General features: G+C 70.2%; 50 protein-coding genes (1 of these 50 only partly in view). 21 read left to right on the top strand and 29 right to left on the bottom strand.

Annotation, left to right across the window (positions count from 1 at the left end):
* The 4 genes in view from ACWD3H_RS22350 to ACWD3H_RS22365 are tightly spaced (at most 9 nt apart) and all read left to right on the top strand, a layout consistent with a single transcriptional unit that may run on beyond the window.
* On the top strand, nt 1–401 hold the final stretch of the coding sequence (locus ACWD3H_RS22350) for an SDR family NAD(P)-dependent oxidoreductase (RefSeq protein ID WP_451956327.1). Its footprint begins 535 nt before the window's first position; only the last 401 of its 936 coding nucleotides appear in the window; the start codon falls outside the window, past its left edge; it ends in the stop codon at nt 399–401.
* Nucleotides 394–1,545, top strand: coding sequence for an acetyl-CoA C-acyltransferase (locus tag ACWD3H_RS22355; protein ID WP_451956328.1), 1,152 nt, complete (start codon nt 394–396; stop codon nt 1,543–1,545). Before ACWD3H_RS22350 ends, ACWD3H_RS22355 begins: the two co-directional genes overlap by 8 nt.
* Complete coding sequence (locus tag ACWD3H_RS22360; protein ID WP_451956329.1) at nt 1,542–2,684, top strand: acyl-CoA dehydrogenase family protein; 1,143 nt, start codon at nt 1,542–1,544, stop codon at nt 2,682–2,684. Before ACWD3H_RS22355 ends, ACWD3H_RS22360 begins: the two co-directional genes overlap by 4 nt.
* Nucleotides 2,685–2,693: 9 nt before the next feature.
* Entirely contained in the window at nt 2,694–2,963 is a 270-nt protein-coding gene (locus tag ACWD3H_RS22365; protein WP_451956330.1) for a glycoside hydrolase family 78 protein, read from the top strand.
* A gap of 98 nt (nt 2,964–3,061) precedes the next feature.
* On the opposite strand, the gene ACWD3H_RS22370 is transcribed toward ACWD3H_RS22365, so the two are convergent.
* Complete coding sequence (locus tag ACWD3H_RS22370; protein ID WP_451956375.1) at nt 3,062–4,276, bottom strand: PucR family transcriptional regulator; 1,215 nt, start codon at nt 4,274–4,276, stop codon at nt 3,062–3,064.
* A gap of 108 nt (nt 4,277–4,384) precedes the next feature.
* Between ACWD3H_RS22370 and ACWD3H_RS22375 the strand changes: the two genes are divergently transcribed.
* From ACWD3H_RS22375 to ACWD3H_RS22395, 5 genes are read left to right on the top strand one after another with little or no spacing between them, the layout of a single operon-like run.
* Entirely contained in the window at nt 4,385–5,716 is a 1,332-nt protein-coding gene (locus tag ACWD3H_RS22375) for a cytosine permease (protein ID WP_350927205.1), read from the top strand.
* Nucleotides 5,713–6,732, top strand: coding sequence for an LLM class flavin-dependent oxidoreductase (locus tag ACWD3H_RS22380; protein WP_350927203.1), 1,020 nt, complete (start codon nt 5,713–5,715; stop codon nt 6,730–6,732). The genes ACWD3H_RS22375 and ACWD3H_RS22380 overlap by 4 nt, the downstream gene beginning before the upstream one ends.
* Entirely contained in the window at nt 6,729–7,916 is a 1,188-nt protein-coding gene (locus tag ACWD3H_RS22385) for a M24 family metallopeptidase (protein WP_451956331.1), read from the top strand. Before ACWD3H_RS22380 ends, ACWD3H_RS22385 begins: the two co-directional genes overlap by 4 nt.
* On the top strand, nt 7,913–9,211 hold the full coding sequence (locus ACWD3H_RS22390; protein ID WP_451956332.1) for a threonine synthase: 1,299 nt from the start codon (nt 7,913–7,915) through the stop codon (nt 9,209–9,211). The genes ACWD3H_RS22385 and ACWD3H_RS22390 overlap by 4 nt, the downstream gene beginning before the upstream one ends.
* Nucleotides 9,208–10,161 (top strand): LLM class flavin-dependent oxidoreductase, encoded by a 954-nt coding sequence (locus tag ACWD3H_RS22395; RefSeq protein ID WP_451956333.1) that lies wholly within the window; start codon nt 9,208–9,210, stop codon nt 10,159–10,161. Before ACWD3H_RS22390 ends, ACWD3H_RS22395 begins: the two co-directional genes overlap by 4 nt.
* 286 nt (nt 10,162–10,447) lie before the next feature.
* Here the strand turns inward: ACWD3H_RS22395 and ACWD3H_RS22400 are convergent, their stop codons facing one another.
* The 12 genes from ACWD3H_RS22400 to torT all read right to left on the bottom strand — a co-directional run bounded on the left by ACWD3H_RS22400 (nt 10,448) and on the right by torT (nt 22,731).
* Nucleotides 10,448–12,835: a xanthine dehydrogenase family protein molybdopterin-binding subunit gene (locus ACWD3H_RS22400; protein WP_451956334.1), complete on the bottom strand. Its 2,388-nt coding sequence runs from the start codon at nt 12,833–12,835 to the stop codon at nt 10,448–10,450.
* Complete coding sequence (locus tag ACWD3H_RS22405) at nt 12,832–13,329, bottom strand: (2Fe-2S)-binding protein (RefSeq protein WP_355562218.1); 498 nt, start codon at nt 13,327–13,329, stop codon at nt 12,832–12,834. Before ACWD3H_RS22405 ends, ACWD3H_RS22400 begins: the two co-directional genes overlap by 4 nt.
* A complete protein-coding gene (locus tag ACWD3H_RS22410) occupies nt 13,326–14,228 on the bottom strand; it encodes an FAD binding domain-containing protein (protein WP_451956335.1) in 903 nt (300 codons plus the stop codon). The genes ACWD3H_RS22405 and ACWD3H_RS22410 overlap by 4 nt, the downstream gene beginning before the upstream one ends.
* A gap of 66 nt (nt 14,229–14,294) precedes the next feature.
* A complete protein-coding gene (locus ACWD3H_RS22415) occupies nt 14,295–14,762 on the bottom strand; it encodes a RidA family protein (RefSeq protein WP_355565544.1) in 468 nt (155 codons plus the stop codon).
* Nucleotides 14,762–15,736: a 5-oxoprolinase subunit C family protein gene (locus ACWD3H_RS22420; protein ID WP_451956336.1), complete on the bottom strand. Its 975-nt coding sequence runs from the start codon at nt 15,734–15,736 to the stop codon at nt 14,762–14,764. Before ACWD3H_RS22420 ends, ACWD3H_RS22415 begins: the two co-directional genes overlap by 1 nt.
* Nucleotides 15,726–16,616: a 5-oxoprolinase subunit B family protein gene (locus ACWD3H_RS22425; RefSeq protein WP_451956337.1), complete on the bottom strand. Its 891-nt coding sequence runs from the start codon at nt 16,614–16,616 to the stop codon at nt 15,726–15,728. The genes ACWD3H_RS22420 and ACWD3H_RS22425 overlap by 11 nt, the downstream gene beginning before the upstream one ends.
* A gap of 11 nt (nt 16,617–16,627) precedes the next feature.
* The gene (locus ACWD3H_RS22430) at nt 16,628–17,989 is read right to left on the bottom strand and encodes an acetyl-CoA carboxylase biotin carboxylase subunit (protein WP_451956338.1); all 1,362 of its coding nucleotides are present in this window, start codon (nt 17,987–17,989) and stop codon (nt 16,628–16,630) included.
* Nucleotides 17,990–17,994: 5 nt separating this feature from the next.
* Nucleotides 17,995–18,240, bottom strand: coding sequence for an acetyl-CoA carboxylase (locus ACWD3H_RS22435; RefSeq protein ID WP_350960054.1), 246 nt, complete (start codon nt 18,238–18,240; stop codon nt 17,995–17,997).
* Nucleotides 18,241–18,250: 10 nt separating this feature from the next.
* Nucleotides 18,251–18,982 (bottom strand): 5-oxoprolinase subunit PxpA, encoded by a 732-nt coding sequence (gene pxpA / locus ACWD3H_RS22440; protein WP_355565593.1) that lies wholly within the window; start codon nt 18,980–18,982, stop codon nt 18,251–18,253.
* Between the two features lie 2 nt (nt 18,983–18,984).
* A complete protein-coding gene (locus tag ACWD3H_RS22445; RefSeq protein WP_451956339.1) occupies nt 18,985–20,022 on the bottom strand; it encodes an ABC transporter permease in 1,038 nt (345 codons plus the stop codon).
* Nucleotides 20,019–21,548 (bottom strand): sugar ABC transporter ATP-binding protein, encoded by a 1,530-nt coding sequence (locus ACWD3H_RS22450; protein WP_451956340.1) that lies wholly within the window; start codon nt 21,546–21,548, stop codon nt 20,019–20,021. The genes ACWD3H_RS22445 and ACWD3H_RS22450 overlap by 4 nt, the downstream gene beginning before the upstream one ends.
* Before the next feature lie 58 nt (nt 21,549–21,606).
* Complete coding sequence (gene torT / locus ACWD3H_RS22455; protein WP_451956341.1) at nt 21,607–22,731, bottom strand: TMAO reductase system periplasmic protein TorT; 1,125 nt, start codon at nt 22,729–22,731, stop codon at nt 21,607–21,609.
* A 171-nt stretch (nt 22,732–22,902) separates the two neighbouring features.
* On the opposite strand from torT, the gene ACWD3H_RS22460 reads away from it, so the two are divergent.
* The gene (locus ACWD3H_RS22460; protein WP_451956342.1) at nt 22,903–24,396 is read left to right on the top strand and encodes a PucR family transcriptional regulator; all 1,494 of its coding nucleotides are present in this window, start codon (nt 22,903–22,905) and stop codon (nt 24,394–24,396) included.
* A 7-nt stretch (nt 24,397–24,403) separates the two neighbouring features.
* Here the strand turns inward: ACWD3H_RS22460 and ACWD3H_RS22465 are convergent, their stop codons facing one another.
* The 4 genes from ACWD3H_RS22465 to ACWD3H_RS22480 all read right to left on the bottom strand — a co-directional run bounded on the left by ACWD3H_RS22465 (nt 24,404) and on the right by ACWD3H_RS22480 (nt 27,752).
* The gene (locus ACWD3H_RS22465) at nt 24,404–25,006 is read right to left on the bottom strand and encodes an energy-coupling factor transporter transmembrane component T family protein (protein WP_451956343.1); all 603 of its coding nucleotides are present in this window, start codon (nt 25,004–25,006) and stop codon (nt 24,404–24,406) included.
* A complete protein-coding gene (locus ACWD3H_RS22470) occupies nt 25,006–25,680 on the bottom strand; it encodes an energy-coupling factor ABC transporter ATP-binding protein (protein WP_451956344.1) in 675 nt (224 codons plus the stop codon). The genes ACWD3H_RS22465 and ACWD3H_RS22470 overlap by 1 nt, the downstream gene beginning before the upstream one ends.
* 43 nt (nt 25,681–25,723) lie before the next feature.
* Nucleotides 25,724–26,299: a biotin transporter BioY gene (locus ACWD3H_RS22475; protein WP_451956345.1), complete on the bottom strand. Its 576-nt coding sequence runs from the start codon at nt 26,297–26,299 to the stop codon at nt 25,724–25,726.
* A gap of 280 nt (nt 26,300–26,579) precedes the next feature.
* On the bottom strand, nt 26,580–27,752 hold the full coding sequence (locus tag ACWD3H_RS22480; RefSeq protein WP_451956346.1) for a thiolase family protein: 1,173 nt from the start codon (nt 27,750–27,752) through the stop codon (nt 26,580–26,582).
* A gap of 164 nt (nt 27,753–27,916) precedes the next feature.
* Between ACWD3H_RS22480 and ACWD3H_RS22485 the strand changes: the two genes are divergently transcribed.
* Nucleotides 27,917–28,687: an SDR family NAD(P)-dependent oxidoreductase gene (locus tag ACWD3H_RS22485; protein ID WP_451956347.1), complete on the top strand. Its 771-nt coding sequence runs from the start codon at nt 27,917–27,919 to the stop codon at nt 28,685–28,687.
* 66 nt (nt 28,688–28,753) lie between these two features.
* Here the strand turns inward: ACWD3H_RS22485 and ACWD3H_RS22490 are convergent, their stop codons facing one another.
* The 3 genes from ACWD3H_RS22490 to ACWD3H_RS22500 all read right to left on the bottom strand — a co-directional run bounded on the left by ACWD3H_RS22490 (nt 28,754) and on the right by ACWD3H_RS22500 (nt 32,152).
* Complete coding sequence (locus ACWD3H_RS22490) at nt 28,754–29,563, bottom strand: crotonase/enoyl-CoA hydratase family protein (protein WP_451956348.1); 810 nt, start codon at nt 29,561–29,563, stop codon at nt 28,754–28,756.
* 218 nt (nt 29,564–29,781) lie between these two features.
* Nucleotides 29,782–31,212, bottom strand: a complete 1,431-nt coding sequence (locus tag ACWD3H_RS22495) for a VWA domain-containing protein (RefSeq protein WP_451956349.1) — start codon at nt 31,210–31,212, stop codon at nt 29,782–29,784.
* A 49-nt stretch (nt 31,213–31,261) separates the two neighbouring features.
* Complete coding sequence (locus ACWD3H_RS22500) at nt 31,262–32,152, bottom strand: AAA family ATPase (protein ID WP_451956350.1); 891 nt, start codon at nt 32,150–32,152, stop codon at nt 31,262–31,264.
* A 201-nt stretch (nt 32,153–32,353) separates the two neighbouring features.
* On the opposite strand from ACWD3H_RS22500, the gene ACWD3H_RS22505 reads away from it, so the two are divergent.
* A complete protein-coding gene (locus ACWD3H_RS22505; protein ID WP_451956351.1) occupies nt 32,354–33,481 on the top strand; it encodes an acyl-CoA dehydrogenase family protein in 1,128 nt (375 codons plus the stop codon).
* 13 nt (nt 33,482–33,494) lie between these two features.
* Nucleotides 33,495–34,745 carry an acyl-CoA dehydrogenase family protein gene (locus tag ACWD3H_RS22510; protein ID WP_451956352.1) on the top strand — a complete coding sequence of 417 codons (1,251 nt, stop codon included), beginning with the start codon at nt 33,495–33,497 and terminating at the stop codon, nt 34,743–34,745.
* 75 nt (nt 34,746–34,820) lie between these two features.
* Here the strand turns inward: ACWD3H_RS22510 and ACWD3H_RS22515 are convergent, their stop codons facing one another.
* The 5 genes from ACWD3H_RS22515 to ACWD3H_RS22535 form a co-directional block, all read right to left on the bottom strand.
* The gene (locus ACWD3H_RS22515) at nt 34,821–36,224 is read right to left on the bottom strand and encodes an MFS transporter (RefSeq protein ID WP_451956353.1); all 1,404 of its coding nucleotides are present in this window, start codon (nt 36,222–36,224) and stop codon (nt 34,821–34,823) included.
* 132 nt (nt 36,225–36,356) lie between these two features.
* Nucleotides 36,357–37,295, bottom strand: coding sequence for a hypothetical protein (locus ACWD3H_RS22520; RefSeq protein ID WP_451956354.1), 939 nt, complete (start codon nt 37,293–37,295; stop codon nt 36,357–36,359).
* 59 nt (nt 37,296–37,354) lie between these two features.
* Nucleotides 37,355–38,209: a 3-hydroxyacyl-CoA dehydrogenase family protein gene (locus ACWD3H_RS22525; protein ID WP_451956355.1), complete on the bottom strand. Its 855-nt coding sequence runs from the start codon at nt 38,207–38,209 to the stop codon at nt 37,355–37,357.
* An 89-nt stretch (nt 38,210–38,298) separates the two neighbouring features.
* A complete protein-coding gene (locus ACWD3H_RS22530; RefSeq protein WP_451956356.1) occupies nt 38,299–39,276 on the bottom strand; it encodes an electron transfer flavoprotein subunit alpha/FixB family protein in 978 nt (325 codons plus the stop codon).
* 9 nt (nt 39,277–39,285) lie between these two features.
* On the bottom strand, nt 39,286–40,068 hold the full coding sequence (locus ACWD3H_RS22535) for an electron transfer flavoprotein subunit beta/FixA family protein (RefSeq protein WP_451956357.1): 783 nt from the start codon (nt 40,066–40,068) through the stop codon (nt 39,286–39,288).
* A gap of 390 nt (nt 40,069–40,458) precedes the next feature.
* Here ACWD3H_RS22535 and ACWD3H_RS22540 point away from each other — a divergent pair, with 390 nt between their 5' ends.
* Entirely contained in the window at nt 40,459–41,937 is a 1,479-nt protein-coding gene (locus ACWD3H_RS22540) for an NAD-dependent succinate-semialdehyde dehydrogenase (protein ID WP_451956358.1), read from the top strand.
* Nucleotides 41,938–41,987: 50 nt separating this feature from the next.
* Here the strand turns inward: ACWD3H_RS22540 and ACWD3H_RS22545 are convergent, their stop codons facing one another.
* Nucleotides 41,988–42,665: an alpha/beta fold hydrolase gene (locus tag ACWD3H_RS22545; protein ID WP_451956359.1), complete on the bottom strand. Its 678-nt coding sequence runs from the start codon at nt 42,663–42,665 to the stop codon at nt 41,988–41,990.
* Between the two features lie 111 nt (nt 42,666–42,776).
* Between ACWD3H_RS22545 and ACWD3H_RS22550 the strand changes: the two genes are divergently transcribed.
* The 4 genes from ACWD3H_RS22550 to ACWD3H_RS22565 all read left to right on the top strand — a co-directional run bounded on the left by ACWD3H_RS22550 (nt 42,777) and on the right by ACWD3H_RS22565 (nt 46,133).
* Nucleotides 42,777–44,243 carry a carboxyl transferase domain-containing protein gene (locus tag ACWD3H_RS22550; RefSeq protein ID WP_451956360.1) on the top strand — a complete coding sequence of 489 codons (1,467 nt, stop codon included), beginning with the start codon at nt 42,777–42,779 and terminating at the stop codon, nt 44,241–44,243.
* 51 nt (nt 44,244–44,294) lie between these two features.
* The gene (locus tag ACWD3H_RS22555; RefSeq protein ID WP_451956361.1) at nt 44,295–44,666 is read left to right on the top strand and encodes a hypothetical protein; all 372 of its coding nucleotides are present in this window, start codon (nt 44,295–44,297) and stop codon (nt 44,664–44,666) included.
* 92 nt (nt 44,667–44,758) lie between these two features.
* Nucleotides 44,759–45,550, top strand: a complete 792-nt coding sequence (locus ACWD3H_RS22560) for an enoyl-CoA hydratase/isomerase family protein (RefSeq protein ID WP_451956362.1) — start codon at nt 44,759–44,761, stop codon at nt 45,548–45,550.
* A 127-nt stretch (nt 45,551–45,677) separates the two neighbouring features.
* Nucleotides 45,678–46,133, top strand: coding sequence for an ArsR/SmtB family transcription factor (locus tag ACWD3H_RS22565; protein WP_451956363.1), 456 nt, complete (start codon nt 45,678–45,680; stop codon nt 46,131–46,133).
* A 175-nt stretch (nt 46,134–46,308) separates the two neighbouring features.
* On the opposite strand, the gene ACWD3H_RS22570 is transcribed toward ACWD3H_RS22565, so the two are convergent.
* On the bottom strand, nt 46,309–46,734 hold the full coding sequence (locus tag ACWD3H_RS22570) for a hypothetical protein (protein ID WP_451956364.1): 426 nt from the start codon (nt 46,732–46,734) through the stop codon (nt 46,309–46,311).
* Between the two features lie 13 nt (nt 46,735–46,747).
* Entirely contained in the window at nt 46,748–47,272 is a 525-nt protein-coding gene (locus tag ACWD3H_RS22575; protein ID WP_451956365.1) for an FAS1-like dehydratase domain-containing protein, read from the bottom strand.
* Between the two features lie 343 nt (nt 47,273–47,615).
* On the opposite strand from ACWD3H_RS22575, the gene ACWD3H_RS22580 reads away from it, so the two are divergent.
* A complete protein-coding gene (locus ACWD3H_RS22580) occupies nt 47,616–49,484 on the top strand; it encodes an acetate--CoA ligase family protein (RefSeq protein ID WP_451956366.1) in 1,869 nt (622 codons plus the stop codon).
* 63 nt (nt 49,485–49,547) lie between these two features.
* Here the strand turns inward: ACWD3H_RS22580 and ACWD3H_RS22585 are convergent, their stop codons facing one another.
* Entirely contained in the window at nt 49,548–50,546 is a 999-nt protein-coding gene (locus tag ACWD3H_RS22585; protein WP_451956367.1) for an acyl-CoA thioesterase, read from the bottom strand.
* A 453-nt stretch (nt 50,547–50,999) separates the two neighbouring features.
* Between ACWD3H_RS22585 and ACWD3H_RS22590 the strand changes: the two genes are divergently transcribed.
* Both ACWD3H_RS22590 and ACWD3H_RS22595 read left to right on the top strand, forming a co-directional pair.
* A complete protein-coding gene (locus ACWD3H_RS22590) occupies nt 51,000–53,156 on the top strand; it encodes an acyl-CoA dehydrogenase (protein ID WP_451956368.1) in 2,157 nt (718 codons plus the stop codon).
* The gene (locus tag ACWD3H_RS22595) at nt 53,153–53,905 is read left to right on the top strand and encodes an alpha/beta fold hydrolase (RefSeq protein WP_451956369.1); all 753 of its coding nucleotides are present in this window, start codon (nt 53,153–53,155) and stop codon (nt 53,903–53,905) included. Before ACWD3H_RS22590 ends, ACWD3H_RS22595 begins: the two co-directional genes overlap by 4 nt.
* Nucleotides 53,906–54,045 lie beyond the last annotated feature (140 nt).

Raw genomic sequence — 54,045 nt, forward strand, 5'->3', positions numbered from 1 at the left:
CGGTCGAGGGCGAGAGGTACGGCGTGCTGGCCAACTCCATCGCGCCGATCGCCCTGACCCGGATGACCGAGGAGCTGATCGGCCCGGGGCGGGAGATGCTCGCCCCCGAGTGGGTGACACCGCTCGTGGTCTACCTGGTGAGCGAGCGGTGCGAGGTCACCCGGGAGATCTTCTCGGTGGGCGGCGGCCGCTACGCCCGGATGTTCGTCGGGGTGACCCCGGGCTGGTTCACCCCGGGGAGCGTGCCCAGCGCGGAGGACGTCTGGGAGCACCTGGCGGACATCCGCGACATCGACGATTTCTCGCTGCTCCGCAGCGCCCCGGAGGAGAGCGCCCTGCTCGCCTCCATGATGCAGGCCCACCTGGCCCCTTCCGAGCAAGGAGATCTGAGCAATGCGTGATGTGGTGATCGTCGAGGCGGTGCGGACGCCGATCGGCAAGCGCAAGGGCGGCCTGTCGGAGGTCCACCCCGTCAACCTGCTCGCCGCCGTGCAACGGGCCGCCGTCGAGCGCGCCGGCCTCGACCCGGCCGAGGTCGGCCAGGTGATCGGCGGGTGCGTCAGCCAGACCGGCCGCCAGGCGGCGAACATCACCCGCTCGGCGTGGCTGACCGCCGGCCTGCCGTACGAGGTGGCGGCCTGCACCGTGGACGCCCAGTGCGGCTCCTCCCAGCAGGCGGTCAACCTCGCCGCCGCGCTGGTCGGCGCCGGGACCGTCGACGTCGCGCTCGCCTGCGGGGTGGAGGCCATGAGCCAGATCCCGCTGGGCGCGACGATGGCGGGCGGCGCGCTGGGCTACCCGTGGGAGGCCGAGGGGTACCCGTACCAGTGGACCTCGCAGTTCCAGGGCGCCGAGCTCATCGCGCGCGAGTGGGGGCTCGGCCGCGCCGACCTGGACCGGTTCGGCGCCGAGTCGCAGCGGCGGGCCGCCCTCGCCTGGCAGCAGGGCCGCTTCGACGGGCAGATCGTCGAGGTCGCCGGGGTGACCCGCGACGAGGGGCCGCGCGAGACCACCCTGGAAGGGCTGGCGGGTCTCAAACCGGTCGTCGGCCCCGACGACCCCCTGATCGGGCCCGAGGGCGGCCTGCACACGGCGGGCACGTCCTCGCAGATCTCCGACGGCGCCGCCGCCGTGCTCATGATGACGGCGGAGAAGGCCGCGGCGCTCGGCCTGCGCCCGCGGGCCCGCGTCGTGGACACCTGCCTGGCCGGCTCGGACCCGGTGCTGATGCTCACCGGCCCCATCCCCGCGACGCGGCGGCTGCTCGCGCGCAGCGGCCGCGCGATGTCCGACATCGACGTCGTGGAGATCAACGAGGCGTTCGCCTCGGTGGTGCTGGCCTGGCAGGCCGAGCTGAAGGCCGACGAGGCGACGGTCAACCCCAACGGCGGGGCCATCGCGCTCGGCCACCCGCTGGGCGGCACGGGTGCGTTCCTCACCACCAAGGCGGTGCACGAGCTGGAGCGCTCCGGTGGCGAGCACGCGCTGGTCACGATGTGCTGCGGGGGTGGCATGGGCACCGGCACGCTGCTCCAGAGACTGTGAGCGGCCAGGTGGCGACGGGCGCGATGGCGGGCCTCGCCCTCTCCGAGGAGCAGGAGGAGTTCCGGCGCACCATCCGTGCCTTCCTCGACCAGCGGTCTCCCGAGGCCGAGGTCAGGCGGTTGATGGAGACCGAGAAGGGCTACGACGAGGACGTCCTGCGGCAGATGAACGAGCAGCTCGGGCTGGGCGGGCTGGTCATCCCCGAGGAGTACGGCGGGGCGGGCTTCGGGTTCGCCGAGCTGGTGGTGGTCCTGGAGGAGATGGGCCGGCGGCTGCTGTGCGCGCCGTACCTGTCGACGGCGGTGGCGGCCCAGGCGCTGCTGCACTGCGGCGACGAGGAGGCCAAGAAGCTCTGGCTGCCCCGGATCGCGGCGGGCGAGACGATCGCCACGCTCGCCCTCGCCGAGGACTCCGGCCGCTGGGACGAGGCCGGCGTCACCGCCGTCGCCCGGCCCGGCGCCGACGGCTGGACGGTGACGGGCGCGAAGTCCTTCGTCCTGGACGGCCACGTCGCCGACCTGATCCTGGTGGCGGCTCGCACCGGCACCGGCGTCTCGCTGCTCGCCGTGCGGGGCGACGCCCCCGGACTGGTCCGCACGCCGCTGCGGACCCTGGACCCGACCCGTAAACAGGCCAGGGCCGAGCTGACCGACACCCCGGCCGTGCTGGTCGGAGCCGAGGGACAGGCCGGGGCCGCCCTGGAGCGGGTCGTCGACCTCGCCGCCGTCGCCCTGGCCGCCGAGCAGGTGGGGGGCGCGCGGTTCCTGCTGGAGGAGACCGTCCGCTACGCCAAGGACCGCCACCAGTTCGGCCGGCCCATCGGCGGCTTCCAGGCGATCAAGCACAAGTGCGCCGACATGCTGCTCGGGGTCGAGTCGGCCGCGACGGCGGTGCACTACGCGGGCCGGTGCGCGGCCACCCTCGACGACGAGCTGCCGACGGTGGCGGCTCTGGTCAAGGCGCACTGTTCGGAGACCTTCTTCCGCACCGCCGCCGAGGCGATCCAGGTGCACGGCGCCATCGGGTTCTCCTGGGAGCATCCCGCGCACCTGTACTACAAGCGCGCCAAGAGCGGCGAGCTGCTCTTCGGCGATCCCGCTCACTGGCGCGAGCTGCTGGCCCGCCGTCTCGGACTGTGAGGGAGCACGATGACCGCCAACGTGACCGGCATCCGGTTCGAGCACCTCCGCGAACCGCTGGGCGTCGGCGTGGCCCGCCCGCGCCTGTCATGGATCGCGCGGACCTCGCGCGGCGGGTGGCCGCGGAGCGCGTACGAGATCGAGGCTCGCCGACTACCCGAAGGCCGGCCGGGCACCGCGGAGCGGCACACCACGGTCCGCCAGGCCCTGGCCCTGCTCCCCGGCAACGAGCCCGCCCTCTCCGAGATCGAGGCGGCCTTCGCCGGACCGCACCGCTGAAACCCGCCCGTGGGGCGCGGGGCGGGATCGGTCGACGGCCAGGCTCGGCGCCCGCGACCGGCCCCGGCTCGTGGTCCTCGACCACGAGCCGGGGCCGGTCACTCCGGGCCACGGTCGTCGAGGCGCGCGTCCTGCCGGCCCTGGCCGAGCTCGTCGGCCCGCAGCGCGAGGAGGACGTCGGGGCGCAGCAGCCGGGAGGGGGCGTCCAGGTCCAGCAGCCGGAGGATGCGGCGCAGGCGGTAGCTGACGGTGTTCTCGTGGATCGACAGGTGCTGCGCGGTCAGCCGTACCGACAGGCCGCAGGCGAGGTAGGTCCGCAGGGTCTCGATGAGCACCGGGCTGGGTCTCAGCGGGGTCAGCACCGTGTCCACCAGGCGGCCGGCGTCGAGGGGGTTGCCGATGAGAAGCACCTCGGGGATGACCCGCTCGAAGTGGACGACCACGCGGTCGGCCCCCATCCGCAGCCCGGCCTCCAGGGCGGCCAGCGCCTCCCGGCACGACCCGCCCGCCTCCCCGAGCCTGGGCCGCGGCTCGCCGAGGCCCAGGACGAGGCCCGGCGGGATGCCCGGCCGGCGGGCGGCGCGGGTCAGCGCCTCGTCGAGGCCGGGCGCGTCGGCGAGCAGAAGCAGCGTGGTGGCTCCCTTGCTCCCGGCGAGGATCCGGCTGCGCAGCCGGGGGCGCAGCGAGTCGAGCACCGCCTTCTGCGCCCTGGCGAGCGCGAGCGGGCTGGTCACGTCGGCCATGCCGATCGCGGCGGCACGATGCGGCACCTGGGCGGGCACTCCGACGAGCCGGGCGCGTTCCTCGACGTCGGCGGGGTCGAGCGGCTCCCCGCCGGCGAGCCGGGACACCAGGTCGGTGGCGATCTGGTCGAGATGGGCGGCGGCCTCGCTGCGGGTCTGGCGGTAGGCGTCGGTCGAGGCGTCGATCATGGAATCGGTCAGCGCGGCCAGCCGCTGCACGAGCCCGGCGAGGTCGTGGCCCTGGACCGACGGCCCGGCCGCGGCGGCGAGCCGCTCCAGTAGCGCCCGCTCGGCGGTGTGCCAGGAGGCGACCAGGCTCTCGATCGGCACGCCCTGGATGGCCCGCCGCTGGCCGAGCAGCGCCGCGGACAACAGTTCGGCCTCGGTGAGGGCCCGCCGCTCGGCCACCGCCGAGAGCACGGCGGTGAGGTTGGGCGCGACCATCCCGCTGAGGTCCTCGACCTCCATCCGCGCCTGGTCGTATCCGGGCAGGCGCTCCCAGACGGTGCCGACCAGGGTGGCCGCGATCTCCTCGACCTGCGCGAGGAGGCCACGGGCCTTTTGTGTCATGTCCACAAAAGCGATCTCCCCATCTTCCGGCAGAGCCACGTAGTTGGGCATACGCCCCTTAATGGACTATGGACTATCCCAGGGCACAGTCCCAGTCAAGGAGGCGCTATGAGTACAAAAGTGGAGTCGGAGTCGATCGCCACCGACCTCGACGACCACGCGCTGGAGCCTGTGCCCGCGCATCGGCGCAAGTCCCTGATCCAGATGATCATCGTCCAGATCGGCTGGAACATCAGCGTCAGCAGCTTCCTCGTCGGCGGTGTCGTGGGCGGCGGGACCACTTTCGGCGAGGGAATGGCCGCGATCCTCGTCGGCAACCTGGTCCTGGTGGCCGTGTCCGCGCTGATCGGGCTGGTCGGCTACCGGACCGGCCTGTCCAGCTACCTCGCCGCCAGGGTCGTCTTCGGCCGCCAGGGCGCGGTCGTGGTCTCGCTGCTGCTCGGTGTGATCGCCATGGGGTTCATCGGGGTGCTGATGGACACCTGGAGCGGGGCGGTGCACAAGCTGATTCCGGCGATCCCGCCATGGGCCTTCATTCTGGCGTTCGGCGCCGCCATCACCACGACGGCGATCTTCGGGTTCAAGGGACTGGCGAAGTTCTCCGCGATCGCGGTGCCCATCGAGGTCGCGATCGCACTGCTGGCGCTCTTCAAGATCGGCGGCGGGGACGGCGGGTTCGCCGAGGTGGCCGCCCAGCAGCCCGCGGTGCCCATCGGGTTCGCCGTCGCGGTCGGCGCCGTCATCTCGACGTGGGTCACCGGTGCCGCGCTCGTCGGGGACGTGACGCGTTTCGCCTCCCGCGGCCGCGACGTGATCATCTCCTGCTTCGCCGGGTTCGTCGTGGGCGCGGGCGTCTTCGAGATCATCGCCACCGTCTCGGCCATGTCCGTGGGCAACAGCAACTTCGTGCTGGTCATGCAGGGACTGGGCCTGCTGGCCCCGGCCGCGGTGATGCTGGTGCTGGCCCTGTGGAACACCGCCGACAACAACCTCTACTCGGCCTCGCTCGCCTTCACCAACGCCTCCAACACCCTGGGGCTGCGTGTCGGCAAACCCACCTGGACCATAATCTCGATCGTCATCGCGATCCTGGTCGCCTTCGCCGGACTGGCCGCCCAGTTCCTCGTCTTCCTGAACGTCATCGCGATCATCGCGCCGCCGTTCGCCGGCGTGCTCATCGCGCACTTCTGGATCCTGGCCCGCCACCACACGGGCGACCAACTGCTGGAGTCGGCACCGGCCGTGCGGGCCGAGGCCCTCGTGGCCTGGGTCGTGGCTGCGCTGCTGGCGAAGTACACCGACGTCCTGCTGACCGACGCCATCGAGGGGCTGGTCTACGGGTTCGTCTGCTATGCCGTACTGGGCTGGGCGGTGACCGCCCTCAGGCGGAACGCCCCGATTCCGGTCACGGCCGACGCACGGGAAGGAGATGTTCGATGAGATTCGGTCTGGGAGTGCCCACGGGCACGGAGGGACTGATGTACCCCGTCCCCTACGCCGACGCCGCCGAGGCGGTCGAGCTGGCCGTCCAGGCCGAGCGGCTGGGATTCGACTCGGTCTGGGGCAACGACCACGTGACCACGCAGGGCTACGTGCGCGAGGAGTTCGACACCCCGCCCCGCTACTACGATCCGTTCGCCTATCTGAGCTACGTCGCGGCGCTCACCAGCCGGATCCGGCTGGCCACGGCGATCATGGTGCTGCCGTTCCGCAACCCGGTGGTGGCCGCCAAGCAGGTCGCCACCCTCGACCGGCTGTCCGGAGGCAGGGCCGTGCTGGGCGTGGGCATCGGCGCCTACCGCGAGGAGTTCGAGGCGATGAACCCCGGGCGGCGCATCAACAGGGGCGAGCACGCGGCCGAGGCCATCCAGGCGCTCAACGCGTTGTTCACCGAGCGGCGAGCCTCCTTCAAGGGGCGCTGGGTCGAGTTCGAGGACGTGGAGTCCTACCCCAAGCCGGCACAGCCCGCGCTGCCGATCCTGTCCGGCGGCAACGCGCCGGGCTCCCGCACCCGCGCGGCGCTGTACGCCGGCGGGTGGCTGCCCGCCTGCCTCACCCCCGGCGAGGTGGCCGCGGGCATCGCCGACATCAGGGCGCAGGCGGCGGCCGCGGGCCGCGAGCTGCCCGGCGGGTTCGAGGTCGCGCTGCAGGTGGCGGTCTGCGTGGCGCCCACCCACGAGGAGGCCTGGCGCAGATTCCGCGCCTCCCAGCTCCACAACCACATGGTCTCGCTGTCCGGCACGACGCTGAAGGACCAGGGCGTCTCCGACCTGGCGAGCCGCAACCTCATCGGCACTCCGGACAGCGTGGCCGAGCAGATCGCCGCCTACCGGCAGGCCGGCGTCGACACCCTCGCCGGGCTGCTGTTCGCGGCCGACACCGTGCCGGAGACGCTCGACGCCATGCACGAGTTCAGCGAGACCGTCATCGCCAAGCAGGCGGGAGGGCGGCCATGAGCGCCGTTCCCCCCGCCCCGGACGTCGACCTGCGCCGGCTGGCGTCGGAGCGGGTCACCCGGCTGCGCGGGGCCCTGGCCGAGGCTCCGTTCGACGCCGTCGTCCTCACCACTCCGGAGAGCGTCCTGTACGCCACCGGCTACCGCAGCGTGGCCGGGGCACTGTTCCGCGCCCACCGGATGGCGGCCGTGGTGACCGGCGACGACTGCTGGCTGGTATGCCCGGCCGCCGACACCGCCCCCGCGGTGGACGGCGGCGTGCCGGAGGACCGGGTGGTGCCGTTCGGCCGGTTCTACTTCGAGTCATCCGGCCCCACGCCCCTCACCGGTGCCGCCGACCGGCACCCCGACCTGTACGCGGCGCTCGCCACCGCGACCCGCGCCGCCGGGGCGGGGCTCCGGTACGGCGTCGAGGGGCTCGACGGCGAGGTGGCCCTGCGCGAGGCCGCGGGCGACCCCGCCGCGGCCGACGCCACCGGCTGGGCGAGCCGGGTCCGCGGAGTGAAGCTCCCCGGCGAGGTGGCGCTGCTGCGCCACGCCGCCCGGCTCGCCGAGGCCGGAGTCCACGCCGCCCTGGAGATCGCCGCGGAGGGGGTGTCCGAGCACGAGCTCGCCCAGGCGGTGGCCGCCACGATGGTCGCCGGGGGCGCCGAGCCTCGCTTCGTGGTGGCGACCACCGGCCCGCGCTCCGCCCTGGCCGACGCTCACCCGACCGACCGGCGCTGGCGCCCCGGCGAGCTGGCCCGCTTCGACATCGGCTGCCTGTACGCCGGCTACTGGTCCGACATCGGACGCACCGCGGTGCTCGGCGCGCCCGACGCGCGCCAGGCCGGTCACTACGCGGCGATCCTCGCCGGCCTGGACGAGCAGGTCGCCCTGACCCGCCCCGGCGTGACCGCCTCGGAGGTCTTCGACGTCGCGATGCGGGCGGTGCGGCGGGAGGGGGTCACGCCCTACCGGCGCCAGCACTGCGGGCACGGCATCGGCCTCGCCGTCTACGAACCGCCCATCGTCTCCCCCGGCGTGGAGACGGCGCTGGAACCGGGCATGACATTCTGCTTCGAGACGCCGTACTACAACCTCGGATGGGGCGGGATGATGGTGGAGGACACCCTGGTGGTGACCGGCGACGGGGCGGAGCTGTTCACCCGCTCGCCGAGGGAGCTGACGGTGGTGCCGGCATGACCCCGGTCTCCCGCTACCTCGGCCGGCTGGCCTGCCAGCGGTGCTCGGCGACCTACCCCGACCCCTCGCTGGAACTCGCCGGGCGCGGCTGCCCGGTCTGCGAGAAGGAGGGGGCGCCCGCCAACGTGCTCCCGGTCTACGACCTCGGCGGCCTGCGCGGCCTGCCCTGTGACCCCGCCCAGCCGGGGCTGTTCCGCCACCGCGCGCTGCTGCCGCTGGACGGCGCCACACCCGCGGTGAGCCTGGGCGAGGGCGGCACCCCGCTGGTGCCGCTCCCCCGCACCGCCGAACGCCTCGGGCTCGGCGCGGTCCTCGTCAAGGACGAGACCCGCAACCCGACCTGGTCCTACAAGGACCGGCTGGCCGCCGTGGCGGTCACCAAGGCCGTGGAACTGGGCGCCCCGGCGGTGGTCGTGGCGAGCACCGGTAACCACGGGGCGGCGGTCGCCGCCTACGCGGCGCGCGCGGGGCTGCCCTGCGTGGTGCTGACCGTGGCGTCGGTACCGGCCACGATGAAGACCCTCATGCAGGTGTACGGTGCTCGCGTCGTCGCCCTGGAGAACCCCCCGGATCGGTGGCGTCTGATGCGGCGGCTCGTCGAGGAGCGCGGCTGGCTGGCGATGTCCGGGCACGCCGACCCGCCGGTGGGGTCCATCCCCTACGGCGTCGACGGCTACAAGACGATCGCCTACGAGATCGTCGCCGACCTCGGCCGTACTCCCGACCACGTGGTCGTGCCCGTCGCCTACGCCGACGGGCTGGCCGGGATCCGGCGCGGCTTCGCCGACCTCGTGGAGTCGGGGCTGGCCGACCGGATGCCGGTCCTCGTCGCGGCCGAGCCGTTCGGCCCGCACCACGCCGCCCTGGCCGCCGGCACGGACACCGCGGGACCGGTGCCGACCACCCCGTCGGTCGCGTTCTCCATCGCCTCGCCGTACGGGACCTTCCAGGGCCTGGCCGCGCTGCGGGCGACCGGCGGCCGGGCGGTGCCCGTCCCCGACGACGCGCGCATCCTCGACGCGCAGGGCAGGCTCGGCCGGGAGGCCGGCCTGTATCTGGAGGCCTCGTCCGTCACCGCGCTGGTCGCGGTGGAGGACCTGGCCGGGTCGGGCGCGCTGCCCGCCGACGCCACCGTGGTCGTGGTCGGCACCTCCACCGGCCTGAAGGACGTCGGGGCCACCGCCGCCACCCTGCCGCCGGTGCCCGTCGTGGAGCCCACGCCCGCCGCACTCGACCGGGGACTCGCCGCACTCGACCGGCGAAGTGGCGGCCTCGGCCCGGAGGGCGAGCGATGAGACTCGCGTTCTCCATCTCCGGGCACCGCGACGCCGCCTCCGCCGTCGCGGTCGCCAGGCTCGCCGAGGAGGCCGGGTTCGACACCGTGTGGATCACCGAGGACTACTGCGAGCGCGGCGCCTTCGCGCTGGCCGGCGCGATCGCCGCGGTCACCGGGCGGATCCGGGTGGGCATCGGGGTGGTCAACCCCTGGACCCGCCACCCGGCGCTGATCGCCATGGAGCTCGCCGCCCTGGAGGAGATCAGCGGCGGGCGCGCGATCCTCGGCCTCGGCGCGAGCAACTCCCGCTGGATGACCGACCAGCTCGGCATCCCCTTCGACCGGCCGATCGGCCGCCTGGCCGAGGCGGTCGACATCGTCAGGGCGATGATGACCGGCGAGCGCGTCGACCACCGGGGCGAGCACTTCCGCGTGTCGGCCGGGCTGTCCTTCACCCCGCCGCGCCGCACCCCGCCGATCGTGCTGGGAGTCAAAGGTCCGCGGGCGCTGGCCCTGGCCGCCGAGCGGGCGGACGGCCTGCTGCTGTCCATCCTCTCCTCCGCGCCCTACGTCGCCTCGGTCCGCGAGCGCGTCGGGGCCGGGGTGGAGCTGGCCGCCTACGTCGGGCTGTCGGTGGGCGAGGACGCGCGCGCGGCCCGCGACCGGCTGCGCCCCATGGTGGCGACCTACCTCGGCGTGCACGGCGACCACGAGATCACCAGAACCGCGGGGCTCGACGCGGGGCTGTGCGCCGCGTTCCGCGAGGGGGGGCTCTCCAACGCTCCGCGCACCGATCTCGTCGACGACGCGCTGCTCGAACTGTTCGCCGCCGCCGGGACGGCCGCCGACGCCGCCGCGTCACTCGGCCGCCTGGCCGCCGCCGGCCTGGACGTGGCGGTCGTCCGCGACGACCCCGACACCGATCCGGGCCGGCTCATGCGCGCGGCCGCCCTCGCCATCGGCCGCTGACCCGCCTTCGCGGCCGGCCCGCCGGGACCTACGCTCCCGGCGGGCGCTCACCGTCCATACCGGCCCGCTATGACGGATAACCCTTACGGTGCGCGAAGCGTCCCCACCAGCGAGGCTGGAGGTTATTCGATGACACCATCCGAGATGGTCGCGGACCAGGACCTCCGTCTGGAGCTGATCCTGGTCGAGGTACTGCACCACGAGGCCGAGCACCTGGTGACCGGCTGAGCGCCCCGGTCCCGGCTCCAACGGGGGGAGCCTGGACCGGAGTCGTCCGGACGGACGATCAGGGGCGTCCCACACCGGCCGCGGCCATCAGTTCGTCCGGGTCGGCGATCACGTTCTCCCGCCAGCCCTGCGGTATGTGCCGGAGATCCACGGATTCGCCGTCCCGCTCCAGGATGAGCCCGAGAACCCGCTGCGGGGTCAGCGGGATCTGCGACACGGACTTGCCGATGGCGTCCGCCACCGCGCAGGAGACCACGGCGGCCACGTTCAGGATCGGCACCTCACCCGCGCCCTTGACGCCCAGGGGCCCGATGGACGGAGCCCCCTCGTAGAGATCGAGCCGGACCGGGACGACATCGCCGGACAGGGGCACGCGGTAGGTCTCGAACCCCGTCTGCCGCACCTTCCCCCGGGGGTCGATGGTGATCTCCTCGTGCAGCGCGTAGCCCAGTCCCTGGACCACACCGCCCTGCACCTGGCCCAGGATGGCCCTGGGGTTGATCGCCCGGCCGACGTCCTGCACGACGCGGTAGGCCAGCACCTCCACGTGGCCGGTGTCCGGATCCACCGCCACGTCGCACTCGTGCACGGCGAAGACCGGCAGGTCCAGTGCCCCGATCAGGTGTCCGGCCGCGCAGCCGGACATGGGCTGCACGCCGGTGCCGGTGAACGAGCCGGAGCCGGAGATCGGTCCCGACACCTGCTGCGCGTGTTCGGCGACCTCTCTGAGGGTGATCCGCGCCGACGGCACCCCGTTCACGACGACGTGGCCGTCGGCGAGACTCAGGTCGCCGGGAGACGTCTCGAGCATCTCCGCCGCGACCTCGAAGACCTTCCTGCGCACCTCGTCGCAGGCGGCGACACCGGCCGCCCCCAGCGAGACGGTGGTCCTGCCGCCGCCCACGCCGCCGTCGTATCCGGCCGCGTCGGTGTCCGCGGCCCGGACCGTGACGTCCTCCACCCGCAGGCCCAGCGAATCGGCGACGATCTGCGGGATCGCCTGCACGGTCGATCCCGAACCGATCTCGACCCCGGCGGTGACCAGGGTGACGCCGCCGTCCGGGTTGAGGTTCACCGTCGCCGCGGAGGGCCCCACGAAGATGAACCAGGTGCCGACCGTCGTCGCGGTGCCGTACAGACGTCCGTCGTCGGCCTGCCTCACGGGCTCGCCCGAGTCCCGCAACGAGATCATCCGATCGAGCATGGGAGCGAGCACATCGCCCTCGAACACCTGCCCGGTGGACCCGATGTCGCCGTCGCCGAGGACGTTGCGCCGCCGGAACTCCACCCTGTCCATGCCGAGCGCCGCGCAGATCTCGTCGGTGTGCCGCTCAAGGGCCGCGGTGCAGTACGTGCCGTTGCAGGCGCGGAACGCCCCGTTGGGCGGCGAGTTGGTGTAGACCGCGCGGCTTACCAGCCGCACGGCTCCCAGGCGGTAGTTCCCGCCCAGCGTGTGAGCCGTCATGCTGGTCAGGAACGGCTGTTCACCGCCGTAGGCGCCGCAGTCCATCAGGACCACCGCCTCCCGGGCGAGGATCTCGCCCGACTCCGACACGGCGGACCGGATCCGGATCTCCGCGTTCTCCCGGCAGAGCGCCGTCTGCATCTCCTCCTGCCGGCTGTTGACCAGCTTGACGGAACGGCCCGAGGCGCGGGCCAGCAGGGCGGCGAACGGCTCGATGCTCACCTCGAACTTCATCCCGAATCCGCCGCCGACCGGCGGAACCACCACCCGGACGTCGGACTCCCGCACCCCGAGGAGGCGTGCCGTGGAGTTGCGGACCGCCCAGGGGACCTGGGTGGACGTCTGAAGGACGAATCGCCCGTTCTCATAGCCGGCCACGCAGGCGCGCGGTTCCAGCGGCGTCTGGTTCTGCCTGCCCGCGGCGAACTCCGTCTCGATGATCCTGACGTCGCTCCGGGCGAACACCGCGTCGGTGTCCCCGCGCACCACCGTGGCCTCCCAGCCGATGTTCCGTGCCCGCCGGCCGCCCTCGATGAGCACGTCGTAGTCTTCCCAGCCCGGATGGAGATCGCGGGCGTCGCCGGCCAGCGCCTGGGCCATGGTGATCAGGGGGGTGAACTCCTCGACCTCGACCACGATGGCCGCGGCGGCCGCGCGGGCCTGCTCCAGGGTCTCCGCCGCGACCGCCGCGATGGGCTCGCCCAGGTAACGGATCTCGTCGACGGCGAACAGGGGGTGGTCGGCGATGGTGATCCCGTACCGGCCGGGGGCGTCGGCGGCCGACACGACGGCCCGCACTCCGGGCATGCGCCGGGCGGGCTCCAGGTCGACCGAGACGATGCGGCCCGCGGCCACGTCCGACCGGCGCAGCGCCGCGTGCAGGAGCCCTCCCGCGGCGGCGTCCACCGTGAACATCGTCCGGCCGCGCAGCTTGTCCTCGGCGTCGCGACGGGGCAGGTTGGCTCCGATGACCTGGCTCACGATCCGTTCCCCTCCGCCTGTCGCCCCTGTCCCGCGGCCGCCTGTGCCGCCGCGAGCGCGGCGTCCACGATGCGCTCGTATCCGGTGCACCTGCAGATGTTGCCGACCAGGGCTTCCCGTACCTCATCCCGGCCGGGGTCCGGATCCGACTCCAGCAGCGCGCTCAGCGATATCAGCACCCCGGGAAAGCACATCCCGCACTGCACCGCGTCGGCGTCCTTCATCGCCTGCTGAAGGGGGGAGAGCGCGCCGGCCGGGTCCGCGAGGGACTCCACGGTCCGGACCGACCTGCCCTCCGCGTGTCCCACCGGAACCAGGCAGGACGCCACCGCGTCGTCGTCCACGAACACCGTGCACGATCCGCAGAACCCTTCGCCACACGCCATCTTCGTGCCGCTCAGGTGCAACTCCTCGCGGAGCACCCTGGCCAGCGGGGTCATCGGGCCGGCGTGCACCCGCCTCACTTCGCCGTTGACCGTCAACTCGGTGCTCATGCCCTGCCCGCCTCTCCGCGGTCTTCCCGTCCGGCGCGACCGGACCGTTCCAGCGCGCGTACGGCCCGGCCCACGACCGCCGGCAGCACCTGCGCCCGGTACCAGCCGTCCACCTCCACCGACTCCCGCGCCTGGAAGGATCCGGCGTGCTCGCGGGCGGCGAGCACCGCCGCGTCCGCGTCGAGTCGCCGGCCGACCAGCGCGGCCGCCATCTCCGGCCACAGGCGGGCCACGGGTTCGACCGAACCCACCGCGACGGTGGCCGACTCCACCACCCCCGCGTCGTCCACCGCGGCCGTGGCACTGACGATGACGACCGGGTAGTCCCCCGCCCGCCGCATGGTCAGGCGAACGTGCGCGGACACGACGGGAGCCAGCGGCACGGACACGTGCGACAGCACCGTCGCGGGAGGTGCCGCGCCCCGCGTGGCGAGGAACCGGGTGAGCGGCATCCTGGTCTCACCGGCCGGACCCCTCACGACGGCGACGGCCGACAGGCTCAGCAGCGCGGGTACCAGATCCGCCGCGGCGAAGCCGGTGGTGCAGAGGTTTCCGCCGACCGTGGCCTGACGCCTGACGGACGGGTTGGCCGATTTCGCCGCGGCCTGCCGGAGGACGTCCAGCCCGGGGTGGCCGGCCAGCGCTGCGGCCAGCCGGGCATGGGTGACGGCCGCGCCGATCGTGAGATTCGTACCGTCGTCGTCGATCCGTCCCAGTTCCTCGATCCGGGCCAGTGACACGTACTCGCCGCGGAACGGCTCGCCACGGGCGGGGCTCCGCATGACCCAGGTGGCGCCGGCGATCGGCACGGCGTCCAGGTCGGAGGTCGCCAGCCGCTCGATGGCGTCGTCGAGCGAGGCCGGCCGGTACAACGCCGGTGTTGTCGAAGCTGTCGTCAAAGCTGTCAACGGAACTCCTTGTCCAAGGGCCCGCGGCCGGGGTCCGGCCGCGGGCCACGGCCCGGCTCAGCGGGCGGCGACCACGATGCCGACCTCCACCGGACTGTTCAGCGGTAGCCGCGGGGCTCCCACATTGGTACGGACGTGCCGGCCGGCTTCCCCGAAGATCTCCACCATGAGCTTGCTCGCGCCGTCGAGCACGGCCGGATGTTCGACGAAGTCCGGGCCACCGGCGATGTGCCCGGTGACGCTGAGAACGCGGACGATGTTGTCGACACCGCCGAGAACGCCGGCCGCGGCGGCGATCGCGTTCAGGCCGGCCTGACGTGCCGCACCGGCCGCGGCGGCGATGTCGAGGTCGACGCCGACCAGCCCCGTCAGCGGCAGGCGGCCGTCGACGAAGGGCAGCTGGCCCGTTGTGATCACGATGTCGCCGTGCCGGACCGCCGCGACGTACGCACCGGCCGGCGCGGGAACGTCGGGCAGCACCAGTCCCAGTGCCGCCAGCCTTTCCGAAGCGGGCTGGGGTCGCATCAGACGGCCGCGCCCAGAGCCTGGCGCACCCGCGACTCCCAGTCCGCCGCGGCGGCACGCGCCCGCAGCGCCTCCTCCAGGGTCACCGCCACGAAGCGGGTTCGCGTCCCCGGAGAGCACTGGGCGACCAGGTTGAGATCGGTGCTGATCACGGTGGCCAGCATGGCGTAGCCGCCGCCGGAGACCGCGTCGCGATGCAGGATGATCGGCTCCACGCCGCCCGGCACCTGGATGGAACCGATCGGATATCCGGCGTCGACGATGTTGGAGGGGTCGGACCCCGCGCCGAACGGCTGAACCCGCTGCTCCCATTCCAGCACCGGACCGGAGTATCGGAAACCGGTGCGGTCCGCGACCGGGGTCAGCGACCACTCCGACTCCAGCAGGCAACTGCGGCCGGCGTCGGTCAGCCGGTAGTCGTACAGCCCCATGACCACCCGTAGCTCGACGTCACGGCTGTGGACGGGCCGAAGCTCCTCGGGCACGACCCTGCCGGGGGTTCCTCCGGCCCCGCCGATCGGGACCAGGTCGCCCTTCCTCAGGTTCCGGCCCTCGAAGCCGCCGAATCCGCCCAGCGCGTAGGTCGACCGGCTGCCCAGCACCATGGGAACGTCGAACCCGCCGGCGACGGCGATGTAGACGCGCGCGCCGGCCTGCAGGAAACCGAAGGTCAGCCGGTCTCCGGCCGCGACCGCGAAGGACTCCCACTGCGGGACCGGTGCTCCGTTGAGCAGCACCGGCATGGTCGCGCCGGTGACGGCCACCACCGTCGGCTCGTCGAACCGCAGGGCGGGCCCCATGTAGGGCGACTCGATGACCGCCGCGTCCGGGGTGTTGCCGACGAGCAGGTTGGCCGCGGCCGCGGCGCGCAGATCGGCGGCGCCGGACGGCGGGATGCCCACGCTGTAGTAGCCGGGCCGGCCGCGGTCCTGGATGCTTGAGGCCAGCCCGGGCTCCAGAATCTCAACCGGCATAGAGAGCTCCCAGAAGTTCGGTGTTGTAGCCGTCGGGGTCGGCGAGGAATCGATCGAGGTCGAAGGTGATCGGGCGCTGGCGGTAGCGGTAGGTGCCGGCCTCGACCTGCGCTCGGATGCTGTCGTATTCGGCACTGTCGATACCGCGGAACTTGACGATGTCGCCGGGACGGAAGAACACCATGAAGTCGCTGAAGTCGGCGAGCCTCTGCTCCGGGTCGAAGATCGGCACGGGGGTGACGCCGAACATCTGGTACCCGCCGGCCCCGCGGACCGAGTAGATGCAGGCGAAGCATCCGCCGTGTCCGATGGTGAGGGCGGGCGTGTCGGTGCGCGGCCTCAGATACTTGGGCAGCTCGAGCTGGCGTTCCCGGGAAACCATCTGGAACATGAACGGCAGTCCGGCCACGAAGCCGACCATCGAGGTGATCCACGGCGAGCCCGAATGGGCGTCGATGAACGCCTGCACGGAGTCCATGTCGTTCTCGACGGCCGCGAACTCCAGGTCGTTGCCCTCGGGCCGCTGGTGCCGGTCGCGGAACCTGGCCCCCGTCTCGTTGGTGAACGGGTCGTCGTACCAGACGGGGACCTCGAAGATCCTGGTCTCGATGCTCCGCGAGGGTGAGCCCGCGACCTGCTCCTCGGCCGCCCTGACCGCCGCCTCGACCGTGGCGGGCGGCACGACGTCGGGGTCGAACCTGATCAGCAGGGACGCGTTCGCCGGGCAGATGTCCACGATCCCCGGCAGCCGGTTCTCGGTGAGCGCCTTCGCCACCGCCATGGCCGTGAAGTTGACCTCAAGGCTCATCGCCTCGGCGAACTGGACGACCAGATGCTCGTCGCCACCCCAGGAGTAGCGGCTCTCGCCTGCTCTGCACACGGTGTTCTCCTTCACTTGCCGCCCCCGGTCCTGGTGCCGGCCATCCAGTCCTCCAGGAAGGTGGTGTGGTACCGGCCGTCGCGGAACTCCTCGATGTCGATCACCTCGCGCAGGAATCCCGCGGTGGTGACGACACCTTCTATCTCGACCTCGTCCAGGGTCCGGGCCATGCGGGCGATCGCCGCCCGGCGGCTGTCCCCCCAAACGATGATCTTGGCGAGCAGGGAGTCGTAGAAGGGGCTGACCTCGCTGCCGGGCCCGAATCCCGAGTCGATGCGGACGAACGGGCCGCCCGGCATCCGCATGGCCGACAGCACGCCGGGGCTGGGCATGAACCCGAAGTCCGGGTTCTCCGCGTTGAGCCGCACCTCGATGGCGTGGCCGCGGAACTCGACGTCCGCCTGGCAGAACGACAGCGGGTCGCCCGAGGCCACCGTGAGCTGTTCGCGGACCAGGTCCCGGCCCGTCACCATCTCCGTCACCGGATGCTCCACCTGGATCCGGGTGTTCATCTCGATGAAGTAGAACCCCTCGCTCGCGGAGTCGTAGAGGAACTCGACGGTGCCGGCCCCGGAGTAACCCGAGACCTTGGCGAGCGCGACGGCGGCGTCGGCCATGGCGGTGCGCACGTGATCGGGCAGGCCCGGCGCTCCCGCCTCCTCCAGCACCTTCTGCCGCCGACGCTGCATCGAGCACTCGCGTTCCCCCAGGTGGACGAAGTTCTCTCCGTCACCGAACACCTGGACCTCGATGTGCCTGGCGTTGGGAACGAACCGCTCGATGTACACCAGCCCGCTGCCGAACGCCGCCTGGGCCTCGGCCTGGGCGACCGGCAGCGCCTCGGCGAGCTCCGTCGCGTCGGCCACGATACGGATACCGCGGCCACCGCCGCCCGCGGCGGCCTTGACCGCCACCGGGTATCCCGCCTTTTCCGCCGCGGCCAGAGCCTCGGACAGGCCGTCGACGGGCCCGTCGGATCCCGGCACCGTCGGCACTCCGGCCTCCTCGGCGGCGGATCTGGCCCGTGCCTTGTCCCCCATCAGCCGGATCGTCTCCGCCGACGGTCCGACGAAGAGGAGCTTGGCCCCGGTCACCTTGTCGGCGAACTCGGCCCGCTCGGAGAGGAATCCGTACCCGGGATGCACCGCGTCCGCGCCCAGATCGACCGCCGCCGTGACGACGGCGTCCATGTTCAGGTAGCTGCGGGAGGCGGCGGGCGGGCCGATGAGCACCCGCTCGTCGGCCAGCCGGACGTGCAGGGCGTCCTGGTCGGCCTCGCTGTACACCGCCACCGTGCTGATCCCGAGTTCGCGGGCGGCCCGAATGATCCGCACCGCGATTTCGCCGCGGTTGGCGACCAGCAACTTACGCAACAGGATCAGTCCTTCTCGATGGTGACGACGCCGTCCCCGGGGCCGATGATGCTCTCGTTCTCCGCGTGGATCGCCGTCACGGTCCCGCTCTCCCCTGCCTTGATCTCGGCGAACTGCTTCATGACCTCGACCAGGCCCACGGTCGTCCCGGCGGTGACCACACTGCCCACCTCGACGAAGGGCGGCTGGTCGGGCGCGGGCCGGGTGTAGAAGACGCCGGGGAGCGGAGACTGCACAACGTGCTCAGACATGAGAAGCCTTTCAGGACGACGAGTTCGTCGAATCGATGACATTTCTGATGGCGGAGGCGACTTCCACCGCGTTGGGCGTGTCCGAATGGACGCAGACCGTGTCGAATCTCATGGGGATCCGCTCGCCGGTGACGGCAATGGCGACTCCCTCTTCGAGAGCAATGGTCATTCGCTCCACCGCTCGCTCGACAGGTGTGGCATGCGGCCGCCTGGCGATGATCAAACCGCCTTCGGCCGTGTATTCGAGGTCGACGTAGAACTCGGCGAGAAATGGAATTCCCCGAGCCTGGCAAACCCGCTCGTGCGCGGTGCCCGCCATTCCGAAGACCGGCACCCCGTACGTCGCGGCGACGTCGCACACCGCGTCCATCAGTGCCTCGTCCCGCGCGACCATGCCGTACAGCGAGCCGTGCGGCTTGATGTGATCAAGAGGTACACCCGCGGAGTCGAGGAAGCCCTTCAGCGCTCCCACCTGGTACTGAACGATGTCACGTACCTCATCAGGGTACAACTTCATCTCGCGTCGCCCGAAGCCGACCGGGTCGGGCAGTCCCGGGTGCGCGCCCACGGAGACCCCCGCGGCGGCCGCGCCCGCGACGGTCTCGCGCATGCCGCTCGGGTCTCCGGCGTGGAACCCGCACGCCACGTTCGCCGTGTCGATCAGGGCGAGCAGCGCCCCGTCGTTTCCGAAGGAATGGATCCCGAAGGATTCCCCCATATCGGAATTCAGAGTGACCTTCATAATCACACCTTTCCTGCGTACACCGCGGCGGCGAGTCGAGTACGGAGACGGTCGGCGACAACCGCCAGAGCCAGCACAATGCCGGTGACTATCATTTGATAGTAGGAATTGATCTGTGCCAGATTCATGCCGTTGGCGACGATTCCAATGAAAACCGCGCCCAGCACCGCGTCGAGCACCCGGCCGGATCCGCCGCGAAGGCTGACCCCGCCGATGACGGCCGCGGCGATCGTCTGCAGCGGAAGGGAGGCTCCGATGTTCGCCTCTCCGGTCTCGATGCGCGCGGTGAGCAGCACGGACCCGACCGCCGCCAGGCCTCCGGCCAGCACGTACGTCAGGATCAGGGTGCGGAACTCGCTGACCCCGGAGAGCCTGGCCGCGCGCGGGCTCGACCCGACGGAGTAGATGTGGCGCCCCTGGCGGGTCAGGGTCAGAAACAGCCAGAGGAGCCCGGCCGCCAGTACGGCGAGCCAGATGGAGACGCCGATCCCGAGGACGCTGCCGAAGCCCAGCCAGTCACTGAACTCCTGGGGCAGGCCGGAGACCGGCACGCCCGAGGTGAGCATCAGGGCGAGCCCGGAGAACACCGAGGCGGTCGCCAGCGTCATGATGAAGGGATTGATGTTCAGGCTCGCCACGCCCAGGCCGTTGACGAGCCCGCAGATCATGCCGACCAGCACGCCCGCGGCGACACCGACGAGCACGGCCGTCAGGGGGGAGGAGGTCTCCGACTGGGCGGTCATCGCCATCGCCGTGGTCACCGAGACCAGGGCGGTGATGGCACCGATCGACAGGTCGAACCCGCCGACCAGCAGCACGGCGAACTGGCCGAGAGTGGCGATGATGATGTACGAGTTCTGCCGCAGCGCCGAGTGGATGTTGTCCACGGTCAGGAAGTTGTCCGACATCGTGGAGAAGGCGATCAACGCGACGACCACGAGGATGGGCAGCACACCGATCTTGACGAATGTGCGGGCGGCGTACGAGATCACAGATCTCCGAGGTCGTAGGGCCACTCCGACCTCACCGGGGAGGGTCATGCGATCTCCTTTGTCGCTGGTTCGTCCCAATGCATCATGTGGCGCAGGACCGTTTCCTCACTGAGGTCGTCCCGCTGTATCTCGGCGGTGATCGTTCCGTGCGAGAACACGTACACCCGGTGACAGAGATGGAGGATCTCCGGCAGTTCCGAGGAGATGACCAGCACGGCGTTGCCCTTCCGGGCAAGCTCGACGATCTGGTCGTAGATCGTCACCCGGGCGCCGACGTCCACCCCGACCGTCGGCTCGTCCAGCATGTAGGTGTCGCAGTCCCCCAGGAGCGCCCGCCCCAGCAGGCCCTTCTGCTGGTTGCCGCCGGAGTAGCTGTCGGCCGGGCGCTCAGGGTCGGCCGGGTTCAGTTTCATCCGGCGCAGCATGTCGCCGGCCGCCGCGCGCTCGCGTCCCGGCCGCAGCACCGGCCCGCTGGACATCGGCGCCCGGCGCAGCCAGGGAAGCGTGACGGTCTCGCGGAGCGGACGGTTGAGGAACAGCCCCTCGGTCTTCCTGTCACTGGGCAGGTACACCACGCCGGACTTCATGACACGGGCGGGATCGGCGCCGGTCAGATCCTTGCCGGCGATCGTCAACGTCCCGGAGTCGATCCGCTCCAGACCGAAGCAGGCACGGGCCGCGGTGGACTTGCCCGATCCCATGAGGCCGGCGAATCCCACGATCTCCCCCGCGCGGAGCTCGAAGCTCGCGTCGCGCACCGCGCCGTCGAAGGTCGTGATGCCGCGGGCGGCCAGCACCACGCCGGTACCGGGTTCGGGCAGTTCGGGGTAGAGGTCCTCCACCACCCGGCCCGTCATCAGGCCGATCAGCTCGTCGTCCGGCGTGCCACCGGGAACCGTCGTGATCAGCCGCCCGTCCCGCAGCACGGTCACCCGGTCCGCGAGGCGCCGGATCTCGGCCATCCTGTGCGTGATGTAGATGATGCCGACCCCTCGGCCGCGCGCCTCCTCGACGAGGGCGAACAGCCGCTCCGACTCCTCCTCGGTCAGCGAGGCGGTCGGCTCGTCCAGGATGAGCACGCTGAGCTCGGGCCGGAACGCCTTGGCGATCTCGACCATCTGCTGCTCGGCCCGGCTCAGCGTCTCCACCAGCCGATCCGGCGAGATGCGGAAATCGAACTCGTCCAGGCGCGCCTGCGCCAGCTTCCTGCTCCGGCGCCGGTTGACGAATCCGTACCGGCCGGGCTCGGAGCCCATCACCAGGTTCTCGGCCACGGTCATCGTGGGCATCAGCGAGAACTCCTGGAACACCGCGCTGATGCCCAGCTCGCGTGCGGCCGCGACGCCGGAGAACTCGACGGTCCGCCCGCCGACCTCGATGGTCCCGCCATCGGGGTGCTGTGCTCCGGAGATGACGGAGATGAGGGTGGACTTCCCGGCCCCGTTCTCGCCGAAGAGTACGTGCACCTCACCTCGGCGGAGCTCGAAATCCACCTGGTCCAGCGCGGTCACACCCGGGTACTTCTTGGTGAGCCCGCGGATCCGAAGCACGGCTCCGTGGTCAGGTTCGGTCATAGGAGGCAATCTTTCTGATGGTGGAACGTTCCAGCTGGGCCGGAGCCGACGCGACGGGTCAGCTGCCGGCCTTGACCTGGAACGTCGGGGACCATCCCTCGGGCGCCAGCGTGGTCGTCAGGTCGAAGTCACCGAGCGTGTCCTTGGTGACCATGACGAGTTCCGGCCCGACGTGCTTCATGAACTCCTTCTTCTCCAGCGCCCGGACGGCCTGGTCGATGGCGATCCGGCCCTGCAGCACGGTGCTGTCGCTCGGCGCGCCCTGCACGGTGCCGCGCTGGATTCCGGTGTGGGTGCCCGGGGTGAAGTAGTAGCCGGCGACCTTGATCTTGTCGCCGAGGCCGCGGTCCCGCAGGATCGGCCCGGCGGCCTCGGCGGTCACCGCGGTGCCGATGATGTAGTCGATGTCCGGGGTGGCGGCGAGCACGTCCTCGATCAACCGGGTCTGGGCGTCCTTGCCCGTGTCGCCCCACTTGGTGTCGACGATCTCCACCTTGCTGTCCTTGAGCGCGCTCTTGAAGCCCGCCTCGCCGGCCTCGGCCCAGCCGGCGCCGCTCGGCCCGGGGAACCAGGCGACCTTGACCGGCTCTCCCTTGGAGTCCTTGATGAGCCAGTCGGCCGTGATGGCGGCCAGGTCGTTGAACGAGACGAGCGACTTGGCGGTGATCTTGTCACTGGACATGCCGTTGACGACGTCGATGATCGGCTTACCGGTCGCCGCCAGGCGGTTCACGGTGCTGTTGAGCCCGTCGTAGGAGATGGCGCCGATCACCAGGGCGTCGGCGCTCTGCGCGCAGTCCTCGATCTGCTGGGTCTGCTTGTCGAGGTTCTCGTAGCCGCCCGCCTCCACCATCGTCATGTTGACGCCGGCTTCGCGCGCCTGCTCGGCCACCCCGTAGTTGAGGCCCAGCCAGTAGGCGTCCTTCATGTGGGGCACCGACACGCAGATGTTCCAGGCCTTCTCCGCCTTCCCCACGGGCGTGTACTCCGCCTTGGTCCGCTCGCTGTCCATGGAGAAGTCGGCCCACACGTCGACCTTCGCCGGCGCCCAGTTCTTGGCGGGGGCCGCCGAGGCGGCCGCGGCGCCGTCGGCCGAGCCGGTGGGGGTGGATGAGCCGCAGGCCGCAAGCGACAGCATGGCCACAGCGGAGGTCGCCAGGAAGGCGGGATGCTTGAACCGCACGAATGCTCCCTTTATTCGTTCCACATCGGGAACTTCGCGTACAGGGGTGGGATGCCAAGCAGTCAACAGGGATGCCGGTTTCACCGTCTACGTGCGTGCGGGCCAAGGCTGCCGAGCTTGTATTGTGCAGTTGCACAGCGTGAGGCTCCGCCACAGAGAGGAATCCGCCCCATGGCCCTGACGCTCGACCAGCTCATCGCCGAAGCGGTCCTGGAGCTGACACTGGTCACACCCAGCAGCCCTGAGCTGCTGCAACGCACCGTTCGATGGGTCGCGTCCACCGAACTGGTCGACCCCACCCCCTTCCTGCGCGGGGCCGAGCTGGTGCTGACCACCGGTGCCTTCATCGGCGCGGATGACTACGAAGGGTGGCGGGCCTTCACCCAGCGGCTCAAGGCGGTGCGGGCCACGGCCCTCGGTTTCGGCTGCGGTCTGACGCACCAGGAGGTGCCGCGTGCGCTGGTCGAGTGCGCCACGGCGGTGGACCTGCCGCTGCTGATCGTCCCCTACAACGTGCCCTTCGTACGGATCAGCGAGTTCGTCGCCGACGCGATCATCGCCGACCGGTTCAAGGACATGGGGCGGGCCTCCAATCTCGCCGCCGAACTGGCGAGATTCATCTCCAACGGGGCTCCCCTGGCGGCACTGCTGAAACAGATCGCCGAGGAGATCAAGGGTGAGGCGGCCATCGTCGACATCGACGGAAAGGTGATGGCGAGTTGGCCCTCGCACTGGGAGTGGCAGACGGACCTGGTGCTGGAGGGGCTGGCCACCAACGGGACGACCGGTTACTTCGCGGTACCGCTCGACCAGGCCGGCGCGCACGACCACGTTCTGGTCGGCCGGTCCGACGAGGCCATGGAGAGCGTCCGGATGGCCATGGGCTCGGCGGCGACCCTGGTCGCGATCGACCTGACGCGGAGGTTGCAGGAGGAGCCGTCGAGCGCGACGCGGATGGCCGCGGTGCTCGCCGGCCTGGCCGACTGGACCACGCCCACGACAACGCTGATCAGAGCGTTGCGGGTGGCGGGGTTCGAAAGCGACGTGCCCTTCGTCGTGCTGGTCGCCCATCCGAATCCCGCGTTCTCCGCCGGCTACTCCCTCCGGCTGCGCCTGGCCGTGGAACAGGTGCTGCCCACGGTGCGTTCGGTGCGCAGCGGCGAGACCCTGGTGCTGCTCGCCCAGGGCGACGTCGCCGACGCCACGGGCAAGATCCTGGAGGTTCTCCGGCGGGAGATGCCCAGCCGGCGGATCGTCGTGGCCGGACCGGCACACGACGCCGGGGAGATCCGCATGGTCTTCGCGTCCGCGCGTGCCGTGATCACCCCGGACCAGTCGAGTCCGATCCGCGCCCGCGCCTTCGACCTGACCTCGATCGTGGCCGCGGCCGCCGGCCGGGGCGGGCAGCATGCCGCGCGGGAGTTCCTGCAGCCGCTGATCGATCACGATGCCAAGAGCAACGGCGAGTTGCTCCACACCCTGCGGACCTACCTGCGGCTGGATGCCAGACAGCACACGACGGCCCAGGTTCTGCACGTGCACCGCAACACCCTGCGATACCGGCTCGCCCAGATCGGCAGGCTGCTCGAAGCCGACCTGGACCACCTTGACACCCTGCTGATCTGCAACCTGGCGTACCGGATGTACGACCCGGCGGGCGGATGACGCCGGCTCAGCGGTCGCCCTCGCCGCGCGCGGCGAGGGCCTCACCCAGCTCGTCGGCGTGACGCAGGGTACGGATCAGGAACGGCACCGCGAACGCGATGACCGAGCGCTGCGCCCCGCGGGCCTTCGCCGCCTCGCGCACCTCAGCGGCGATCTTGGACAGCGCGGCCACCGACTGCAGGGTGAGCCCGACGAGCAGGCCGATCCGGTCCGGACGCACCCCGAACCGCCGCAGCGGCCGCAGCCCGTGCTCGACGGCGGACACCACGTCATCGACCCTGGTGGTGATCGTGAACAGGTTCGCCGCGGTCAGCGCGGCCACGATCCGCAGACATACCAGCACGGCCGCGTCCAGGCCGAGCAACCACCACTGCAGCGCGAACATGAACGCCACCAGCATCCCGAGCGTGCGGGCGACCCGCAGGCAGCGCCCGGGCGAGACCCGTGCCAGCGCGTACCCCAGGACCATGACGGCGCAGATCCCGCCGAGCCACACGGGAGAGCTCAGGACGAACACCACCGCCGCGAGCCCGAGCAGGGCGAGGAACTTCCAGCCGGCCGGTGTCCGGTGCAGCGGACTCGATCCCGGCTCGTACCATCCACCCACCATCAGCCGACGAGCTTCCGGTAGTGGCGCAGCGCGGGGTCCGGCTCGTCGTCGGCCACCACGCGGCCCCCGTCGAGCACGATCACCCGGTCGAAGTCGCCGAGCAGGTCAAGATCATGGGTAACCAGCACGACCCGCTGCCTCAGCCCCGCGAGCAGGGTGCAGAACTGCCTCTTGTTCCGCAGGTCGAGCAGCGTCGTCGGCTCGTCGCAGACGAGCACGTCGGGGTCGAGCACGAGCATCCCGCACAGCGCGAGCAGCTGCTTCTGGCCGCCGGAGAGCTGGTGCGCGGGATGGTCCGCGTAGCCGCCGAGCCCGTGTTCGGCCAGGATCTCGGCCGCCCGCGCGGCACGCTCCCCGGCGGAGAGCCCGCTGCGCCGCAGGGAGAAGGCGACGTCCTCGCCCGCGGTCGGCATCACGATCTGGCTGTCCGGATTGGTGAAGACGAACCCGACGCGCCGCCGTACCTCACGGCCCTTGCGACTCGGGTCCAGCCCGTCGACCAGCACCCGGCCGGTGCTCGGCAGCACCAGGCCGTTGATCATGCGGGCCAGGGTGGACTTTCCCGAACCGTTCGCACCGACGAAGGCCACCCGCCGCTCGGGCAGGCGGAGGTTCACCCCGGACAGCACGACCCGCTCGCCGTAGCTGTGCCCGACATCCTCGAACTCGATCACGGAGCCGTCTTCCACCTCGTCCGGGAGCGGGGGATCGCGAGCATCATCCGGTCCGCGTCGCCGGTCTCGCCGACAGGCCCGGCAGGGCGCGATGCACCACGGCGGCGATCAGCGAGGCGGCCACCACCTTGAGCAGATCACCCGGCACGAAGATCAGCGACTGCAGCGCGGCCGCCGGCAGGTCTCCGATGTACACGCCGAGGAACGGGATGCCGATCAGGTAGTCGGCGACCAGCCCGGCCGCGTTGGCCAGCAGCAGCACCGGCAGCCCGACACGCTTGGCGCGCGACACGATCAGACCTGCGACCAGCGCCGACAGGACCCAGCCGATCAGGAATCCACTGCTCGGCACGAAGAAGGAGGCGATACCACCGTGCCCGCCGGAGAGCAGCGGCAGGCCGATCGCGACCAGCCCGAGGAACAGCGCGACGGACGCGGCGCCACGGCGCGCGCCCAGGATGCTGCCGGCCAGCAACGGCCCGGCGTTCTGGATCACGATGGGGACGCTCGAACCACCGACGTAGACTCCGGGAAAGATCCCCAGCACCGCGATGAAGGCGGCGAAGACGACCGTACGGGCAAGATCGACAGCGGGCAGGGGGGAGCGGGACTCTGACACATCAGACACGATATCCGCTGGTCATCCCAGAAACACCACGGCCCGGCCCCGACCGTCTCGTCGCTCTGATCCCTACGGTTCACACCACCGGACGCGCCATCGCCGCCCGTTGTGTGACATCCGAATCACCGATCATCCTGCCGGTCGCCCTCGTCGAGGCGGGCAGCCCGCCGGACGACCGCCTCCGCGACTTGGCCGCCCGGCTCCGGCGGGAGGTCGACCGGTCCGCCGACTCCCGCCTGAGCATTGCACCTGGCCGTTCAGTCGCCGTTTTCCTGCGTCATGCCACCTCGATGACCACGGCGCCGCCCTGACCTCCACCGGCGCACATGGCGGCGACACCGATGCCGCCGCCGCGACGACGCAACTCGTGGATGAGTGTGGTCAGCATCCTCGCGCCCGAGGCCGAGACCGGATGCCCGAGACTGCAGCCGCTGCCGAAGATGTTGACCTTCTCCTCGTCCAGGCCGAGCAGCTTGCAGGCCGCGACCGGAACGGAGGCGAACGCCTCGTTGATCTCCCACAGCGCCACGTCCTCGACGCCGATCCCCGCCCGCCGCAACACCTTGGGGATGACCTCCACGGCGGCCATCCCGGTCCTGATGGGTTGCACCCCGACCGCGGCCCAGGCTCGGACCGTCGCGAGCGGGGCCAGCCCCTCGGCCCGCGCGAGGTCGTCCCCCACCACCGCGAGCGCCGCCGCCGCGTCGTTGACGCCGCTGGCGTTGCCCGCGGTGATCGAGAAACCCTCGATCTCCGGGTGCAGGGGTTTCAACGACGCCAGCTTCTCCATGGTCGAGCCGCGCCGAGGGTGCTCGTCGACGGCGAACTCGACCACCGACCCGTCCAGACGGGTCACCGTTATCGGAACGATCTCGTCGACCAGTTTCCCTGCGTCGATGGCCGCCACCGCCCGCTGATGGGAACGGAGCGCCCAGGCGTCCATCTCCTCCCGGGTGATCCCGGCTTCCTGGGCCACGTTCCAGCCAACGCTCATGGTCACGTCGTCGGTGGCCTCCGCGGTGTACGGGAAGGTGGGGGCCATCCCCTCCTGCACCTCGTCGACCGTACCGGGCACCCGCCAGACCAACCTGGGGCTGAGCGAGGACGACTGGACCCCTCCCGCGATGATCGCCCTGTCCATGCCCGAACGGATCGATCCGGCGGCGTTCGCCACCGCGGTGAGGCTGCCGGCGCAGTGCCGGTTGATGGCCTGACCGGGTACACCGATCATGCCGGCGGCGACAGCCGCGTGTCGCGCGAGGTCGCCGCCTCCGTACAGCGACTCCGCCATGATCACATCGTCGAATCCGTCGGCGGCCAGCCCCGAACGGCCAACCGCCTCCCGGATGACGTGTACGGCCAGTTCCTCGGCCTTGGTCTCGCTGAGCGAGCCCTTCCTCGCGGTACCGATAGCAGTGCGAACAGCACTGACGATGACGGCTTCGGGCACGGCACACCTCGCAGGCCTAGATCTCTTTGTCCCGTGACGGCGAATCGCCGTACGTAACGTTCTCCCCCGATCGTAGATTAATGGGTTGAAAGATGTAAAATTTTCGATGGATCTAATCATTGGCTCTCCCGCCCTCAGGGGGCAGCCGAAACATAGGAGGCCACATGGACCTTTCGGGTGCGTCAGCCATCGTCACCGGCGGCGCGGGAGGCTTCGGTGAGGCCACGGTGCGGCGGCTCGTCGCGGCCGGCGCCAATGTCGTCGTCGCGGACATGGCGGAGGACCGCGGAAAACTGCTGGCCGACGATCTCGGGAAAAGCGCGCGGTTCGTCCGGACCGACGTGACCAGCGAGGAGTCGGTGCGGGCCGCGCTGGCCGCCGCCACCGAACTCGGCCCGCTGCGCGTCGCCGTCGTCGTGCACGGAGGCCCCGCCGCGGGGGCCAGGATCATCAACCGCCAGGGAGAGCCGTACTCCGTCGACACCTTCCGCCGGACCGTGGAGATCTTCCTGACCGGGACGTACACCGTGCTCAGCCGCGCCGCGGCGGTCATGGCGAAGAACGAACCGCTCGACTCGGACCAACGAGGTGTCGTGATCACGACCGCGAGCATCGCCGGATTCGAGGGGCAGGTCGGCCAGTCCGACTACTCCGCGGCCAAGGGCGGCGTCATCGGGCTGAACCTCACCGCCGCCCGCGACCTCGCCCCCCTGGGCATCCGCGTCATGTGCATCGCGCCGGGCACGTTCTTCACCCCGGCGTACGGCATGGCCGAGGCCGAGGCCCAGGCCAAGTGGGGCCCGACGGTGCCCAACCCCAAGCGCATGGGCCACGCGGACGAGTACGCCCGGCTCGCCCTGCACATCGCGGAGAACGACTATCTCAACGGCGAGGTCATCCGCATCGACGGCGCGCAGAGGTTCAACGTGAAGTAGGTGATACGAGACGGGGCCGATCGGTGAGGGTCCTCACCGATCGGCCCCGTCGTCAGCCGGGGAGACTCACCTGCCCTGCCAGACCGGCGCACGCTTCTCGGCGAACGCCCTCGGCCCCTCCACGGCGTCCAGCGAGCCGGTCACGGTCGCCGTCTCCTTGGCGGTCAGCTCCCACAGCGGAACGTCCGCGGGACGGCCCTCGCCCTGAAAGCCCAGGGCGATCCGCTTGGTGGCCCGGACGGACAGCGGCGCGTTCGACGCGATCCTCTCGGCCAGGGCGACAGCCTCCGCGAGGACCCGGTCCGCCTCGACCACCCGGTTGACGAGATTGAGCTCCAGGGCTCGCTCGGCGGTGATGGGGTCTCCGGTGAGCAGCATCTCCAGAGCGACGCGCATGGGCAGTTGCTGGGTCAGCCGGAAGGCGCCGCCCGCGCCGGCGACGAGCCCGCGCTGCACCTCGGGCAGCCCGAAGGTCGCGCTCCGAGCCGCGACGATGAGGTCACTGGCCAGCGCCAGTTCGGTCCCGCCGCCGATCGCGGCCCCGTTGACCGCGGCGATGGTCGGCTTGCTGATGTAGTGCCCGACGAATCCCGCGAGTCCCCAGGCCTCACGGCCCTCGGGGATGATGCGCTCGCCCCGGGTGATGGCCTTGAGATCCGCGCCGGCGCAGAAGGCCCTGTCTCCGGCACCGGTCAGCACGACGGCCCGTACGTCGTTGTCGTGTTCCGCCTCTTCGAGCGCGTCGCCGACTCCCACGCACACCGCCTGGTTCACCGCGTTACGCGCGTCCGGCCTGTTGATCGTCACGATCAGGACGTGACCCCGCCGTTCGACGAGGACGGCCTGCTCCGCCGACGACTCCTGGGTGGTACTCATGGAAACCTCCTGGGGGCGTGGAACGCGGGCCCGGCGGCCCGCAGGATTATCGTAAGTCTTACCGTAAAGATATACAGGAAGGCTCGCGCCGCGAGACGGGCGGATGGAACCGGCCAGGGGACGGCCTCAGGGGCGACCGAGGGGGCCCGCCCGCGCAGCCCGCCGGAGGCGGCGAGGGTGCCCGTCACGCCCTCGCCGCCTTACCCGGTCCGGCGAGGTCATTCCAGCTTGTCGACGAAGCCCCTCAGCTGCCTGACACTGCGGCACTCGAAGACGCCGTCGCAGTGCTGCGCGTACGCGCCCATCGTCGAGTCACCGGTGTTCCAGGCCGCGGCAGGTTCGGGATTCAACCAGTAGACGTGACCGGCGCGCCGCTGGATCGCCTGGAGCGCCTCGGCGCGCGGCGCGTGGTAGTTCGTCCGGGCATCCCCCAGCACCACCACTGTGCTGCGGCTTGTCACCTGCTGCCCCCAGCGCCTCCAGAACGTCTCGAAGACGTTGCCGTAGTCGGAACGGCCGTCGAGCCATACCCCGCTCCCCGCCGCGTTGATCCGCGCGGCGGCGTCGGCGATGTCCGCGGCCTGGGCGAACACCGCGGTGACCTCGTCGATTCCATCGACGAAGACGAAGGTGCGCACGGCGGCGAACTCCGAGCGCAGGGCGTCGACCAGTTGCAGGGTGAAGGTCGCGAAGGTCGCCACGGAACCGGAGATGTCGGCGATCAGGACCAGTTCCGGCTTGCTGGTGTGCGGCTTGCGGAAGACAGGTTCGGCGGGGACTCCGCCCGTCGACATCGACCGCCGCACCGTGCGGCGGAAGTCCAGGCCACCGCGCCGGTGGTGCTCCCGCCGCCTCGCGAGGCGGCTCGCCAGCTTGCGGGCCAGGGGCTGTACGGTCGCCCGCACCGCGCCGATCTCCCGCTGGGATGCGGTGAGGAAGTCGACGTCCTGAGGCAGCGGCGTGCGCAGCGTACGGGCCACCGCGTCGGCGCCCCGGTCCGCGACGAGCCGCTGCCGGATCTGCGCCTCCACCTCGGCCCGGAGACGACCGACGCCGGCCTCGGCCTGCTCGACCGCGAGACGGCGGCGCAGTGTCGAAGCCGGGCCTTCGTCGTGCTGCCCCTCGTCCCGCCCTTCGGTGAGCAGCCTGGTCAGCAGTGCGTCCTGATCGACCGCGCGCATCGTGCGAAACAGGTAGTACGTACCGGCGACCGGCCGTCCCGGCTCGACCCCCGCGTGCCGGTCGACCAGGATTCCGGCGAGGAACCGCAACGTTGTCATGTCGCCGGACAGCAGGCTTTCGACCAGCAGGTCCAGGATCCGCTCGTGGTCGAGGTCCGCCATCCCCATCCCCGCGTGCCCAACGCCGGCACCACCGTCGCCCCCGCCGCTCGCGTCTCCGTCCGCCGCTCCGTGCTTCTCCTGCCGCGGCGCGCTCACCGGGGCGAAGTACAGGTCGAAGACGGTGTCGAAGGCGTGCTCGTGTTCGTGGTGCTTGACCAGTGCCGCACGGAGCGCGACCTTGATCTCTCCCCGGTCCTCCAGCGAGACGTGCGGCAGTGCCTGGAAGGCGTCGATGCCCTCGCTTAGCGAGATGGGGACGCCGACCGTTCGCAGTTCCGCGATCAGACGCTCGATCGCTGCCAACACGGCGTCACCTCTCGCCTGCCGAGCGGGAATCGGGTGATGCCCGCCACCGTCACGCCAGCCTCCCGAGTTCCTTCTCGGCCAGGGCGATGTCCGACTGGTGTTTGAGCAGCACGTGGAGATGCTCGTTGACGGTCTCCGTGTCGATCACGTCGACGCCCAGCAGGAGCAGGGTGCGGGCCCAGTCCAGGGTCTCGGAGACGGACGGCTTCTTCTTCAGGTCCATGGCGCGCAGCGACCTGACCACCTGGGTGATGCCGGTCGCGAGTTTCTCGGCGATGCCCGGAACCCTGGCCAGCACGATCTCGCGCTCGCGCTCGGCGGACGGGTAGTCGATGTGCAGGTAGAGGCAACGCCGCTTGAGCGCCTCCGACAGCTCCCGGGAGTCGTTCGAGGTGAGGAAGACCTGGGGCAGCCGACGCGCCCTCATCGTGCCCAGCTCGGGAATGGAGACCTGATAGTCGGAGAGGATCTCGAGCAGCAGCGCCTCGATCTCCACGTCGAGCCGGTCCACCTCGTCGATCAGGAGGACCACGTCGTCCTCCGCGCGGATGGCCTCCAGCAGCGGCCGGGTGAGGAGGAAGTCCTCACTGAATATGTCGCTTTCGACAGCATTCCAGTCGGCGCCGCCCCCGGTTCCCGCCGCGGCCTGGATGCGGAGCAGCTGCTTGCGGTAGTCCCATTCGTACAGCGCCTTCGCCTCGTCGAGCCCCTGGTAGCACTGCAGCCGGATGAGCCGCGCGCCGGTCATCGCCGCGACGGACTTCGCGAGCTCGGTCTTGCCGGTGCCGGCCGGCCCTTCGACCAGGATCGGCTTGCCCAGTCCGGCACCGAGGAACACGGTGCCGGCGATCTTCTGGTCGGGGAGGTAGCCCACCTCCCGCAGCCGCCTGGTGACGTCCGTCATGGACGCGAAGGGTTCCATCACCTGTGTCTCTGCCACCGTCGGCCACCTTCTTACTGGATCACTTCGACCGAAGCTTAAATAGTTGAGCATCTATCAAACTATATGCGGCCAAGGTCAGGGTCAACCCGACAAACGGAACGTCCAGGCACCCCTGGGGCTTCCGAAAGAACAAAGATACTTCTAGAATCATCGAATATCGTTTCAGCGCGAGTGGGAGCACAGAGTGAGGGAACTCGTATGGATCTCGATCTGACAGCGGATCAGAAGCTCTTCAGGGCCACCAGCAGGAAGTTCCTGGACAACGAGACCCCCCTGACCAGGGTGCGAGAGTTGTCCGAGGGGACGGATGGTTTCGACCGCGCCTGGTGGGGCCGGGGAGCCGAGCTGGGATGGGCCGCCATGCTCGTCCCGGAGGAGCAGGGCGGCGGGAGCGTCTCCGGGCAGGGCCTGCTCGACCTCACCATCGTCGCCGAGGAGATGGGACGCCTGGTCGCCCCCGGCCCGTTGCTGCCGACGAACGTCGTCATCGCCGGTCTGGTCCACGCCCAGGACGGGCCGGACCATACCGAGGTGATCGAGCGCCTGGCCTCCGGTGAGGCCGTGGCGTCATGGGCCGTCTACGAGCCGGGCTCGGGATGGCAGCCGAGCCGGCCGACCGTCACCGCCCGCCCCAAGGGCGACCACTACGTTCTGGACGGGACGAAGGACCGGGTGGAGGCCGCCGGGCAGGCCGATCTGTTCCTGGTGACGGCGCAGACCGACAACGGTCCACTGCAGTTCCTCCTCGACGCCACCACGCCCGGACTCACCGTCACCTCGTCGATCAGCCTGGACCTCGTCCGCCGCTTCGGCGAGGTCCGCCTCGACGGGGTCGAGGTGTCCAAGGACGCCGTCGTCGGCACCGTCGAGGGAACGCCATTCACCATCGAGCACCAGTCGCAGATCGCGCATGTGCTGCAGTGTGCCGAGACGATCGGGGCCCTCGACCGGGTCTTCGAGTTCACGGTTCAATGGGCCTTCGACCGCTACTCCTTCGGGCGACCGCTCGCCTCGTACCAGGCGCTGAAGCACCGGTTCGCCGACATGAAGGTCTGGCTCGAAGCCTGCCATGCCACCACCGGGGCGGCGGCCCACGCCGTCCAGGAGAACGCCCCCGACGCCGACGAACTGGTCAGCGTCGCCGCGTCCTACGTCGGCGCCCGGTCCGTGGACATCGTGCAGGACTGTGTGCAGATACACGGCGGCATCGGGGTGACCTGGGAACACGATCTGCATCTGTACCTACGCCGGGTCACGGTGAACCAGGCACTGTACGGCACACCGGAAGAACACCGCCGCAGGATCGCCGACCTCCTCAAGGTCTGAAAGGGAAGCCGAAATGACCGAACAGTCGCAAGCTGTGGAAGACGCCGAGTCGTTCCGACTCCGGGCTCGCGCCTGGCTCAAGGAGAACATGCCCCCCGCGCCGGAGGCGTCGGACACCTCGGAGTGGGGTGACGACGACGCGGAGTGGCTGCGGGCCCGCGAGCTGCAGAAGATGCTGTACGCCGGAGGCTTCGCGGGGATCTGCTTCCCCAGGGAGTATGGAGGGCTGGGGCTGACCCCGGCACACCAGAAGGCGTTCAACGAGGAGTCCCGCGGCTACGAGATGCCGCTGTTGCTGAACATTCCCACCTTCTCCATCTGCGCTCCCACGATCCTCGACATGGGAAGCGAGGAGCAGAAGCGCGAACGCATCTCCGCCGCCATCCGGGGCGACGAGATCCTGGTGCAGTTCCTCAGCGAGCCCCGAGGCGGCTCCGACCTGGCGGGACTAATCACCCGGGCGACCCGCGACGGCGACGTGTGGGTGCTGAACGGGGCGAAGACCTGGAGCACGAGCGCCTACGCGGCCGACTACGCGCTCTGCCTGGCCCGGACCGACTGGGACGCGCCCAAGCACCGGGGCCTGACCATGTTCCTGATGAAGGTCGACCAGCCGGGCGTCACCCTGCGCCGGATCAAGATGGTCAACGGCTCCACGGAGTTCTGCGAGGAGTTCTTCGACAACGTCATCCTGCCGGCCGACTCGGTGGTGGGTGAGGTGAACGGGGGCTGGGCGGTCGCCTCCCAGCAGCTCTTCCACGAGCGCACGGCTGTGGGCGGAGGTTCCCCATACGTCAGCGGGGAGGGGCGCACCAGCCTGGCGGGGCCGAGCTTCGACTTCGTGGACCTGGCACGGAGGACGGGACGGACCGACGACGTCCGGGTCCGCGAGCTGATCGGCGAGGCCAGGGCCATGCAGCGGGTGCAGGATCAACTCATCGCCCGCGTCACCTCGGGCATAACCCGGGGACATCTGCCCGGTCCGGCGGCGTCGATCATCCGGCTGTTCCACGCGGAGGCCGACTGGAAGAACACCGACATCGGCCTGCAGATCTCCGGTTCCGCCGCGGTGACCGGCGCGCCGGGCGAAGCGGGACCGTTCCGTTACGGGCAGCACTTCCTGTCGCGCCAGTCGAGCAGCCTCGGTGGCGGGAGCACGGAGATGTCACGGAACATCATCAGTGAGCGCCTGCTCGACATGCCTCGCGAACACGCGGCCGACCGTGACATGCCGTTCAGCCAGGTGCCACAGGGTCGTTCCTGATCCGCCGCGTCCGCGCGTCGGGACCGGCCCCAGGTTGGGGCCGGTCCCGACCTGGGGCACCTGAGATCGGCGGGGCTAGCGGGGGATCCGCAGCGCGACGAAAGCGCCGCTCAGCGCCGCCGTTCCGGCAAGGAGGAAGACCAGCACGAACGCCTGGCCACGGGGCAGGATGTCGACGCCGACGGTCATGGTCACGCTGGACAGGACGGCTCCCACGACCGCGCTGCACAGGGACGTGCCGACCGAGCGCATCAGCGTGTTGAGGCTGTTCGCCGAGGCCGTCTCGGTCTCCGGTACGGACTGCATGATGAGGGAGGGCATGGCCGAGTAGGCCAGCGCCGTACCAGCGCCGACGAGCGTCGTGGCCACCATGATCTGCCACACCTGGTGGAAGGCCGCCGCGTAGACGCAATATCCCACCGCCATCACCGACGCGCCGGCCAGCAGCGAGAACCTGGGGCCGCGCCTGTTGGACAGGCGTGCCGAGACGGGTGAGAAGACCACCATCGCGAGGCCGCTCGGCATCATCAGCAGACCGCACATGACGAGTGACGCCCCATGGCCGTAGCCCGTCGAGAGCGGGGCCTGGAGCAACTGGCCCGTGGCCAGGAAACCCGCGTACATGGCGAAGCCGATCAGAGCCGCCGCGATGTTGGTCAGCAGGACCGGCCGCCGGACCGAGACCCGCAGGTTGACCAGCGGGTGCACGGCACGGAGCTGGTGCAGGCTCCAGAACGGCAGGAAGACGAACGCGGCCGCGAACAGTCCGAGCGTGATCGGGCTCGTCCATCCCCACGACTGGCCGCGGGAGACGGCGATCAGCAGGCACAGCAACGCGACGATCAGGCCGATCGCCCCGCCGACGTCGAACCGGCCGCCGGAGCGCAGCCCTGACCGGCTCACGAAGCGGCTGATCAGCAGCAGGTCGAGGAGCCCCAGGAGCGCCACCCCGACGAACATCGTCTGCCAGTTGGTGTACTCGATCACCAGCGCCGACATGGGCAGGCCGACCGCTCCTCCCAGGCCGAGCGTCGTGCTCATGAACCCGACGGCGGCGACGACCCGGTCGGGGGGCAGCACGTCTCGCATGATGCTGATGCCCAGCGGGATGACCGCCATGGAGGCCCCCTGGAGTATCCGGCCCACCAGGATCGCGGCGAAGGTGCCGCCGGTCACGGCCAGCAGGGATCCGGTCACCAGCAGGCACATGCTGATCATGAGCATCCGCCGCTTGCCGTACATGTCGCCGAGGCGGCCGAGCAGCGGGGTTCCCACCGCCCCGGACAGCAGGGTGGAGGTCACCAGCCAGGACGCCGCCTCCGGGGAGATGCCCAGCAGAGTGGGCAGCCAGGGAAGCACCGGCACGATGATGGTCTGTACGAGGGCGGCGGCGATGCCGCAGAAGGCCAGTACGGCCAGGATCGGCCCGGAACTCGCGGGGGGCGCGGGGGCCGCGGCCGGGGGGTGCGGGGGGTGCAATCGACCTCCGGAACGGGAAGCGGGGTGACCTGGGCTCTTCGTGCTGCTGCCGCTCCGTGAGGGTGCCTTGTCGGTCCGTTCACGAGGCCGGCGAGGCGTCACCCGGGTCCCGGGTGACGCCTCGCCGTACGGTCAGGACTCGAACGGATCGTTCTCGATGGTCTCGGTCGTGAAGAAGTACGGCGCGCCGTAGCAGTCCTCGGGGTTGGCCGCCAGCATGGTCGGCCGGATCCGGTTGGTGCGAATGCCCTTACGGTTCAGCCAGCTCTCCGCCGAGTCGAGGTCCACCACCCTGAACGTGATGCCGTAGATCATGTTGCCCCACCTGGCGACGTGCCGGCCGAGGTCGGAGTCCTGGTCCAACGGCTCGGCGAGCTGCAGGAGACAGTCGCCGAGCTGCACGATCTCGTACCGGGACTGGGTCTCGTCGTCGATCCCCTTGGCCACCGAAATCGCCTGGATCTTGTTGACGTAGGTGTCCACCGCGCTGTCGAGGTCCTTGACGCCGAGCGTGATGTGGGCGAGCCGCTTGATGGTGAGCGGGTGCCCGTACTCCCACATCTTCACCTGTGACGACCAGGTCTCCAGCTGCCGGGGATCGTTCAGCATGTCGATCCTGCAGAGCTCCACCATCAGCCCGGACATGTCCCGGGGGCTGGGGTAGAAGTAGAGCGTCTCCGGGTCCATCTCCTGGATCTTCCCGCCACCGGGGGCGCCGATGTACACGCCCTGCTCGATCATGCGGTTGCCCAGACCGACCAGGTCGTCGACCTTGTAGCCGACGGAGTGCAGGTGCTGCCCGAACTTCGAGTAGAACTTGCCGACCGGCTTGGCCGAGTCGACGGGGAAGTTCGGCGCCATCGTCTCGATGCACAGGTCACTGATCATGATCAGGCCGGCCCACCGGTCCTCGTTCTCCAGCCAGTTGGGCTCATCCACGCCCAGGTAGATCAGGCCGCCGAACACCTCCTCGTAGAACCTGTTCAGGGTCGGCACGTCATCGGTCATGTGAACCGAGTGGATCATGAGCCCGATACCGTAGTCACCGGTCTTCTTGACTGCTCTCTCCACGGGGGTCTCCTCTTGTCGTTATTGGGCGGACGTGCTGCGCCAACGGCTCACCATCGACGTCAGCCGTCGTAGGAGTAGAAGCCTCGGCCGGCCTTGCGGCCCAGCCAGCCGAGCCGGACGTACTGCTTGAGCAGCGTGGGCGGGAAGTATCTGGGGTCCTTGTACTCCTCGTACATCGAGGCCGCCATGTCGTGCACGATGTCCAGGCCGATGAGGTCACTGAGCGCGAAGGGCCCCATCGGGTGGTTGAACCCGAGTCTGATGACGGAGTCGATGGATTCCATGTCCGCCACGCCGCGCTCGAAGGCGCGAATCGCGTCCAGCAAATACGGAACGATCAGTAGGTTGCCCACGAAACCGGGTACGTCATTGACGATCACCGGTTCCTTGCCCAGCTCAACGGCGAACCGGCGAATCGTCTCCACGGTCTCGTCCAGGGTCACCGGCGTCCGAATCACCTCGACCAGTTTCATGGCCGGCACCGGATTGAAGAAATGCAGCCCGACCACCTGCTCCGGGCGGCTCGTCGCCCCAGCCAGGATCACCAGCGGGATGGTCGACGTATTGGAGGCGATCAACGTTTCCGCCGGCACCAGCCTGTCGATCTCACCGAGCAACTTCCGCTTCAACTCGACGTCCTCGAAAACCGCGTCGACCACGAGGTCGGACCGCGTGACCGAGCCCAGGTCGGCGGTGATCGTCACTCGGCCGAGCGCCTCGGCCACCTGGGCCTCGGTGATCTTGCCCCGGGCCGCCGTCCGGGCGAATCCGGCCTCCAGCCGCTGGAACGCCGCCTTCGCGTCGGCCTCGGTCTGCTCGACACCGATCACCTCCAGCCCGGTCTGGGCGGCGACCTGCATGATGCCCGCCCCCATCGTGCCGACGCCGATCACGCCGATGCTCTTGATCTGCACGCTCTGTCTCCTGTCGTGGGTGTGTCGGAACTGTTCGGCTCTGCTCCGTGCTCCGCGCCGGTCGTCAACGGTCTCCGACCTGGCAGCCGTCACGAGCGCCCGCGGTCGATCTCCTGCGACAGCTGCGGCAGTACCGCGTGCAGGTCCCCCACGACACCAAAATCGGCGAGCTCGAAGATCGGCGCGTCCGGGTCCTTGTTCACCACGACGACGGTCTTCGAGGTCTGCATGCCGGCCCGGTGCTGGATCGCCCCCGAGATTCCGGCCGCGATGTAGAGCTGGGGAGAGACCGTCTTGCCGGTCTGACCGATCTGATGGTTGTGCGAATACCACCCGGAGTCCACCGCCGCCCGGGACGCGCCGACCGCGGCACCGAGCTGGTCGGCCACCCGTTCGATGAGCTGGAACGCCTCCGCGCCACCGAGGCCGCGACCTCCGGAGACGATGATGGAGGCATCGGTCAGCTCCGGGCGGCCGGAGGCGTCCCTGGTGGTACGAGAGGTGATCCGCGCGGTCCGCGCGAGATCGGAGAACTCGACCTTCACCTCCTCCACCCGCGGGTCCACCGGCTCCTCCTCCGGGGTGACCGCGTTGGGCTTGACCGCGATCACCGGGACGCCCTCCCCCAGGTGGGACCGTACGACGTAGGAGGCCGCGAAGACCGACTGCACGGCGACCGGCCGGCCGTCGTCGCCGACCTCGACGTCGACGGCGTCGGTGACGATGCCCGAGCCGAGCCTGATGGCCAGCCGCGCCGCGATGTCCTTGCCGTCCTGGGTCGCGCCGACCAGCACGCCCCCGAGTTCGCCGGCGGACTGGAGACGCCCGGCGATCCCCGCCAGCGCCTCCAGCTCCGGCACCACCGGGTGCTCCCGCACGGCGGGGTCGTCGACGAGGTACACCGTCGCCGCGCCGAACCTGCCCAGTTGCTCGACCACCGCCGGATCAGGAGGACCGAAGAGCACCGCCGCCGGCCGGCCGAACCGACGGGCCAGGGTCAGCAACTCCAGCGTGGACTTGCGGATCCCGCCGTCGACCGCGTCAACGAGAACGAGAACGTCTGACATGTGCCCTCCTCAGATGAACTTCTGCGCGGTGAGAAAGCCGGCCAGCGCCGTTCCCCCGTCACCTTCGTCGACGACCCGCGGACCGGCCTGGCGGGGCGGACGCTTGGTGGCCGACAGGACCGCCGATCGCCCGGCTGCGAGGCCCACCCGCTCCGCCGGCACCTCCAGCTCGGCCAGTGACCAGGTCTCCACGGGCTTCTTCTTCGCGGCCATGATCCCCTTGAACGAGGGGTACCTCGCCTCTCCGCTGCGGTCGGTGACGCTCACCACCGCGGGCAGCGGAGCCACCACGTTCTCCACCGCGACGTCGGTCTCGCGTTCGATCTCCAGGTTCTCCCCCTGGAGGGTCAGCAGGCGGGCGTAGGTCAGCTGGGGGGTCCCCAACCGCTCGGCCAGCAGCGCGGGCATCACACCCATCCCGGCGTCGGTCGACGCCATCCCACAGAGCACCAGGTCGTATCCCAGCTTGCGCAGGGCCGCGGCCAGGACCAGGGAGGTGGCGACGACGTCCGAGCCGTGCAGCGCGTCGTCCATGATGTGCACGGCTCTGTTACCGCCCATCGCCAGGGCCTTGCGCAGCGCGCCGACGGCCTCGGCGGGCCCCATGGTGAGGTAGGTGACCTCCGCGTCACCTACCGACTCGGCGAGCCGCAGTGCCTGCTCGGCGGCGTATTCGTCCAACTCGGAGAGCAGGCCGTCAACAGCCGCCCGGTCCACTGTGCCGTCGTCGGCGAACCCCACGTCTCCGGTGAGATCAGGTGTGTATTTGACGAGCGTGACTATTTTCAGCACGGCGGTCTACTCCTTCGCATGACCCTGAATCCCCGATCGGGGAGCGGGCGACGTGCGGCTCCGTCGAAACCTCGTGCCGGTTCGAACGCATCCTGACGGTCGGCGACTCCAGAGCCGGGTTCAGTCAAAGGGCGGGTGACGGTCACGCCTGCGTGCGAGACGGACACGACCGCACCTGCCGGTTCGCCGGATCCCGCTCCCCCGAGCCTGCCGGGAGCGGATCCGTTGACCGGTTATGCATGTCACCCTTTTAAGCTATTAGACATTTATGAATCTATCGAACGATAATGCTAGGGTCAACCCGGAACGCCTGCCACATGCGCGCGACTCCCACGATAGTTCCAAACATGGTAAACGATCTAATATCGAGGGCTGCCTGGAGGCATCACCATGACCCTTGCTTCGAATCCCCGCCCGGAAGCCGCCTCCGAGGTCGCGTCGTTGTACATCGGGGGCGCCTGGCGGTCTTCGGCCTCCGGCCGGACGTTCGCCGTCCACGATCCAGCGACGGGCGCGTTGATCCGTGACGTCGCCGCGGGCGATGCCGAGGACGCCGCCGCCGCCGTGACCGCCGCCGCGGAGGCGTTTCCCACCTGGTCGGCCCGTACCGCCCACGAACGCTCGGCCTACCTTTACCAGGCACACCGGCTGATGCTGGAACGCTCGGAGCACCTCGCGAAGCTGATGACGGCCGAGCAGGGCAAACCACTGCGTGCCGCCCGCACGGAGGTCAAGTACGCCGCGGACTTCCTGATCTGGTTCGCCGAGGAGGCGAAGCGACTGTACGGGCAGACCATTCCGTCCGCGCGAGCCGACCAGCGCTTCCTGGTGATGCGGCAGCCGGTCGGCGTGGTCGGTGCGATCACCCCGTGGAACTATCCGATCTCCATGATCACACGCAAGGTCGCCCCGGCGCTGGCCGCCGGTTGCACGATCGTGCTGAAGCCGGCGGAGCAGACCCCGCTCTGCGCGATCGAGGTGTTCCGGATCCTCGACGAGATCGGCCTGCCCGCCGGGGTCGCCAATCTCGTCACCGCCGACGATCCCGCTCCGGTGGGCGAGGTCTTCCTGACCGACCGGAGCGTGCGGAAACTGACCTTCACCGGCTCGACGGAGGTGGGCAAGCTGCTCGCCCGCCGTGCGGCCGACCAGATGAAGAGGGTCTCGCTGGAACTCGGCGGGCACGCGCCGTTCATCGTCTTCGAGGACGCCGATCCCGCGCACGCCGCCAAGGGCGCGGCCCTCGTGAAGTTCCTCAACACCGGTCAGGCCTGCATCTGCCCCAACCGTCTGTTCGTCCACCGCTCGATGAAGGACCGGTTCGTCGAGGTGCTGCGGGACAGGGTCTCCGCGATGCGGGCGGGCTCGGGCTTCACCGAAGGGGTCGGCATCGGTCCGCTGATCGACGAGACCGCCTACAAGCGGATGGCGAGGCAGGTCACCGACGCCCTCGCCAAGGGCGCCCGCCTGGTCACGGGTGGGCAGCGACTGGAGGGGGAGACGGTCGACGGCGGCTACTTCTTCGCTCCCACCATCCTGACCGAGGTCACCCCGGAGATGGACATCTATCGGGAGGAGACCTTCGGGCCCATCGCCCCGGTCATCGTCTTCGACGACGAGCGGGAGGTGATCGCGATGGCGAACGACACCGACTACGGGCTCGCCTCCTACGTCTACACCCGGGACCTCAGCCGGGCGTTGCGGGTCTCCGAGGCACTGCGGTTCGGCATCGTCGGCATCAACGACATCAACCCGACGTCGGCCTCGGCTCCGTTCGGCGGAATGAAGGAAAGCGGTCTCGGCCGGGAGGGCGCGCAGGAGGGGATCGCCGAATACCTGGAGACCAAACTGGTGGGCATCAGCATCTGACCCCGGCCCCTACCTCGCCCCGCCCCCGGTCAGGGGACGGGGCGAGTTGCTCAACCGGCCAGGAACCTCATGGCCACCTCCATGCCTCGGGGGTCGGTCAGCGTGGAGAAGTGGTCGGCACCTGGCAGTACGCGCACCCGGGCGTGCGGGATCACGGCGCCGAGACGCTCGGGAACGCCCACCGGATCCCGGTCACCGACGAGGAACAGCACCGGGCACGCCACCGCGCGGAGCGACTCTTCGGTGAGCGGCTCGACCCGGCGCCGTAGGAACGTCGCGAGCGCCGCGGGATCGTTCCCCTCGGCCCGCGCCATCCTGTGAAAGAGCCGCGCGGTGACGTCCGCCGGGTCGGCGGTGTCCGTCTCCACCGCCTCGACCAGCGCCGACACGTCCTGCTCGCGCATCACCGAGTCACCCACGCCCATCAGGACCAGGCATCCGAACCTGATGTCCGCCCGGGCCGCGAGGTGCAGCAGCACCGCGGCCCCGGCTGAGAACCCCATGGCGTCGACGACCGGATGACCTGTGACGGCGGCACTCACCCGGTCCTCCACATCGCGGTAGTCGGCCGGATCGGTCGAACGGCCGGCGAGGCCGTGTCCGGGGAGGTCCACCCCGACGACCTCCCGTCCCTCGTCCGCCAGCACGTCCGCCCATCCGGTCCGCCGCCATCCGTGTTCGAACGACGAGGCGAATCCGTGGACCAGCAGTACGGGGGGTGGGCTCATCTCTTCCTCCACTGTGCTCCACCACCGGAGGTTTGACGTCCACTGGCGGTCACGGCTAGATTCATCAATAGATTTATGGCTATCGAACAACTTACTATCGGGTGGTGCAAGGTGGCCAGCAGGATCGACGAGAACGCCGGCGAGACCCGCGAGGAGACACTCCCGCCGTCCTCGCTGGAGGTGACCGAGTGGTGGGATACCGAGCTACGCGGAAGTGACCCGCTGTGCTTCCCCGGTTATGCCGACGCGCTGAGGAAGGCGACAGACGAATCAGTGCGTACCGGGCTGGCAAGGATCGGTGGCCTGCGGGTGGCCCTGATCGAAAGCCGGTACGAGAACTTCGGCGGCACGATGGGCGCCGCCGCGGGTGAGAAGATCGCGCGAGCCTTTCGCCGGGCCACCGAGCTTCGCCTGCCCGTGGTCGCGATGACCAGCACCGGTGGAGCGCGCCTGCAGGAAGGCATGGTCGCGCTCATCCAGATGGGCCGTACCACTTCGGCGCGCTGCGCCCACGCCGCCGCCGGCCTGCTGACCGCGGTCGTCTACCACTCCCCGACGACCGGTGGCGTCTACGCGTCCTGGGGCTCGCTTGCCGACATCCGCGCGGCGTCCGCGGGCGCCGTACTGGGTTTCGGCGGCCCCCGGGTGGTGCAGCAGGTCACCGGGCAGCTGCCGCCGGCCGTCTCGCACACCGCCGAGTCCGCCTACGCGAGCGGGCTGGTGGACGCCGTCGTCCGGCCTGAGGACGAACTCGCCTGGCTGGAGGCGGTGATGGGGGTTCGCGACCGGCCGCTCCGCCTGGAACGGGGACGTCCCACACCGGCGGCGTCCACCGGCTCGTCCACCGGCGGTGGATGGCAGACCCTTCTCACCGCCCGCCGACGCAGGCGCCCGTCAGGACTGGAGTGGGCCTCGGCGCTCTGCTCGTCCTGGGTCGACCTACACGGCGTCGACCCGGTGATCCGAGCCGGCCTGGCGACCATCGGCGGCCGGCGCGCCGTCGTCGTGGCGATGGACCGGCACGCCTGGGCGGACGGTGCGGCACGGCCGAGCCCCGATGGTTACCGGCTCGCGCAACGCGCCATCGCCCTGGCCGAGCAGCTCGGCCTTCCGCTGCTCACCCTGGTCGACACTCCCGGCGCCGAGCCTGGACCGCGCTCGGAGTCCGACGGCATCGCGGCCGAGATCGCCCGGACGCTGCGTGCCCTGTCCCAGACCCGTGGCGTGACCGTCTCGGTGTGCGTCGGCGAAGGGGGCAGCGGTGGCGCCATTGCTCTCGCCTACACCGATCGCACCTTCATCCTCGACGGCGCGGTGTTCTCGGTGATCGGGCCGGAGGCCGCCGGCGCGGTGCTGATGCGGGACGCGAACCGCGCCCCCGAGATGGCGGACGCGCTGTGGATCACCGGACCGGAACTGCGGCGTCTGGGCATCGTCGACGGCCTGCTGCCCGATGGGGCGGAGTCGGTCCACGCCGTGCGCGAGGCGGTGCTGCACGCCTTCGACTCCGCCGATCCCGGCGACCGTGACGTGCGCAGCGACCGCGCCACCCATCCCTGGCTGCGGACGGCGGGCTGACCGCCCTCCCTCGCCCCACCTGAACCGTTCGACGAATCGAAGGAGACACCCTTGACCCGCAGAGCGCTGCTCCTCGTCCACACCAACGCCGCGAGCCCCGACCAGGAGGCGGACTTCAACACCTGGTATGACCAGGTGCACGTTCCGCAACTGCTGGAGCGCGTCCCCGGGATCGTCAGGGCGACCCGGTTCGTGGCCTCTCCGGAAGGACCGCCGACCGCGGAGCACCACCTGGCGATCTACGAGATCGAGGCCGACGATCCCTCCGCCGTCCTGCGGGCCATCGACAGGGCCGCGGCCGAGGGCCGGCTCGACTTCACCCCGGCGATGGACACCACCAGGCCGCCGGTGATGGCACTGTACGAACTCGCCCCGTCTGCTGGAAGCACCGATCACGCATGTGGTCAGGCGGTCCGGCGCTAGAGTGATGCGGTCTTAGAGATCACTTGGGCGTCGGATCGTCTACCGGGGCGATACCTCGTGGCATCGGACGACACTGGATGAAGGATATTGAGATGAGCTCGGACGATCCCGTTCTTCTAGACGAGCCCGCGCCCGGCGTGCGATTGATCACCTTGAACCGGCCTCAGGTCCGCAACGCCATGACCACCGAGGTGACCGCCGCCTGGACGGAGGCCATCGCGGAGGTCGCCGAGGACGACACCGTCCGGGCACTCGTCGTCACCGGGGCCGGCAGTTCCTTCTGCTCCGGAGCCGATCTCTCCTGGCTCGACCAGGGAGCGTCCACCGACACCACGCCGACCAAGATGCGCGATCGGATGCTGCCGTTCTATCGCACCTGGCTCTCTCCCAGAGAGTTGCCCTTCCCGGTGATCGCCGCAATCAACGGGCCCGCCGTCGGCGCCGGGCTGTGTGCCGCGCTCGCCTGCGACCTGCGGTACGCGAGCACGTCAGCCCGGTTCAGCGCCCCCTTCATCTACCTCGGGACGCACGGCGGGATGGCGGCCACCTGGTTGCTCCCCGAGGCGGTCGGGGTGCCGCGCGCCCGCGAACTGCTCTACACCGGTCGTGAACTGAACGCGGAGGAGGCGCTTGAGTGGGGACTCGTCTCCGGGGTGGCGGACGACGTGCTCGATCACTCCCTCAAGATGGCTCAGCACATCGCGACGGCGGCGCCCATCGCCACCCGCCTCACGAAGGCGGGCCTGGAGCAGTCCGCCAACGGACTGGCCGCGTCGCTCCAGTGGGAGGCACTCGCCCAGCCGGTGACCCTGGCCACCTCCGACGTCCATGAGGGGATCCAGTCCAAGCGTGAACGCCGTCCCCCTGCCTTCACCGGCAACTAGCCCCTCCCCCTTCCCACCGGTGCCACGATCATGCACACGTGTGAACATGCGGTAAATTTAAAAATTTGCCGTGTCCCATCCCGGTAGGCCGGACAGAATACTGCGGTATTTTTAGAACTAGATAGCAATGGAGGCCGCCCACAGGAGAGGAAGGAACGCCGTGCTGACCCCACAGACCACAGCGCCGAGTTCTCCGACCGAGATCTTCAAAGCACTTGGAGATCCCGTTCGCTGGAAGATCATCCGTCAGATGGCGGACGTGGACGAACTGGCCTGCAGCACACTTGAGGACACACTTCCCGTGTCCAAGCCGACGATCTCGTATCACACCAAGATCCTGATCCAGGCCGGACTGGTCGATGTCCGCAAGGAAGGACGCAACTACTACTACACGCTGCGTCGGAACGTGCTGCACGACCTCATGGACGAGATGTGGAATCTCGCACCCGCGCCCCGCCCCGTGCGGGAGGGAAAGATCGACCATGAGTCGGAGATCACCAAGCGGCGGCGAGCGACCAAGCGGCAGCTCGCCTCAGAGAGAGGCGAGCCCGCGGAACGGGACTTCGTCCTGCTGACGTGGTGATCGCTCCTCGGGACCGGCCGGCTGACGGGATGTCACCGAATCCAGCCGATCGGCCCCGGTCGGCGCGCGAGCGGACCTGCCGGATCAACGGTTCGCCGCGCGCTTTTCGATCTCACAGCCAGGGCCTACCGGATCCGGCTCCCTCTGGCCGACCTCACCGTTCGCCGAGCCTCCGTCAGCTCTCCAGGGCCAACGTGGCCGTACCCGGAGTGAGCGTGTGCCCCTCCTGGTCCTGGATACGCAGGTCGAGATCCACGTAGCGCCTGCCGCCCTCCTCGCGCACGGCGGTGACGGTGCCGGACACGGTCAGCGTCATCCCCTTGGTGTTGGCACCGCGAAACTGGCACGACAGGCTGACGACGGTGGCCTCCTCCCCCATCCAGTCCCGCAGGACATTGTGCAGATACGCCCACTGGAGATTGCCCATCCCGAAGGCCGAGGGATACCCGGCCGCACGACCGGCCTCGTCGTCCATGTGGATCGGCACGAACTCATCGTTGACGGCGGCATAACGGTTCCAGACCGGGAATCCGGTCTCCCGCGAGAACGACGGGATCTCCTGACCGACCTTGACCTGCGCGACAGCTATCGGATTCGTCATTGCTCGTTGTCCTTCAGTAGCGGATGAGGGTGTTGCGGTTGCGCTTGACGAGCACTCCGTCGGCTCGGGTCCAGGTGTCCTCGGTGACGGTCATGAGCATCAGCCCCAGCCGCCCCTCTCGTTCCGAGTAGGACTCCAGCCGGTTGACACTCGTGATCACATCGCCGGGTCTGATCCGCTCGCCGTACTCGGCGGTCATCCCCCCGTTGAGCATGAACTTCAGCCCCGGCCCCTCGATGCCCAGGAGGAGTTCCGTCCGGTCGGGATCGTTGGGATCGGCGTCGGCAGTAGCTCCGGAGGCCCAGATCTCGGCGCACATCCAGGCGAAGGGATTGAAATCCTCCGGAGCGACGATGCCTCCGTGCCGCGTGCCCGCCGCGTATGCCACGTCCCAGAAGAGTCGCGGGGGCTGCTCCGGCCAGTAGACGGCCGAAGCCCAGCGCCGGATGTCGGACTCGGAGACTGCGAAGCTGACTCGGCGCCCCAGTTCGGAACCGACAGCGGCCCGCATCGGCTCCGAGATTGCGGTCCCTGGCACATGTGCCTCCATGTTGCGTTGAACTTATTTTTCGATGATTGTAGAACTACCGAACCACTTGCTCCCCGTCAAGCATCCATCCGGTGCCAGGCACCGCGCCCGCCGGACATGCGATCTCCCTCCCGGCCCCAGACGACAGAATCGTCCGAGCACGCCGATCCGTGGGAGTGACGGCAGTTCAGATCATCGCCGCCCAGAGTTTCGAGGGTGGAGTCCCCGCAGCGACCCTGCCGCCGCCGACTCGTGATCCGGCCCCATTGACCGTGGGGCCAAATTTTACTTACCCTACTTATAGATTCAATGTTAGCGAAACATGGAAGTTTTGCTGGCTCGGAGGGTGACCGTGAAAGCTCAGACCAGCACCGTGGTCGACCGTGAAGCTCTGACCCGCTTGCTGAAGCCGCAGACCATCGCCGTCGTCGGCCTCAACAACGCATCCGGCTCTCACGAACGCATCTATCCGGCCCTCGGCGGCGACACCGAGGTCTTCTTCGTCAATCCCGACCAGGACACCGTGCTCGGGTGTCACACCTACCCGAACCTATCGTCAATCGGCCGCCCGATAGATGTCGTCATGTCGATGCTCGCGACCGAGGGCACCACCGCGCTGCTGAAGGAGGCCGGCCGGCTCGACGTCGGAGGACTGGTCTCCGTCGCGGGCGGCTGTGCAGGCACAGCCGCGCGGATCCGCCTGACGGAAGCCGCCAGGAGCGGTGGCCTCCCGCTCATCGGCCCCGCGAGCCGCGGATTCGTCAATGTCCCTCAGCGAATCAGCCTCACCCTCGCCGACTCCTGCCGGCGCCGCCCGGGCGGGGTCTCGGTCGTGTCACAGAGCGGTGCGCTGCTCGGCCGGAGCTGGAGAATGGCCCTGGACCGCTCCGGATGTGGCTTCAACCTGCTGATCAGTACCGGCAAAGAGGATGTCACGGACCTCGCCGACTACCTCGGGTTCCTGGCGACCGACCCTGACACGCACGCCATCGGCCTGGTGGTTCGGAAGATCCGCAGGCCCGACGCGTTCTTCGCCGCGGCCCGCCGTGCCGCCGGCTCCGGCAAGCCGATCGTGATGCTCAAGCTCGACCGTGGTGTCAGGTCATCGCGGGCGGGATCGGATCCGGCCGAGAACGTGTGGATGTACGACATCGCGATGCGTCAAGCCGGAATCACCGTGGTGACCTCCCCCGAGGAACTCGCGGACCGCCTGGCGACCCTCGAACAGCCGGGGCACGACGGGAGCCGCGGGTCAGGCGCGGTCACCATGAACGGCGGTCTCCCCCGCCGCGTGGCCGACCACATCTGGTCGGACTCGGCGGCAGTGCTGCCGGCCGGTCTCGGCTCCCCTGCCCACGGCACCGCTCCCGGCCCGTCCGTGGTGAGTGCCTGGGACGCCGCTCGCCCGGGTGGCCTGCTGGGGGCCATACCGAGAAAGAGGAATGCGATCCGGTGTGCCCCGCACGACCTCGGGGCGTTCTCCCGTGACCGCGAGGCCTCCGGGTGGGAGATGCCTGTCACCTCGACCACCCTGCCCCGCCCGGACGTGACGACCACGTCCCTGCCCGGCGGGCAGATGCTCCCGTTCGCGTCCACCATGGAGATGCTGAGCGCGGCCGGGATCCCGGTCGCGCCCTATCACCTGGTGCGGGCTGACGAGGACCCGGTGGCCGTGCGGTTCCGCTTTCCCGGGCCGTATCTGGTGCGACTCGCCGAAACCGGGTACCGGCAGGTGCAGGACACGGTCCGCTCCGACGTTCCCTCCGCGGACCTCACCGACGCCATCGGCGATCTGCGGGCGCTGGCCGTGCGGCGCGGCATGTCGCCGCTCGTCGTGGTGCAGCCGCAACTGGAGATCCTCGGTGAGGCCTTCATCGGCATGCTGCCCGGCAGCGATCTCGGCCCACTGGTCGTCTTCGGCCCCGGCGGCATCTTCAACGAGGTTCCGCAGCAGGTCGGCGGCCGTATGGCACCGCTGAGCCCGGGGGACGCCCGATCCCTCATCGCGGAGTTCGCCGACGCCACGATGATGCACAACGCGCACGACACCTGGCGGGGACGGGAGGCTCTGGCGGGCATCCTGATGGCCGCGGGAAGACTGGCCACGGCGGCCAGGGAATGGATGCGTTCCTGCGACATCAACTCGCTGGTCTACAGCAGATCCGGCTTCATGGCCGTCGACGCGTTCTGCCTCATCAGGGACGAGACGATCCGCTCCTGAACCTGGAGGTCACGCAGGCGAGCCGGCCCCGGACAGCCGGCTCGCCCTCCTCCGTCGCCGGATTCAGGAACGGCCGGGCACACCACCGCTTGGGCGCGCAGCGCCGGTGACACGGCGCAACAACCCCTCCTGTGCCACCGAGGCGACGAGGCGGCCGGAGAGGTCGTACATCTCTCCGCGAACGAGCGCGCGCCCGCCACCCGCGGTCGGCCCCTCGTTGTCGTAGAGAAGCCACTCGTCGGCTCGGAACCGCCGGTGGAACCACATGGCGTGATCAAGGCTGGCCATCATCACCTCACCCCGCAGCGGGGAGAGCCCGGACGGGGGCAGTGCGGCCGCCAGCAGGCTGAGATCGGACATGTAGGCCAGCGCGCATGCGTGCACGAGCCGGTCGTCGGGCAGATCGCCGTCCGCCCGGAACCAGTTGCGCTGGCGGGGAGATCTGGGATCGGCGTCGAACGAGCCGGTCTCGACCCACCTCACGTCCACCGGGAAGGCGCTCATCACGCGATCGTGATCCGCCCCCTCCCCATAGGGGTCCCGCCGGGCCGCGCCCTCGGCCGGCACGCCTCCGAGATCCGTACCGGTGAGCGGTGTGATCTGGTGCTCCGGGCCGTCCTCGGGAATGTGGAACGAGGCGGACAGGCTGAAGATCACCTCACCGTCCTGAATGGCGGCGACGCGCCGGGTCGTGAACGAGCGGCCGTCGCGCGTCCGCTCCACCCGGTACACGATGGGGATCCTCGGGTCACCGGCGAGCACGAAGTACGCGTGCAGCGAGTGCACCGGGCGGTCCGGCGGAACCGTGCGCCCGGCCGCGGCCAGAGCCTGGGCGATCACCTGTCCGCCGAACACCCGGACGCTGTCCAAGTCCTTGCTCACTCCCCGGAACAGGTCACGGTCGACGCGCTCCAGATCGAGCAGTTCGACCAGCCCGCTGGCGGGCCGGAGAACCGGCTTCGAGCTCCCACCCGGCCGATCACCGGTGAGCGCCCGTGCGGGGTCGAAACCGCTGCCGGGACCATCCTCCGTACCTCGCAGCACCCTTGCGTCGGCCGTCATGACACGGACCCGAGCAGCATGTGTTTACCTGACCTTCCCGCGGAACGTGCTCCGCGCGCCACCGGCGGGCCTCGTACGCCTCGATGCCACCGCGACGTCGCCGTGACGAGACTTTCCCACCGGCCCCGAACCCTTTGTAGTCAATAATACGGTATTACTTACCGTAAAGACATCCGGCATGATGGTCAACGCCCCGCCGTTCGCGGACGCCCGACGCACGGCAGTTCCTCAGGCCATCGCCCGGACACCGGCTCCCGCGCCTGCGTACCGGCCGGTCGACACGGCGACCAGCGGGTCGCCTCAGCGGAACCGGCTCAGGCGAAAGTCGCGATCACCCACGCCGAGGCGGGCACCTAGCCGGTCCCTTGCTTTTCGCAAGGGATACGGTAACCCTTATGAGAGCGGTCGGCGCTCGACGCTGACACTTGACTCTGTGACCGAAGTGGAGGGGCAATGGCCCTGGCGATCACTGACGAGCACCGCACGCTGGCCGAGGTCGCGCGCGCGTTCCTCGCCGACCAGGACGCGCGTGCGGCGGCACGGCAACGGCTTGACGAGACCCGGGAGACACCGCCGCCGTACTGGAAGCAACTGTCGGAGCTCGGCTGGCTCGGCCTGCACATTCCCGAGGAGTACGGCGGGCAGGGCTACGGCGTGCCCGAGCTCGCCGTCATCCTTGAGGAGTTCGGACGGGTGGTGGCGCCCGGCCCCTTCCTGCCCACCGTGCTGGCGTCCGGTGTCATCGCGACCGCCGGGACCGCTGAGACGCGCCGGCGGCTGTTGCCCTCGCTGACCGACGGATCGCGGACCGCGGCACTCGGCCTGGGAGGCGCCCTGGCCCGGGACACCGGCGGCACGGTGAGCGGGGACGCAGGTCAGGTGCTGGGCGGCGGTCTCCCCGGCGCCCTGCTGGTGCTGCCCGTCGACGACGACCTGGTCATCGTCGACTCCGACGCTCCCGGCGTGCGAGTGGTGCCGCTCGACGGAGTCGACCCCACCCGCCCGACCGCCGCGGTTCACCTCGACGGCGTCGCGATGGACGACGGACGCGTTCTGCCCGGCGCGCGCGCGACGGCGCTGCGGCTGGCCCGCGCGCTGACGGCCGCGGAGGCCGCGGGCATCGCCCACGCCTGCGTCGAGATGGCGACCGAGTACGCGAAGGTACGCGTCCAGTTCGGGCGCACGATCGGCACCTTCCAGGCGGTGAAGCACCACTGCGCCAACATGCTGGTGAGCGCGGAACTGGCCACCGCCGTCGCGTGGGACGCCGCCCGCGCCTTCGGAGCCCAGGAGCAGTCGGCGCTGGCGTCCGCGGTCGCCGCGTCGACGGCCCTCGACGCGGCGGTCCGCAACGCGCAGACGAACATCCAGCTGCACGGCGGCATCGGCTTCACCTGGGAGCACGACGCCCATCTCTACCTCCGGCGTGCCGTCGCGTCGGCCGCCCTCTTCGGGCCGGTCTCCGCGGCGGAGGACGAGATCGTTCGGCTGTCCCAGGCCGGCCTGCTCCGTGACTACAGCCTCGACCTGCCTTCGGAGGCGGAGACGTACCGCGCCGACGCACGTGACTTCGCGCAGCGTTACGCGGCCCTGCCCGAGAGCGAACGGCGTACCGCGCTCGTCGACTCCGGCTATCTCGTACCGCACTGGCCGAAGCCCTGGGGCCGGGCGGCCGGCGCGGTCGAGCAGCTGGTGATCGAGGAGGAGCTCGCCGGCGTCGAGATCCCGAACCTGGGCATCGGCGGCTGGGTGACGCTCACGCTTGCCCAGCAGGGCAACCCCGAGCAGGTCGAGCGCTGGATCCGGCCGAGCCTGCTGGGTGAGCTGCAGTGGTGTCAGCTCTTCAGCGAGCCCGGTGCCGGCTCCGACGCGGCCGCGGTCCAGGCCAAGGCGACGCGGGTCGAGGGCGGCTGGCGGATCACTGGCCAGAAGGTGTGGACCAGCGGGGCGCAGAACTGCAACCGGGGTCTCGCCACCGTGCGCACCGACTCCCACGCTGCAAAACACCGTGGCATCACCACCGTGGTCATCGACATGGACGCCCCCGGCGTCGAGGTGCGACCACTACGGGAGATCACCGGCGAGGCGCTGTTCAACGAGGTGTTCTTCGACGACGTGTTCGTCCCCGACGCCGATGTGGTCGGCGAGGTCAACCAGGGCTGGACGGTGGCGCGCGCGACGCTGGGCAACGAGCGCGTGACCATCGGCGGCGGCAGCCGCGAAGGTCTCTCCGCGCACGACCTGCTGCCCCTGCTCAACCGGCACACGCCGGGTGACGTGACCAACGAGCGCGCCACCGCGCAGCTCGTCGCCGAGGAGCAGGCGATGCGGTTGCTCAACCTCCGCCAGGCGGCCCGGGCCGTCGCCGGTGGCGCCCCCGGCCCGGAGGGCAACATCACCAAGCTGCTCTCCGCCGAGCACGCCCAGCGCGTCACGGAACTCGGCCTCCGTATCGCCGGTGCCGCCGTCGTGGGCGGCGGCGAGCCCGAGGTGCTCTTCGAGTACCTCTTCGACCGGTGCCTCACCATCGCCGGCGGCACCTCGGAGATCGGGCGCAACGTCATCGCCGAGCGCCTGCTCAACCTGCCGCGCGACCCGATGCTGTCATGACCGAGGCCGGCGGGGACACGGGGGTACGGCCGGGGTGGGCGGCGAACGGCGACGTAGGGCTCCACTACATCGCGGGCGGATCGGACGACTCCGCGGGCGGAGCGGTACTGGTCATCCCGGGGTTCGGTGAGCGCGCCGAGGAGTACGCCTGGCTGCTCGACGCGCTCAGCCCGCGACGGGCCGTGGCCGTCGACCTCCGCGGGCGAGGCCGCAGCGACGCGCCCCCGACCGGATACGGCTGGGAGGAGCACCTCGCGGATCTCGAGGCGATCGTCGACGCGGCGGGGCTGGACGAATTCACGATCGTCGGGATCTCACGCGGGGCCGGCTACGGCCTCGGCTACGCGCTGCGCCATCCCGGGCGCGTCAGGGGGTTCCTGGTCGGCGACTACTGGGCCCGGCACGCGGCCCTGCCGGAAACCTGGCCCGACCAGGCACTCACCTCGTCCCTTCGGGGCACGCCCCTGGCCGAGCGGGTGCCGGCCCACGTCGTGCGCGGGCTCCAGCGTGACGCTGTCGAGATATCACTGTGGGAGCAGCTCATCGAACTGCGCGGCCCCGTCGTCGTGGTACGAGGCACCCGGCGCGGGGTGCTCGTCGACGACGCGACGGTCGAGCGCTACCGGCGGTCGCTGCCGCACGTGGAGATCCACACACTCGATGGATCGGGCCATGACCTGTGGAGCCACGATCCCGCTCCGCTGCTGCGGCTCGTGCGATCCACCCTCGATCGCTCCGATGCCCTCTAGGTCCTGTCCTGCAGATCTTGCCGTGGCGAGGATCGGTCAGGCGGCGTCTCGCAAGGCGGAGGAGGGAGCCGCAGCGTGCTGCGGTGACCGACGACAACGCGGCGAGGCGCCGCCTGACCGACCGCAGTAGGCAAAAGATC

The sequence above is a fragment of the Streptosporangium sp. NPDC002607 genome (assembly GCF_053592655.1).

What these genes read in the sequence shown, in the direction of transcription:
- ACWD3H_RS22380 (WP_350927203.1), top strand. Translation starts at nt 5,713, where the DNA reads ATGAGATTCGGTCTGGGAGTGCCCACGGGCACGGAGGGACTGATGTAC.
- ACWD3H_RS22420 (WP_451956336.1), bottom strand. Translation starts at nt 15,736, where the DNA reads ATGCCGGTTGAGATTCTGGAGCCCGGGCTGGCCTCAAGCATCCAGGAC.
- ACWD3H_RS22585 (WP_451956367.1), bottom strand. Translation starts at nt 50,546, where the DNA reads ATGACGGCCGACGCAAGGGTGCTGCGAGGTACGGAGGATGGTCCCGGC.
- ACWD3H_RS22385 (WP_451956331.1), top strand. Translation starts at nt 6,729, where the DNA reads ATGAGCGCCGTTCCCCCCGCCCCGGACGTCGACCTGCGCCGGCTGGCG.
- ACWD3H_RS22435 (WP_350960054.1), bottom strand. Translation starts at nt 18,240, where the DNA reads ATGTCTGAGCACGTTGTGCAGTCTCCGCTCCCCGGCGTCTTCTACACC.
- ACWD3H_RS22445 (WP_451956339.1), bottom strand. Translation starts at nt 20,022, where the DNA reads ATGACCCTCCCCGGTGAGGTCGGAGTGGCCCTACGACCTCGGAGATCT.
- ACWD3H_RS22415 (WP_355565544.1), bottom strand. Translation starts at nt 14,762, where the DNA reads ATGCGACCCCAGCCCGCTTCGGAAAGGCTGGCGGCACTGGGACTGGTG.
- ACWD3H_RS22365 (WP_451956330.1), top strand. Translation starts at nt 2,694, where the DNA reads ATGACCGCCAACGTGACCGGCATCCGGTTCGAGCACCTCCGCGAACCG.
- ACWD3H_RS22565 (WP_451956363.1), top strand. Translation starts at nt 45,678, where the DNA reads ATGGAGGCCGCCCACAGGAGAGGAAGGAACGCCGTGCTGACCCCACAG.
- ACWD3H_RS22560 (WP_451956362.1), top strand. Translation starts at nt 44,759, where the DNA reads ATGAGCTCGGACGATCCCGTTCTTCTAGACGAGCCCGCGCCCGGCGTG.
- ACWD3H_RS22505 (WP_451956351.1), top strand. Translation starts at nt 32,354, where the DNA reads ATGGATCTCGATCTGACAGCGGATCAGAAGCTCTTCAGGGCCACCAGC.
- ACWD3H_RS22530 (WP_451956356.1), bottom strand. Translation starts at nt 39,276, where the DNA reads ATGTCAGACGTTCTCGTTCTCGTTGACGCGGTCGACGGCGGGATCCGC.
- ACWD3H_RS22590 (WP_451956368.1), top strand. Translation starts at nt 51,000, where the DNA reads ATGGCCCTGGCGATCACTGACGAGCACCGCACGCTGGCCGAGGTCGCG.
- ACWD3H_RS22490 (WP_451956348.1), bottom strand. Translation starts at nt 29,563, where the DNA reads ATGAGTACCACCCAGGAGTCGTCGGCGGAGCAGGCCGTCCTCGTCGAA.
- ACWD3H_RS22450 (WP_451956340.1), bottom strand. Translation starts at nt 21,548, where the DNA reads ATGACCGAACCTGACCACGGAGCCGTGCTTCGGATCCGCGGGCTCACC.
- ACWD3H_RS22370 (WP_451956375.1), bottom strand. Translation starts at nt 4,276, where the DNA reads ATGACACAAAAGGCCCGTGGCCTCCTCGCGCAGGTCGAGGAGATCGCG.
- ACWD3H_RS22355 (WP_451956328.1), top strand. Translation starts at nt 394, where the DNA reads ATGCGTGATGTGGTGATCGTCGAGGCGGTGCGGACGCCGATCGGCAAG.
- ACWD3H_RS22460 (WP_451956342.1), top strand. Translation starts at nt 22,903, where the DNA reads ATGGCCCTGACGCTCGACCAGCTCATCGCCGAAGCGGTCCTGGAGCTG.
- ACWD3H_RS22375 (WP_350927205.1), top strand. Translation starts at nt 4,385, where the DNA reads ATGAGTACAAAAGTGGAGTCGGAGTCGATCGCCACCGACCTCGACGAC.
- ACWD3H_RS22595 (WP_451956369.1), top strand. Translation starts at nt 53,153, where the DNA reads ATGACCGAGGCCGGCGGGGACACGGGGGTACGGCCGGGGTGGGCGGCG.
- ACWD3H_RS22485 (WP_451956347.1), top strand. Translation starts at nt 27,917, where the DNA reads ATGGACCTTTCGGGTGCGTCAGCCATCGTCACCGGCGGCGCGGGAGGC.
- ACWD3H_RS22570 (WP_451956364.1), bottom strand. Translation starts at nt 46,734, where the DNA reads ATGACGAATCCGATAGCTGTCGCGCAGGTCAAGGTCGGTCAGGAGATC.
- ACWD3H_RS22510 (WP_451956352.1), top strand. Translation starts at nt 33,495, where the DNA reads ATGACCGAACAGTCGCAAGCTGTGGAAGACGCCGAGTCGTTCCGACTC.
- ACWD3H_RS22545 (WP_451956359.1), bottom strand. Translation starts at nt 42,665, where the DNA reads ATGAGCCCACCCCCCGTACTGCTGGTCCACGGATTCGCCTCGTCGTTC.
- ACWD3H_RS22405 (WP_355562218.1), bottom strand. Translation starts at nt 13,329, where the DNA reads ATGAGCACCGAGTTGACGGTCAACGGCGAAGTGAGGCGGGTGCACGCC.
- pxpA (WP_355565593.1), bottom strand. Translation starts at nt 18,982, where the DNA reads ATGAAGGTCACTCTGAATTCCGATATGGGGGAATCCTTCGGGATCCAT.
- ACWD3H_RS22390 (WP_451956332.1), top strand. Translation starts at nt 7,913, where the DNA reads ATGACCCCGGTCTCCCGCTACCTCGGCCGGCTGGCCTGCCAGCGGTGC.
- ACWD3H_RS22395 (WP_451956333.1), top strand. Translation starts at nt 9,208, where the DNA reads ATGAGACTCGCGTTCTCCATCTCCGGGCACCGCGACGCCGCCTCCGCC.
- ACWD3H_RS22540 (WP_451956358.1), top strand. Translation starts at nt 40,459, where the DNA reads ATGACCCTTGCTTCGAATCCCCGCCCGGAAGCCGCCTCCGAGGTCGCG.
- ACWD3H_RS22465 (WP_451956343.1), bottom strand. Translation starts at nt 25,006, where the DNA reads ATGGTGGGTGGATGGTACGAGCCGGGATCGAGTCCGCTGCACCGGACA.